Source organism: Leucobacter chromiireducens subsp. chromiireducens (genome assembly GCF_016758255.1).
GTDB classification, from domain to species: Bacteria; Actinomycetota; Actinomycetes; order Actinomycetales; family Microbacteriaceae; genus Leucobacter; species Leucobacter chromiireducens.
Genome location: NZ_QYAD01000001.1, coordinates 113,296 through 169,898, shown reverse-complemented (window position 1 = coordinate 169,898; position 56,603 = coordinate 113,296). Strand labels below are relative to the sequence as shown.

General features: G+C 66.7%; 56 protein-coding genes and 2 tRNA genes (2 of these 58 only partly in view). 30 read left to right on the top strand and 28 right to left on the bottom strand.

Features of this window, described 5'->3' with window-relative positions; genetic code table 11:
* Positions 1–2,682: the 3' portion of an efflux RND transporter permease subunit gene (locus D3226_RS00820; RefSeq protein ID WP_202380544.1), read on the top strand. Its footprint begins 1,188 nt before the window's first position; the window shows 2,682 of its 3,870 coding nt (coding positions 1,189–3,870); its start codon lies off the left edge, out of view; its stop codon occupies positions 2,680–2,682.
* Between the two features lie 79 nt (positions 2,683–2,761).
* On the opposite strand, the gene D3226_RS00815 is transcribed toward D3226_RS00820, so the two are convergent.
* Genes D3226_RS00815 through D3226_RS00795 form a run of 5 tightly spaced genes read right to left on the bottom strand, consistent with a single transcriptional unit; the run spans position 2,762 to position 6,912 of the window.
* Positions 2,762–3,160, bottom strand: a complete 399-nt coding sequence (locus tag D3226_RS00815) for a Fur family transcriptional regulator (RefSeq protein ID WP_202381469.1) — start codon at positions 3,158–3,160, stop codon at positions 2,762–2,764.
* A 20-nt stretch (positions 3,161–3,180) separates the two neighbouring features.
* Positions 3,181–4,038 carry a metal ABC transporter permease gene (locus D3226_RS00810; RefSeq protein ID WP_202380543.1) on the bottom strand — a complete coding sequence of 286 codons (858 nt, stop codon included), beginning with the start codon at positions 4,036–4,038 and terminating at the stop codon, positions 3,181–3,183.
* Positions 4,035–4,970: a metal ABC transporter permease gene (locus tag D3226_RS00805; RefSeq protein WP_202380542.1), complete on the bottom strand. Its 936-nt coding sequence runs from the start codon at positions 4,968–4,970 to the stop codon at positions 4,035–4,037. Before D3226_RS00805 ends, D3226_RS00810 begins: the two co-directional genes overlap by 4 nt.
* The gene (locus D3226_RS00800) at positions 4,970–5,755 is read right to left on the bottom strand and encodes a metal ABC transporter ATP-binding protein (protein ID WP_202380541.1); all 786 of its coding nucleotides are present in this window, start codon (positions 5,753–5,755) and stop codon (positions 4,970–4,972) included. The genes D3226_RS00805 and D3226_RS00800 overlap by 1 nt, the downstream gene beginning before the upstream one ends.
* On the bottom strand, positions 5,755–6,912 hold the full coding sequence (locus D3226_RS00795) for a metal ABC transporter substrate-binding protein (RefSeq protein WP_202380540.1): 1,158 nt from the start codon (positions 6,910–6,912) through the stop codon (positions 5,755–5,757). Before D3226_RS00795 ends, D3226_RS00800 begins: the two co-directional genes overlap by 1 nt.
* Before the next feature lie 101 nt (positions 6,913–7,013).
* On the opposite strand from D3226_RS00795, the gene D3226_RS00790 reads away from it, so the two are divergent.
* From D3226_RS00790 to D3226_RS00765, 6 genes are all read left to right on the top strand, one after another.
* On the top strand, positions 7,014–7,553 hold the full coding sequence (locus D3226_RS00790; RefSeq protein WP_202380539.1) for a hypothetical protein: 540 nt from the start codon (positions 7,014–7,016) through the stop codon (positions 7,551–7,553).
* Between the two features lie 56 nt (positions 7,554–7,609).
* A complete protein-coding gene (locus tag D3226_RS00785) occupies positions 7,610–8,143 on the top strand; it encodes a hypothetical protein (RefSeq protein ID WP_202380538.1) in 534 nt (177 codons plus the stop codon).
* A gap of 21 nt (positions 8,144–8,164) precedes the next feature.
* On the top strand, positions 8,165–9,589 hold the full coding sequence (locus tag D3226_RS00780) for an amidase family protein (protein WP_202380537.1): 1,425 nt from the start codon (positions 8,165–8,167) through the stop codon (positions 9,587–9,589).
* A 98-nt stretch (positions 9,590–9,687) separates the two neighbouring features.
* On the top strand, positions 9,688–9,906 hold the full coding sequence (locus D3226_RS00775) for a heavy-metal-associated domain-containing protein (protein ID WP_202380536.1): 219 nt from the start codon (positions 9,688–9,690) through the stop codon (positions 9,904–9,906).
* A gap of 218 nt (positions 9,907–10,124) precedes the next feature.
* A complete protein-coding gene (locus tag D3226_RS00770; RefSeq protein WP_337248856.1) occupies positions 10,125–12,377 on the top strand; it encodes a heavy metal translocating P-type ATPase in 2,253 nt (750 codons plus the stop codon).
* 111 nt (positions 12,378–12,488) lie between these two features.
* Positions 12,489–13,514: a cation diffusion facilitator family transporter gene (locus D3226_RS00765; protein WP_237462165.1), complete on the top strand. Its 1,026-nt coding sequence runs from the start codon at positions 12,489–12,491 to the stop codon at positions 13,512–13,514.
* 111 nt (positions 13,515–13,625) lie between these two features.
* Here D3226_RS00765 and D3226_RS00760 read toward each other — a convergent pair whose 3' ends face one another.
* From D3226_RS00760 to D3226_RS00745, 4 genes are read right to left on the bottom strand one after another with little or no spacing between them, the layout of a single operon-like run.
* Positions 13,626–14,975: a dihydrolipoamide acetyltransferase family protein gene (locus D3226_RS00760; protein ID WP_202380535.1), complete on the bottom strand. Its 1,350-nt coding sequence runs from the start codon at positions 14,973–14,975 to the stop codon at positions 13,626–13,628.
* 18 nt (positions 14,976–14,993) lie between these two features.
* Positions 14,994–16,025 carry an alpha-ketoacid dehydrogenase subunit beta gene (locus tag D3226_RS00755; RefSeq protein WP_202380534.1) on the bottom strand — a complete coding sequence of 344 codons (1,032 nt, stop codon included), beginning with the start codon at positions 16,023–16,025 and terminating at the stop codon, positions 14,994–14,996.
* Positions 16,022–17,185, bottom strand: coding sequence for a thiamine pyrophosphate-dependent enzyme (locus D3226_RS00750; protein WP_202381466.1), 1,164 nt, complete (start codon positions 17,183–17,185; stop codon positions 16,022–16,024). Before D3226_RS00750 ends, D3226_RS00755 begins: the two co-directional genes overlap by 4 nt.
* 17 nt (positions 17,186–17,202) lie before the next feature.
* Entirely contained in the window at positions 17,203–18,315 is a 1,113-nt protein-coding gene (locus tag D3226_RS00745) for a histidinol-phosphate transaminase (RefSeq protein ID WP_202380533.1), read from the bottom strand.
* A gap of 181 nt (positions 18,316–18,496) precedes the next feature.
* Between D3226_RS00745 and D3226_RS00740 the strand changes: the two genes are divergently transcribed.
* The 5 genes from D3226_RS00740 (at position 18,497) to D3226_RS00720 (ending at position 22,963) form a co-directional block, all read left to right on the top strand.
* Positions 18,497–19,429, top strand: coding sequence for an alpha/beta fold hydrolase (locus D3226_RS00740; RefSeq protein ID WP_202380532.1), 933 nt, complete (start codon positions 18,497–18,499; stop codon positions 19,427–19,429).
* A gap of 71 nt (positions 19,430–19,500) precedes the next feature.
* Entirely contained in the window at positions 19,501–19,908 is a 408-nt protein-coding gene (locus D3226_RS00735) for a phage holin family protein (RefSeq protein WP_202380531.1), read from the top strand.
* A gap of 44 nt (positions 19,909–19,952) precedes the next feature.
* Positions 19,953–20,435 carry a low molecular weight protein-tyrosine-phosphatase gene (locus D3226_RS00730; RefSeq protein WP_202380530.1) on the top strand — a complete coding sequence of 161 codons (483 nt, stop codon included), beginning with the start codon at positions 19,953–19,955 and terminating at the stop codon, positions 20,433–20,435.
* Between the two features lie 175 nt (positions 20,436–20,610).
* Complete coding sequence (gene purB, locus D3226_RS00725) at positions 20,611–21,996, top strand: adenylosuccinate lyase (RefSeq protein ID WP_202380529.1); 1,386 nt, start codon at positions 20,611–20,613, stop codon at positions 21,994–21,996.
* A gap of 121 nt (positions 21,997–22,117) precedes the next feature.
* Entirely contained in the window at positions 22,118–22,963 is an 846-nt protein-coding gene (locus tag D3226_RS00720) for an SIP domain-containing protein (RefSeq protein ID WP_202380528.1), read from the top strand.
* 65 nt (positions 22,964–23,028) lie between these two features.
* Here D3226_RS00720 and D3226_RS00715 read toward each other — a convergent pair whose 3' ends face one another.
* The 7 genes from D3226_RS00715 to rpsF all read right to left on the bottom strand — a co-directional run bounded on the left by D3226_RS00715 (position 23,029) and on the right by rpsF (position 27,597).
* Entirely contained in the window at positions 23,029–23,319 is a 291-nt protein-coding gene (locus D3226_RS00715; RefSeq protein WP_202380527.1) for an ABC transporter ATP-binding protein, read from the bottom strand.
* 14 nt (positions 23,320–23,333) lie between these two features.
* Positions 23,334–23,939 (bottom strand): hypothetical protein, encoded by a 606-nt coding sequence (locus D3226_RS00710; RefSeq protein WP_202380526.1) that lies wholly within the window; start codon positions 23,937–23,939, stop codon positions 23,334–23,336.
* A gap of 60 nt (positions 23,940–23,999) precedes the next feature.
* Entirely contained in the window at positions 24,000–25,376 is a 1,377-nt protein-coding gene (gene dnaB, locus D3226_RS00705) for a replicative DNA helicase (RefSeq protein ID WP_202380525.1), read from the bottom strand.
* Between the two features lie 476 nt (positions 25,377–25,852).
* The gene (gene rplI, locus D3226_RS00700) at positions 25,853–26,302 is read right to left on the bottom strand and encodes a 50S ribosomal protein L9 (protein ID WP_202380524.1); all 450 of its coding nucleotides are present in this window, start codon (positions 26,300–26,302) and stop codon (positions 25,853–25,855) included.
* Between the two features lie 14 nt (positions 26,303–26,316).
* On the bottom strand, positions 26,317–26,577 hold the full coding sequence (gene rpsR / locus D3226_RS00695) for a 30S ribosomal protein S18 (RefSeq protein WP_025133395.1): 261 nt from the start codon (positions 26,575–26,577) through the stop codon (positions 26,317–26,319).
* A gap of 108 nt (positions 26,578–26,685) precedes the next feature.
* Entirely contained in the window at positions 26,686–27,234 is a 549-nt protein-coding gene (ssb, locus tag D3226_RS00690; protein ID WP_202380523.1) for a single-stranded DNA-binding protein, read from the bottom strand.
* A gap of 3 nt (positions 27,235–27,237) precedes the next feature.
* Positions 27,238–27,597 carry a 30S ribosomal protein S6 gene (rpsF, locus tag D3226_RS00685; protein ID WP_025133393.1) on the bottom strand — a complete coding sequence of 120 codons (360 nt, stop codon included), beginning with the start codon at positions 27,595–27,597 and terminating at the stop codon, positions 27,238–27,240.
* A 236-nt stretch (positions 27,598–27,833) separates the two neighbouring features.
* Between rpsF and D3226_RS00680 the strand changes: the two genes are divergently transcribed.
* Positions 27,834–29,039 (top strand): glycosyltransferase, encoded by a 1,206-nt coding sequence (locus D3226_RS00680; protein ID WP_202380522.1) that lies wholly within the window; start codon positions 27,834–27,836, stop codon positions 29,037–29,039.
* A gap of 135 nt (positions 29,040–29,174) precedes the next feature.
* On the opposite strand, the gene D3226_RS00675 is transcribed toward D3226_RS00680, so the two are convergent.
* From D3226_RS00675 to D3226_RS00665, 3 genes are read right to left on the bottom strand one after another with little or no spacing between them, the layout of a single operon-like run.
* Positions 29,175–30,248, bottom strand: a complete 1,074-nt coding sequence (locus tag D3226_RS00675; protein WP_202380521.1) for an inositol-3-phosphate synthase — start codon at positions 30,246–30,248, stop codon at positions 29,175–29,177.
* Positions 30,249–30,298: 50 nt separating this feature from the next.
* The gene (locus tag D3226_RS00670) at positions 30,299–31,177 is read right to left on the bottom strand and encodes a PIG-L family deacetylase (RefSeq protein ID WP_337248855.1); all 879 of its coding nucleotides are present in this window, start codon (positions 31,175–31,177) and stop codon (positions 30,299–30,301) included.
* Positions 31,174–32,610, bottom strand: coding sequence for a CCA tRNA nucleotidyltransferase (locus D3226_RS00665; RefSeq protein ID WP_202380520.1), 1,437 nt, complete (start codon positions 32,608–32,610; stop codon positions 31,174–31,176). The genes D3226_RS00670 and D3226_RS00665 overlap by 4 nt, the downstream gene beginning before the upstream one ends.
* Positions 32,611–32,663: 53 nt before the next feature.
* Between D3226_RS00665 and D3226_RS00660 the strand changes: the two genes are divergently transcribed.
* From D3226_RS00660 to trxA, 3 genes are all read left to right on the top strand, one after another.
* Entirely contained in the window at positions 32,664–35,033 is a 2,370-nt protein-coding gene (locus tag D3226_RS00660) for a DUF6049 family protein (RefSeq protein ID WP_202380519.1), read from the top strand.
* A gap of 79 nt (positions 35,034–35,112) precedes the next feature.
* A complete protein-coding gene (gene trxB, locus D3226_RS00655) occupies positions 35,113–36,063 on the top strand; it encodes a thioredoxin-disulfide reductase (protein WP_202380518.1) in 951 nt (316 codons plus the stop codon).
* 41 nt (positions 36,064–36,104) lie between these two features.
* Positions 36,105–36,428 (top strand): thioredoxin, encoded by a 324-nt coding sequence (trxA, locus tag D3226_RS00650; protein WP_202380517.1) that lies wholly within the window; start codon positions 36,105–36,107, stop codon positions 36,426–36,428.
* A gap of 93 nt (positions 36,429–36,521) precedes the next feature.
* Here the strand turns inward: trxA and D3226_RS00645 are convergent, their stop codons facing one another.
* The 9 genes from D3226_RS00645 to rpmH are packed head-to-tail and all read right to left on the bottom strand — an operon-like array spanning position 36,522 to position 41,917.
* A complete protein-coding gene (locus D3226_RS00645; RefSeq protein ID WP_202380516.1) occupies positions 36,522–36,974 on the bottom strand; it encodes an SRPBCC family protein in 453 nt (150 codons plus the stop codon).
* A gap of 33 nt (positions 36,975–37,007) precedes the next feature.
* A complete protein-coding gene (locus tag D3226_RS00640) occupies positions 37,008–38,042 on the bottom strand; it encodes a ParB/RepB/Spo0J family partition protein (RefSeq protein WP_202380515.1) in 1,035 nt (344 codons plus the stop codon).
* Positions 38,042–38,947: a ParA family protein gene (locus D3226_RS00635; RefSeq protein WP_237462163.1), complete on the bottom strand. Its 906-nt coding sequence runs from the start codon at positions 38,945–38,947 to the stop codon at positions 38,042–38,044. Before D3226_RS00635 ends, D3226_RS00640 begins: the two co-directional genes overlap by 1 nt.
* Entirely contained in the window at positions 38,940–39,587 is a 648-nt protein-coding gene (gene rsmG / locus D3226_RS00630; RefSeq protein WP_202380514.1) for a 16S rRNA (guanine(527)-N(7))-methyltransferase RsmG, read from the bottom strand. The genes D3226_RS00635 and rsmG overlap by 8 nt, the downstream gene beginning before the upstream one ends.
* 43 nt (positions 39,588–39,630) lie before the next feature.
* Positions 39,631–40,140 (bottom strand): R3H domain-containing nucleic acid-binding protein, encoded by a 510-nt coding sequence (locus D3226_RS00625; protein ID WP_202381463.1) that lies wholly within the window; start codon positions 40,138–40,140, stop codon positions 39,631–39,633.
* Positions 40,140–41,087: a membrane protein insertase YidC gene (gene yidC, locus D3226_RS00620; RefSeq protein WP_202380513.1), complete on the bottom strand. Its 948-nt coding sequence runs from the start codon at positions 41,085–41,087 to the stop codon at positions 40,140–40,142. The genes D3226_RS00625 and yidC overlap by 1 nt, the downstream gene beginning before the upstream one ends.
* Positions 41,088–41,091: 4 nt before the next feature.
* Complete coding sequence (gene yidD / locus D3226_RS00615) at positions 41,092–41,400, bottom strand: membrane protein insertion efficiency factor YidD (RefSeq protein WP_202380512.1); 309 nt, start codon at positions 41,398–41,400, stop codon at positions 41,092–41,094.
* The gene (rnpA, locus tag D3226_RS00610) at positions 41,397–41,759 is read right to left on the bottom strand and encodes a ribonuclease P protein component (protein ID WP_202380511.1); all 363 of its coding nucleotides are present in this window, start codon (positions 41,757–41,759) and stop codon (positions 41,397–41,399) included. The genes yidD and rnpA overlap by 4 nt, the downstream gene beginning before the upstream one ends.
* A 20-nt stretch (positions 41,760–41,779) precedes the next feature.
* Positions 41,780–41,917, bottom strand: a complete 138-nt coding sequence (gene rpmH, locus D3226_RS00605; RefSeq protein WP_010155609.1) for a 50S ribosomal protein L34 — start codon at positions 41,915–41,917, stop codon at positions 41,780–41,782.
* A gap of 397 nt (positions 41,918–42,314) precedes the next feature.
* Between rpmH and dnaA the strand changes: the two genes are divergently transcribed.
* The 14 genes from dnaA to D3226_RS14965 form a co-directional block, all read left to right on the top strand.
* Positions 42,315–43,706, top strand: a complete 1,392-nt coding sequence (gene dnaA, locus D3226_RS00600; RefSeq protein ID WP_237462275.1) for a chromosomal replication initiator protein DnaA — start codon at positions 42,315–42,317, stop codon at positions 43,704–43,706.
* 386 nt (positions 43,707–44,092) lie between these two features.
* Positions 44,093–45,235, top strand: a complete 1,143-nt coding sequence (gene dnaN / locus D3226_RS00595) for a DNA polymerase III subunit beta (RefSeq protein ID WP_202380509.1) — start codon at positions 44,093–44,095, stop codon at positions 45,233–45,235.
* Positions 45,236–45,249: 14 nt separating this feature from the next.
* On the top strand, positions 45,250–46,425 hold the full coding sequence (gene recF, locus D3226_RS00590) for a DNA replication/repair protein RecF (RefSeq protein ID WP_202380508.1): 1,176 nt from the start codon (positions 45,250–45,252) through the stop codon (positions 46,423–46,425).
* A complete protein-coding gene (locus D3226_RS00585; protein WP_202380507.1) occupies positions 46,425–46,913 on the top strand; it encodes a DciA family protein in 489 nt (162 codons plus the stop codon). Before recF ends, D3226_RS00585 begins: the two co-directional genes overlap by 1 nt.
* 173 nt (positions 46,914–47,086) lie before the next feature.
* Positions 47,087–49,081 (top strand): DNA topoisomerase (ATP-hydrolyzing) subunit B, encoded by a 1,995-nt coding sequence (gyrB, locus tag D3226_RS00580; protein WP_202380506.1) that lies wholly within the window; start codon positions 47,087–47,089, stop codon positions 49,079–49,081.
* A complete protein-coding gene (gene gyrA, locus D3226_RS00575; protein WP_237462161.1) occupies positions 49,059–51,644 on the top strand; it encodes a DNA gyrase subunit A in 2,586 nt (861 codons plus the stop codon). The genes gyrB and gyrA overlap by 23 nt, the downstream gene beginning before the upstream one ends.
* Positions 51,637–52,044 (top strand): DUF3566 domain-containing protein, encoded by a 408-nt coding sequence (locus tag D3226_RS00570; RefSeq protein WP_202380505.1) that lies wholly within the window; start codon positions 51,637–51,639, stop codon positions 52,042–52,044. The genes gyrA and D3226_RS00570 overlap by 8 nt, the downstream gene beginning before the upstream one ends.
* 198 nt (positions 52,045–52,242) lie before the next feature.
* Positions 52,243–52,316 (top strand) — tRNA-Ile (locus D3226_RS00565).
* A gap of 29 nt (positions 52,317–52,345) precedes the next feature.
* Positions 52,346–52,418 (top strand) — tRNA-Ala (locus D3226_RS00560).
* Positions 52,419–52,564: 146 nt separating this feature from the next.
* Positions 52,565–53,890 carry a sensor histidine kinase gene (locus tag D3226_RS00555; protein WP_202380504.1) on the top strand — a complete coding sequence of 442 codons (1,326 nt, stop codon included), beginning with the start codon at positions 52,565–52,567 and terminating at the stop codon, positions 53,888–53,890.
* Positions 53,878–54,576: a response regulator transcription factor gene (locus D3226_RS00550; protein WP_202380503.1), complete on the top strand. Its 699-nt coding sequence runs from the start codon at positions 53,878–53,880 to the stop codon at positions 54,574–54,576. Before D3226_RS00555 ends, D3226_RS00550 begins: the two co-directional genes overlap by 13 nt.
* On the top strand, positions 54,573–55,484 hold the full coding sequence (locus tag D3226_RS00545; protein ID WP_202380502.1) for a DUF4097 family beta strand repeat-containing protein: 912 nt from the start codon (positions 54,573–54,575) through the stop codon (positions 55,482–55,484). Before D3226_RS00550 ends, D3226_RS00545 begins: the two co-directional genes overlap by 4 nt.
* A 9-nt stretch (positions 55,485–55,493) precedes the next feature.
* Positions 55,494–56,546 (top strand): alpha/beta hydrolase, encoded by a 1,053-nt coding sequence (locus tag D3226_RS00540; RefSeq protein WP_202380501.1) that lies wholly within the window; start codon positions 55,494–55,496, stop codon positions 56,544–56,546.
* Between the two features lie 10 nt (positions 56,547–56,556).
* Positions 56,557–56,603: the 5' end (the start) of an NUDIX hydrolase gene (locus D3226_RS14965; protein WP_337248854.1), read on the top strand. It continues 652 nt past the right edge of the window; 47 of the gene's 699 nt are visible here — the first part of the coding sequence; it begins with the start codon at positions 56,557–56,559; its stop codon lies off the right edge, out of view.

The window sequence follows — 56,603 nt, the reverse complement described above, 5'->3', positions numbered from 1 at the left end:
TCGATCGTGGTGATCGAGAACATTTCGCGTCGGCGCGGCTCGGGCCAGCTGACCATCGAGGGCGTAGTGGCCTCGGTGAAGCAGGTTGCGGGCGCCATCACGGCGTCGACGCTCACCACAGTGGCGGTCTTCCTGCCCATCGCGTTCGTCTCGGGCATGGCGGGCCAGCTGTTCCGCCCCTTCGCCATCACGGTGACAATTGCACTGCTCGCGTCGCTCTTCGTAGCGCTCACCATCGTGCCCGTGCTCGCCTTCTGGTTCATGCGTGGCAAGGAGCGGCGGGCCGCGAAGGCAGCAGCGTCGGTCGAGTCTGTGGCTGGAACGCCTGCCGACGACACCGCCGTGCTGCCAGAGCTCCCGGAGCTGCCGGCAAGCGAGGCCCCGACCACCGCGCTTCCCGCAACCGTGCACGCGGCGCAGGGGCAAACCGGTGTGCGCGCTGACGCGGTCGACGGGCACGCCTCCGATCTTGACGAGATTCACACCGCGCCGGATCGGCTGCAGCGCGCGATCATGCCCGCGCTCGGCGCCACCCGCCGCCACCCGGCGATCACGCTCGTTGCCTCGAGCCTCATCCTGGTGGGCACGCTCGCGATGAGCACGATGATCCCCACCGACTTCCTCGGTTCCTCGGGCAACGAGAGCCTCCAGCTCGTCCAGACCCCGCCAACCTCGGAGGATGGCGATCTCGTCGCCGCAGCCGAGCCGGTCGATCAGGCCCTCGGCAAGCTCGACGGTGTGCGCGATGTCATGACGTCGATCCCGGTGGGCCAGGCGAATGGCCCCGCAACGATCTCCTACGACGTGCAGCTCGCGGACGGTGCAGACGCACAGGCGGTGAGCGACGCCGCGCAGGCGGCCATGGAGAAGCTCGCGGACGTGGGCGAGGTGCAGGTGCTCACCCAGGACGCGTTCGTGGGTGGCTCCGGCGGCTCCGGCATTGCCCTGCAGATCCGCGGCAACGACCCGGCGGCGCTCCGCGCGGCCAGCGATCTGCTGGAGAAGCAGCTTTCGGGCGAGCGCGGCGTGCAGTCCGTGCGCAGCGAGCTCGCGGGCGAGCAGCCAATCGTGCGCGTCGCGCTCGACGAGGCGAAGGCCGCACAGCTGGGCTTCGATCCCGCATCGGTGGCACGTGCCGTGCAGGAGGCGCTGGAGGGCCAGCGCGTTGGCCAGATCATGCTCGAGGGGCGCGAGCGCGACATCGTCGTGCGCACCCCGGGGGCTGAGCGCACTGCAGAGAAGGTCGGCGAGATCAAGCTGCCCGTCACGCCCCAGCAGACCGCGCAGGCGCAGAAGGCCGCGGCTGATGCGCTGCAGGAGAAGGCCGAGGCCGAGGCCGAGGATGCGCGACTCAAGGCGGATGCCGAGCTCACCACCCAGATCAACGAGGCTGCAGCCCAGCGCGGCGAGCTCGTTGCGCAGCTGGGTGAGCTGAACGCGCAGCTCGCGCAGCTCTCCGCCGCGCCCATCGTGCCCGAGAAGCCCCGCACCCCGGGAGAGGACGCCGCCGTGCGCGCCCAGCAGGAGCGCGCGGAGCAGCTGGCCGCCATCCAGGGCGCGATCGCCGGTGCACAGAGCGGCATCGAGGGCATGGACCAGCAGCTCGTCAGCCTTCGCGAGGCCCGCGAGCAGGCGGCCACGCAGCTCGCCGAGCAGCAGGCCGCCGAGGCCGAACAGAAGGCCGCGACCGAGGTCACCGGCACGTCGCTGCCGCTCAGCGCGATCGCAACGGTGACCGAGGAGCTCACGGCACCCGTGATCACCCGTGCCGACGGCGAGCGCCAGGTCACCCTGACGGTCGACCCGAAGAAGGGGCAGCTCGACGCGGCCACCGCGGCGATCGACCGCGCGATTGCGAAGACTGAGCTGCCCGCGGGCGTGAGCTTCGAACTCGGTGGCGTGAGCGCCGAGCAGGATGAGGCCTTCACGCAGCTGGGTGCCGCGATGCTCGGCGCGATCATGCTCGTGCTGCTCGTCATGGTGGCCACGTTCCGCAGCTTCCGCGGACCGTTCGTGCTGCTCGTGTCGATCCCGTTCGCGGCGACCGGCGCGATCCTCGGGCTGCTCATCACGGGCACTCCGCTCGGCCTCCCCGCGCTCATCGGTCTGCTGATGCTGATCGGCATCGTGGTGACGAACGCAATCGTGCTCATGGACCTCGTGAACCGACTCCGTGAGGCCGGCGCGAGCCTCGACGAGGCCGTGGAGCACGGGACGCGCCTCCGCCTGCGCCCGATCCTCATGACGGCCGCGGCGACGATCTTCGCGCTGATCCCGATGTCGCTCGGCCTCACGGGCGGCGGCGTGTTCATCTCGAAGCCGCTCGCCATTGTGGTGATCGGCGGACTGGTCTCCTCGACGCTGCTCACACTGATCCTGGTGCCGATCCTCTACACGCTGGTGGAGCGCCGCCGCGAGAAGAAGCTCGCGAAGCGTGAGGTGCGTCGTGACCGCCGTGAGGCGAAGCTCGCGGGCATCGACCCCGCAACGATCGCGAGCGAGGCAGACGAGGCGCGCGAGGCGCAGGAGAGCTTCGCCGCAGACAAGCGCGAGGCGCGGGCCCAGGCGAAGGCGGCGAAGCGTGACGCGAAGAGCGCTCGCCGAGCCGAACGCGCCGCGAAGCGAGGCCGCACTCCGGAGGAGCCGACGGAGTTCACCGAGCCCACCGGACCCACCGAATAGGGCTCAGCCCCCGGCGCTCGCCGGGGGAACGACCGCGGGGCGGGCAGGGAATCCCTGCCCGCCCCGCGGTGTCTCCGCGCTACTTCCCAGCGGCGCGGCAGCGCTCGCAGAGGCCAAAGAGGTCGACGACGTGCTCAATCTCGGTGAAGCCGTGCTCGGCGCCCACCCGCTTCGTCCACTCCTCGACCACAGTGGCCGAGAGCTCGCGGGTGTCACCGCAGCTGCGGCAGATGAGGTGGTGGTGGTGCCCCTGCGTGGCGCAGGAGCGGAACAGGTTCTCGCCCTCGGGCGACTGCAGCGAGTCGGCCTCGCCCGTCTCCACGAGCCCAGCGAGGTTGCGGTAGACGGTGGCGAGCCCGATCGTCGAGCCCGAATCGCGCAGCGACTGGTGCAGCTGCTGCGCGCTCACGAAACCGTGCGCTTCGGCGAGCGTTGCCCGCACCGCCTCGCGCTGCCAGGTGTTGCGCTTGGGCTGCATGTCGCGCACCTCCGTTCCGGTCACGCCCCCACCGTAGCGAACTTCTCGCCCGCGTGGTCGGTTCGCTTGGCCCGCTCGCGTCGTGAGGCCGCCGCAGCGCGTACGCTCCGCACCAGCACCGCGACAAGGAAGAGCGCGGTAATGGCGAGCCCCACGGCACCGCCCGCTGCAATGCCGAGCTCGCGGGACACCCACAGGCCGGCCAAGCCGCCCGCAACCCCGATGAGTGCGGCGAGGGGTGGGATCCAGCCAATCCGGTCCGTGAGCGCCCGTGCTGCGGCGGCGGGTCCGATGAGCACGGCGACACCGAGAATGGCGCCCACCGCGGGCATCGCCACCACAACCGCCGCAGCGATGACGCCCGTCACGGCGAGCTCGATCGGCCACGCGCGGAACCCGGCCGCGGTGAAGCCAACGGGGTCGAAGGTGTGGAACAGAATCCGGCGGCCCGTGAGCGCGAGCACGGCGGCCACCGCGACGAGCACGGCCGCGGTGGCGATCACGTCGCCCACCGACACACTGAGCGGCGAGCCGACCAGCAGCGCCTCAACCGGAATGCCGAGCCCGGGGTTCAGGCTGGTGAGCAGCGTGCCGAGCGCGAACCCGAACGACAGCACCACGCCGCTCGTCACCTGCCGTCCCTGTCCGGGCAGCCGGCCGAGCAGCGTCATGAGCAGCACGAGCACGAGCGCGAAGAGCGCCTGCCCGAGCAGCAGGTTCCAGCCCGCGATCGCGAACACGACGCCGCCTGGGAACGTGGCGTGGCTCAGCGCAACCGCGAAGAACGAGCGCCGGCGCAGCACGATGAGCGCCCCGGCGAGGCCGGCGAGGAGGCCGAGGAGCGTGAGTTCAAGGGCGGCGAGGGCGAAGTAGCTCATGCGCGCACCCCCTGATCCCGATCTGCTGGTTGTTGTTTCTCGAGCGGGATCCGGCCCGCTGCGGCCCGGCTCCGCGCCCAGCGCACGAGCGCTGCGACGCCGTAGGCCGCGACCAGCAGCAGCACGACGAGCGCGCCGGGCGACACCGTCGCGCCCGCGCCGACCGACCACTCGAACGACAGCCACAGGCCAGCCACGCCCGCGACGAGCGGCACGATGATCGCGAGCGGGATGAGCAGCGCGAAGCCGCGTGTGATGAGGCGGGCGGTGGCCATTGGGATCATGAGGAGTGCGAGCACCATAAGTACGCCGAGCGCCTGCACACCTGCAACCACGAGCAGTGCGACGGCAACGCCGAGCGCGATGTCGGCGGCGAGCGGGCGGAAGCCAGCTGCCTCGGCGCCCGCTGCGTCGAACGCGCGGAAGAGCTGTGCACGCCACGTCAGCAGCACCACCAGGATCGCGGCGAGCGCGACCAGCAGGATCTGCCAGAGCTGCGATTCGGTCACCGTGAGGAGTCGGCCAAAGAGCAGCTCCTGGAGCTGCGAGACGTAGCCCTCCTGCCGGGAGACGAGCACAATGCCGAGGCTGAAGAGGCCGGTGAGCACGACTGCGATCGCAGCGTCGGCGGTCACCCCGCCCCGGTGCTCGAGCACGGTGAACAGCACAGCGGCAAGCACCGCGGCCACCACGGCGCCCGGGAGCACGCCGGCCGTACCGCCGAGCGCAGCGCCAATCACGAGGCCCGGGAAGACCGCGTGCACCAGCCCATCGCTCACGAATTCAAGTTCGCGAAAGCTAATGAAGAGCCCCACGATGCCCGCGGCGACCGCGAGGATCACCACGGTGACGAGCGCGCGCCACATGAACGGCAGCGCGAACACCTCGACGGGGTTGTGGGCGAGGAAGGCCTGGGTCAGGACAGCGTCCATCACTCCCCGGTTTCCCGCGTCGTGGTGACCGTGTGGTGATCGAGCTCAACGGTGGCGTCGTGGAAGGCGTGCTGCACCGCGTCGAGCGTGAGCGCCTCGGCGAGCGGCCCGTACCCCGCGGGGTGACCAGGCTGGTTCGGCTCGTGCCCGCTCGCGAGGAGCAACACGTGCGAGCAGGCCTCGCGCGCGATCTCGAGGTCATGCGTCGAGACGATGATGGTGCGGCCCTCCGCGCGCAACTCGGCCACGAGCGCAAGCAACACCTCGCGGTTTTCGCGGTCGAGACCGTTGAAGGGCTCATCGAGCAGCAAGAGCTGCGGATCGGAGACAAGCGCCCGCGCGAGGATGCCGCGCTGCTGCTGTCCGCCGGAGAGTTCACCGAAGCGGCGGTGGGCAAATTCTGCAAGCCCAACGCGGGTGAGCGCGGCGGTCACTGCCGCACGGCCGGTCGCGCCGATCGGGCGCAGTGCCCCGCGCGAGCGGTACAGCCCCATCGTGACGACCTGGCGAAGCGTGACGGGGAGCGTGGTGTCTCGCGTGTCCGCCTGCGGCAGCGAACCCACGCGGGCGCGGGCGCGATCCGGCGCGGTGCCGAGCACCTGGACGGTGCCCGCGGTGCGCTCAGCGAGCCCGAGAATGCCGCGGAGCAGCGTCGACTTCCCCGAGCCGTTCGGCCCGATCAGCGCGAGGGCTGCGCCCTCGGGAAGCGCGAGCGTGAGTCCCTCTACCCGGGTGGTGCCCGCGTACCCAAACGCGGCCTGGTCGAGTGTGAGCGCGGCGGTCATCACTGCAGCGTACTCGGAAGCGGGGCGACCTTCGCTCCCCACGCTTCCAGGATGAGGCGCGTGTTATGGATGGTCGCGGTGACGTACGTGTCGGCGCCGCTCCCCGGCGCGCCGAGCGAGTCGGCGTAGAGGGAGTCCGCGTCGACCACGGTGACACCCGCCTCCTTCGCAATCGTGCGCGCCAGCTTCGGGCTCATTGACGACTCAACGAAGATCGCCGGCACGTGGCGTTCGGTGATTCGAGCGACGAGCGCGTCGATATCAGCGGCGCTCGGCTCGGCATTGTCCTCGAAGCTCGGCAGGATCGAGCCCGCGAAAGCGATGCTGTAGTCGTGGAGGTAGTAGCGGAGCGAATCGTGCCCGGTGACGAGCACGCGATCCTGCGCGGGCACGGCGGCGAACTGGGCGGCGGCCCACACGTCGAGTGCGCTCAGCTGTTCGCCATACGCAGCGCTGCGGGTCTGATAGTCAGCTGCATGCTCGGGATCGATCCGCGCGAGCTCTGTGCCGATGTGCGCGGCCATCTGTGCGGCGTAGCGCGGCGAGGTCCACAGGTGCGGGTTCGTGGCGCCGTGATCGTGGTCATGTTCATCATCGCCGTGCGCCTCGTCAGCGTGATCGTGATCGGCGTGATCATGATCGTCGTGCTCGTCGTGTGCGGCAGCATCTTCGGTCGCATGGTCGTGGTCAGCATGGTCCGTCGGCTCTGCGCCCGCGGCCTCGGCCTCGCCCTCCGCTGTGATCGCCGTGGCCTCCGCGATGTCGATCCCGTCGCTCGCGGTGACGACCTCGCCTGAGAAGCCGGAGGCGTCGATCGCGTCGTCGATGAACGCCTCGAGGCCGGCCCCGTTGACGATCAGCACATCAGCCTGGCCGAGCGCGAGCAGGTCTGCGGGCGTCGGGTCGAAGTGATGCGCGGATCCGCCGGGTGCGAGCAGACCCGTGAGCGCGATGTCTTCCCCGCCGATCTCGTGCGCAAAGTCGGTGAGCTGGGTGGTGGTGGCCACCACACGCAGCGCGTCCGGGTTCGCACTCGCGTCGCCACCGTGGTCGGCGGAGCAACCGGCAAGCGTCAGCGCGGCGACTGCGGCGAGCGCGGCGCCGGCGCGCAGGAGGTGCTGGGGTGCGCGGCGAGCGCCGCGGGAGTGAAGCGTCATGAGCATCTTTCTAAATGAGAACGACTATCACTATAACCCCTCGTGAGAATCATTCGCAACAGCGCCTGGCGACCCACCCACGGCGCACCTAAGCTGGGCACATGTCCGCTTCGTCCTACTCCCCACGCCGCGTCGCCACCGCGTTCGCCGCGACCGTGGGCATTGCGGCGGTGGTCGCTGTCGCGACCATCCTCCCGGCAAACCTCTCAGCCTCTGCGCGCGCGGCCGCGGAGTGGGAGCCTGCGCGGAGTGCCCTCGTGGCCGGCTGGGCCGCGCTGCCCGAGTTCGATCCCGTCACCCCCGAGTCGATCACGCTGCTTGAGCGCACCCCTGGGGACGGTTTCTTCTTCGCCGCGGTGACGCAGGCCGGCCGCACGGTGATCGGCATCACGGCAGCCAACGGCACGGGCGTGCAGTGCACCGCACCAGACGCCACGCCCAGCGCGCACGGCGTGGGCTGCGCCACGTGGGCCGGCCCCACCGCGCCGCACCTGTACACGTGGGCCGCCGCCGACCCCACCTCGGCGAACGGCTTCCGGCACGAGCTCCTCACGTTTCCCAGCGAGGAGGCGCTCGACGCCTACCTGGGCAGCCATCCCGGGCTCCCCAGGCCAGTGATCGCGCCGCTTCCCGGGGCGTAGCGGCGCCACTCGCGCGAGGGAAGAAGCGCGCTCCCGCGAACCCCTAGGCTGAGTGCATGAGCACCCACCGCCGCGTCGCCCCCACCCTGGCTATGGTCGCCGCGATCGCCGGCGCGGTGACACTTGCCACACTCTTCCCGCTGAACGCGAGCGGCAGCTGGTCGGTGCAGCCCGACGAATGGGAGACCGCGCGCACGAACCTCGTCGAGCGCCAGTTCGGCGATGCCGACCCGGCGGTACCCGAGTCACTCATGCTGCTCGAGCGCACTCCCGATGACGGCTTCTTCTACGCGGCCGACACAGAGGCGGGCGAGCTGCAGACGGGCATCATCGACATCGACGGCGGGGGCGTCATGTGTACCTCGGGCTCCGAGCCTGACGTCGAACCAAACCGCCAGGAAGGCTTCAGCTGCGGCACCCACGCCGCCGACGAAGACTGGTACTACATTCTCTGGGCGCAGCGCTCCCCGTCCGACGCGGGCGGCTACCGCCACAAGCTTCGCTACTTTGCAACCGAAGCTGAATTCGATGCCTACTGGGAGGCCATGTTCCCTCAAGACGACACCGAGGCGCCCGGGCCCACGGAATAGCCCCGAGCGTAGGGTGGAGGAGTGAGCACCCCCGCACCCGATCTGCCAGCCACCGCACTCGAGCTTCGTGCGGCAGTGCGCTCGGGAGAGATCTCAGCGCGCGAGGCCACGAGCGCCGCACTCGCACGGATCGAGGGCGCCACAGCGCTCGGCGCATTCGTGTCACTCGCCGCGGAGCACGCGCTCAGCGATGCCGCGGCCGCCGACGAGCGCTGGGCGCACACCCCGCGAGACGAGCGGCACGCGCTTCCCGCCCTGCATGGACTCCCGCTCGCCCACAAGGACCTCACCGATGTGGCGGGCCTTCCCACCACACACGGCAGCGCGGCCGTGCCGCACGCGCAGGCGGCTGCAGATAGCCCCGGGGTCGGGGTGCTGCGCCGCGCGGGCGCCCTCGCGCTCGGAAAGACGCAGGTGCCCGAGTTTGGCCTCACGGGCTACTCCGAGAACCACATCGCGCCTCCCGCCCGGAATCCGCTTGACCGCGAGCGAACCGCGGGCGGCTCGTCAGGCGGCAGCGCGGCGGCGGTCGCGGCAGGCCTCCTTCCTGTAGCTCCAGGAAGCGACGGCGGCGGCTCAATTCGGATCCCGGCGCTCGCCTGCGGGATCATCGGCCTGAAGCCCGGACTGGGCGCCGTCCCCACCGACCTCCTGCGGGGCCCGCTCGACGAGTTCGGCGCGCCACGCCTAACGGTGAGCGGGCCACTCGCCCGCACCGTGAGCGACGCGGCCCTCCTGTTCGACGCCATGCGGGGCGCCCCCGGCGAACCGGCGGTCGCCGCAGTCGCGCGGTCGGAGGAGCTGCGCGGGCTGCGGATCGGCTTCTCGGGTGATTCTCCGTTCGAGTCCGCGCACGCCGTGCCCCTTGCCCCGGAGGCGCGCGCAGCGCACGCCCGCGCGGCGGAGCTGCTCGTAGGGCTCGGCCATCGGGTCGAGGACGCAGACATCCGCTACGACCCCCACTACCCGCACGCGTTCAGCGCGGGGTGGACGGCCGGCCTCTCGCTCCTTGAACTCGCGCCCGGCGCCGACGAGCGGCTGATGCCCCTCACAAAACTCTTCCGCGAACGCGCACTCGCCCGCCCGCGCGAGGATCACCTCGCGGCAGGCAGCCGGCTCCGCGCGTTCGCCGCCGATGCGCGTGCGCAGTGGGGGACGTACGACATTGTGCTCACGCCGGGGCTTGCCATGGCACCCCCGAGGATCGGCGCGTTCACCGCGCTGCACCCCGACGACGACTACCGCCTGCAGTGCGAGTGGGCCCCCTTCACCTCGATGGTCAATGTGGCGGGGCTGCCGGCAATCGCGGTCCCCATCCTCACCACACCCGCGGGGCACTCGTTCGGCGTGCAGCTGATCGGCCGCGCCGGCTCTGAGGAAGTACTGCTGCAGCTTGCCGCCCAGCTCACCGCCGCCTCGCCAGCTGCGCCCGCGACTCACGGGTAGCGGCGCGATCGCCGCGCGAGAACTCGCCCATAATCTCGCTTGCGGGATACCCTAGGGGGGTATAGTCTCGGGGTGTCCCCAACGAAAAGGAGTTCCCCATGAGCACCAGCACCACCGCCGAGTTCACCGTCACGGGCATGACCTGCGGCCACTGCGAGATGTCCGTGCGCGAAGAGGTCGAAGCAATCTCCGGCGTCACCGGCGTCGAGGTCAGCTCGAAGACCGGCGCACTGAGTGTTGAGACCGACGGCACCGTGAGCGACGACGCGATCACCGCCGCCGTCACCGAGGCCGGCTACGCCGCTACGCGCGCCTAGCCCTCCCCCTCCCGCCCACCACACTCCCTCGCACGGCCCACCGCCCCACAGCCCGCCCCCAAGCCCCACCGTTCCCCGGATTCGGGTCACTTTGTGCGGGTGTCGCAGTGGGGTTCCGGGCAACACCCGCACAAAGTGACCCGAATCCGGGAGGGGGCGCGGGACGGGCACCAGCGGGCAGCAGGATCAGCAACACAGCACGGAAGGAGCTGTCGGCAGTGAGCACGACCAGCTACGAACTCGAAATCGGCGGCATGACCTGCGCCTCATGCGCAAACCGCATCGAACGCAAACTCAACCGCCTCGACGGCATCGAGGCGACGGTCAACTACGCCACCGAGAAAGCGCGCGTGCATGCCCCCGAGGGGTATGACCCGCAGCTGCTCATCGCTGAGGTCGAAAAGACCGGCTACACCGCTGAGATTCCGCCGCCGCCCGCAGCCCCCGGCGCGGCACAGCCGGACAACGCTGCTGGAGCAGACAGCCAGGATCCCGAGCTGACAAGCCTGCGCCAGCGCCTCATCGGCTCGATCTGGCTTTCGGTCCCCGTGATTCTCATCTCGATGATCCCGGCACTCCAGTTCGACTACTGGCAGTGGGCCGTGCTGACCCTCACCGCACCCGTGATCGTGTGGGCCGCCTGGCCCTTCCACCGCGCGGCCTGGATCAACCTGAAGCACGGCGCCGCCACCATGGACACGCTCGTGTCCGTCGGCACGCTCGCTGCCTTCTTCTGGTCGCTCTACGCGCTCTTCTTCGGCACCGCGGGCGAGAAGGGGATGACGCACGCCTTCGAGCTGACCATCAGCCCCCACGATGGGGCAAACAACATCTACCTCGAAGTTGCCGCCGGCGTCACCATGTTCCTGCTCGCGGGCCGGTACTTCGAGAAGCGCTCCAAGCGCCAGGCGGGATCAGCGCTGCGTGCGCTGCTCGAGCTCGGCGCGAAGGACGTCGCCGTGCTGCGCGATGGCGCCGAAACCCGGATCCCGGTCGAGGAACTGCGCGTGGGCGACCACTTCGTTGTGCGCCCGGGCGAGAAGCTCGCAACCGACGGCGTGATCGTCGAGGGCGCGACCGCCATTGACGCCTCCCTCCTCACCGGCGAGTCGGTCCCCGTGGAGGCCACCTCGGGCGACCCGGTGACCGGCGGCACGGTCTCCACGAGCGGCCGCATCGTGGTGCGCGCCACCCGCGTGGGCGCCGATACCCAGCTCGCACAGATGGCGCAGATGGTGGAGGACGCGCAGTCGGGCAAGGCAGAAGTGCAGCGCCTCGCCGACCGGGTCTCCGGCATCTTCGTGCCGATCGTCATTGTCATCGCGATCGCGACACTCATCACCTGGCTGGCCCTCGGACACGGGGCGGCGAGCGCATTCACCGCCGCCGTCGCCGTACTCATCATCGCCTGCCCCTGCGCCCTCGGGCTCGCAACCCCCACCGCGCTGCTCGTGGGGACCGGCCGCGGCGCGCAGCTCGGGATCCTGATCAAGGGACCGGAGATCCTCGAATCGACCCGCCGCGTCGACACGATCCTGCTCGACAAGACCGGCACCGTGACGAGCGGGCGCATGTCGCTCGCCGAGGTCGTGGCCGCCCCCGGCACCGAGCACGCCGATCTGCTGCGCCGAGTGGGCGCCGTCGAAGCGGCCTCCGAGCACCCCATCGCGCAGGCCATTGCGCGGGGCGCAGCCGCCGAGCTGGGTGAACTTCCCGAGGTGAGCGACTTCCGCAACACCGCCGGCCACGGCGTCACCGGCGCCGTCGACGACACCCCGGTGATCGTGGGCCGTGCGGCCCTGCTCGCCGACTGGGGCGTAGCTCCCGGGCCCGAGCTGCTTACCGAGCGCGACCGCCTCGAGGGCACCGGCCACACGGTCGTGTTTGCCGCCTGGGACGGCGCGGCACGCGGCGTGGTCGCCGTGGCCGACACCGTGAAGCCCACGAGCGCCGAGGCGATTCGCGAGCTCACGAAGCTGGGCCTCACGCCGATCCTTCTGACCGGAGACAACCGCACCGTCGCCGAACAGGTGGCAGCGAGCGTGGGCATCACCGAAGTGCACGCCGAGGTGCTGCCCGGCGACAAGGTCGAGGTGGTGCAGCGACTCCAGGCAGCGGGCCGCGTGGTGGCCATGGTGGGCGACGGCGTGAACGACGCGGCGGCACTCGCGCAGGCTGATCTCGGCCTCGCCATGGGAACCGGCACCGATGCGGCGATTGAGGCTGCCGATATCACCCTGGTGCGCGGCGACCTCCGCAGCGCGGCCGACGCGATCCGGCTCTCGCGTCGCACGCTCAGCACCATCAAGGGCAATCTGTTCTGGGCGTTCGCGTACAACGTGGCAGCGATCCCGCTCGCCGCCCTCGGCTTGCTGAACCCGATGATTGCGGGCGCCGCGATGGCGTTCTCGAGCGTGTTCGTGGTGGGCAACAGCCTCCGCCTGCGCCGCTTCCGCAGCGTGGCCCGCTAGGAGCCCGACCCGGCGCTGGGGGTGGCTCGCCCGCGCGCGGCCCCGCCCCCATCACCACCCAAGACCCGGACAGAGGCCCCTCCGCAGGGGCACGAGCGAGGAGAGATTGATATGGTCACCACCATGAGCGATGAGCAGGCACGCGTTCCCGACTGCGACGCCGACTTCAGCGCGGGGCATCCCGAGCGCCCCGAACAGGCAGACGGGGGCGGGGGCGGCGGCCACAGCCACGACCACGGGCTGCAGGGCGCGACAACCGCCACCGGAAAGCACCGCAAGCGACTCATCATCGCCCTCTCGATCACACTGAGCGTGTTCTTCATCCAGCTCATCGGCGCGTTCATCTCGAACTCGCTCGCGCTGCTCGCGGATGCCGGGCACATGCTCACCGATGCGACCGGCGTGGCGATCGCGCTGATTGCCAGCCTGATTGCCACGCTCCCCGCCACCTCAAAGCGCACCTTCGGGTATCTGCGCGTCGAGGTCCTCGCGGCCCTCGTGAACGGCATCGTGCTCGGCGTCATCGCGGTGGTCATCTTTGTGCAGGCGATCTCCCGCTTCGGCTCCGAGGTTGAGATTCAGTCGACCCCGATGCTGATCGCCGCCGTGATCGGTGGCGTCGCCAACCTCGTCTCCCTGCTCGTGTTGCAGTCGGGCCAGAAGGAGAGCCTCAACGTGCGCGGGGCGTACCTCGAGGTGCTCGGTGATCTGCTCGGCTCTGTGGCCGTGGTGATCGCGGCGATTGTGATCATGCTGACCGGTTGGGAGATGATCGACCCGATCGCCTCGATTCTCATCGCCGTGCTCATCATTCCGCGCGCGATCAGCCTGCTGCGCGAGGTGGTCAACGTGCTGCTCGAGGCTTCCCCGAAGAACATCGACGTCGATGAGGCCCGCGAACACATGCTCGCCGTGCCCGGCGTCTCCGAGGTACACGATGTGCATGCGTGGACCATCACCTCGGGCGTGCCCGCGTTCTCCGCGCACGTGACCGTCTCCGACTCCGCCTGGAGCGAGCGCGGCTACCACGCCATCCTCGATGAGCTGCGGGCGTGCCTCCACGAGCACTTCGACACGGAGCACGTCACACTGCAGCTCGAGCCGGTCTCCCACGGCGAGGATGACCAGCACCCGTAGCGGCGCGACACCCGCAGACAGCGACGGGGCGAGTGCAATCAGGTTCCTCGTGGAACTCGGTCGCACTCGCCCCGTCGTCGCCTTGCGCGGAGAGCGGGTCGCCGTCCTGCGTTAGTCGAGCAGCAGCGCGGGCTCCTCGAGCACCGACGCAACATCGGCAACAAAGCGCGAGATCACATCGCCATCGACGATGCGGTGATCGAACGAGCCGCCCACGGTGGTGACCATGCGGGGCCGCACCTCGCCGTCAACCACCCACGGCTTCTCACGGATCGTGCCCATCGCGAGGATGGCGCACTCACCCGGGTTCAGGATCGGGGTGCCGAAGTCCATGCCGAACACGCCAATGTTCGTGATGGTAATCGTGCCCTCGGCCATGTCGGCGGGTGTCGTGCGACCCTCACGCGCGGTGAGAGTCAGCTGCTCGATCGCCTTCGCGAGGTCGAGCAGACTGAGATCCTGCGCATCCTTGATGTTCGGCACGACGAGGCCGCGCGGCGTGGCTGCAGCAATGCCCAGGTTCACGAAGTTGCGACGGATGATCTCGGTCTCCGTGAAGGTCGAGTTGATCTCCGGGTTCCGGCGGATCGCCCACAGCATCGCCTTTGCGAAGATCAGCAGCGGCGACACCTTCACGCCCGCGAAGCCAGACGAGGTCTTCAGGCGCTTCACGAACTCCATCGTGCGCGTTGCATCGACGTCGGTGAACACGCTCACGTGCGGCGCCTCGAACGCGCTCGTCACCATCGCCTTCGCGATCTGCTTGCGCATGCCCTTCAGCGGGATGCGCTCCTCGCGCTCCTCCGCCGGCTCGGGGGTCTCGAGGTTGCGGAAGAGGCGCGCCTGCCCCGCGTGCCGCTCGACGTCCGAGCGCAGCACCTCGCCGGCGGGGCCGGTGCCGCTCACCTCGGCGAGCGTGACACCCAGATCCTTCGCGAGCTTCCTGATCGGCGGCTTCGCGAGCACCGCGCCCGGCGCCGTGCCAGCAGCGGCGACCGCGGCGGGCACGGCACCGGGCGTGGGGAGCAGCGGCTCACCGCCACGACGACGACGGGACTTCGCGGCCCCGGCGGTGCCGTAGCCGACGAGTACCGCGCCGCCGGCGTCCTCGTGCTCCACGCTTGCCGCGGCGTCGGCGACGATGTCACGTGCCTCGTCGGCGCTCGCCGAAGTGGCGCCAGCGTTCGCGGATCCCGATCCCGCGTCATCTACGGCGTCGCCACCGGTCGAAACGCGCATGATTGGGTCGCCCACCGGCACCGTCTGCCCCGGCTGTGCGAGCAGCTCGGTGACCGTGCCGACGAACGGCGAGGGCAGCTCGACGATCGACTTCGCGGTCTCGATCTCGCAGATCACCTGGTTGAGCTCAACCGAGTCGCCGGGCGCCACCTTCCAGGTGACGATCTCGGCCTCGGTCAGCCCCTCGCCAACGTCCGGCAGGGGAAAGGACATCTCACTCATAGCGAATCCTCCGAGGGGTTAGTAGTGCATGGCCCGGTCGACCGCCTCGAGCACGCGATCCGCGTCCGGGAGGTAGAGGCCTTCAAGGTGGGCCGGGGGGAAGGGAACATCGTACCCAGACACACGCAGAACTGGTGCCTGCAGCGCCGTGAACGCGTGCTCTGAGACGTGTGCGGCGATCTCGCTGCCCACGCTCGCGCCGCCCTGCGCCTCCTGGGCGACGACAAGGCGACCCGTCTTGCGCACGGACGCGACCAGCGGGGCGTAGTCGATGGGCGAGATGCTGCGCAGGTCGATCACCTCGAGGCTCGTGCCCTCAGCATCGGCGATCTCGGCGGCCTGCAGCAGCGTCGTGACCATCGCGCCGTGACCGACAAGGGTGCAGTCGGTGCCCGCGCGAGCCACCCGGCTCTGGTGCAGCGCGGCGGCCGGCGCGGCGGGATCAACCTCGCCCTTCTGCCAGTACTTCGCCTTCGGCTCGAAGAAGAGCACAGGGTCGGGAGACTGGATCGCCTGCTGGATCATCCAGTACGCGTCGTTCGCGGTGGACGGCGCCACCACGCGAAGACCGGGGGTGTGGGCGAAGTACGCCTCGGGGCTCTCCTGGTGGTGCTCGACAGCGCCGATGTGCCCGCCATAGGGCACGCGGATCACCACGGGCATCGAGATCGCGCCGTCGTGGCGGTTGGTGAGCTTCGCGAGCTGCGTGACAATCTGGTTGAACGCGGGGAAGATGAAGCCGTCAAACTGGATCTCGACGACGGGGCGGTAGCCACGCATCGCGAGTCCGATCGCGCTGCCGACGATGCCGGCCTCCGCGAGCGGGGTGTCGAGCACGCGGGCGGAGCCGAAATCAGCCTGCAGCTTGTCCGTGACGCGGAAGACGCCGCCGAGCGGGCCGATATCCTCGCCCATCAGGATGACGCTCTCGTCTGCGGCCATCGCGGCGCGCAGGCCCTCGTTGATGGCACGGGCGATGGGCAGCGTGCTCCGCTCGCTCAGCGTCTGCACGGGGCTCTCAGCCGCGGTGTTCGTGGTGTCGGTGCTCATGCGCCCACCCCCTCCTGGTTCTCGAACGAGGCCTCGTAGCGGGCAAGCCATGCCCGCTGTTCCTCGATGCGCGGGTGCTCCTCCGAGTAGACGTGCGCAAACATCGAATCAGCGGTCGGCGTGGGCAGCTGCAGAATCGCGTCGCGCGCGATCTTCGCCTCGCGGTCCGCGGTCTCGCGCACCTCCGCGAAGAAGTCGTCTCCCACGCCGAGCGCGCGCAGGTGCGTCTCGAGGCGCGCAACGGGATCGCGTTCCTCCCACCGGGCGAGCTCTTCCTCCTCGCGGTAGCGCGTGGGATCGTCGCTCGTCGTGTGCGCGCCGATCCGGTAGGTCAGTGCCTCGATGTAGCCGGGGCCCTCGCCCGAGCGCGCCAGGCGCAGGAAGCGGCGTGCCACCGCATACGCGGCGAGCGGGTCGTTGCCGTCGATCTGCACGGCGCGGATGCCGAAGCCGAGCGCGCGGCGGTAGAGCGGCGTGCGCGACTGCCGTGCCACGGGCACCGAAATGGCCCAGCGGTTGTTCTGCACGACAAACACCTCGGGTGTCTGGTAGCTCGCGGCGAAGATCATCGACTCGTTCGCGTCGCCCTGGCTCGTGGTGCCATCGCCGTAGAACACGAGCGTCGCTTCGCCAGTCGCGGTGCCCGCCTCGCCCGCGTCGAGCGCGGTGTTGCCGGCGGCCCGCTTCGCGTCGAGCACCTGGCCGAGCGCGTAGCCCGTGGCGTGCTGCGTCTGGGTGCCCAGCACGAGGCTGTACAGGTGGAAGTTGCCGTGCGCGGGGTCGGTCACGTCCCAGCCGCCGTGCGTGAGGCCGCGGAACTGCGCGGCGAGATCCACGCGAGACACCCCGCGGATGTGCGCGATCGTGTGCTCGCGGTACGCGGGGAAGATGTGGTCCTGCGGCTCGGCGGCGCGGCCGATCCCGGCCTGGCAGCCCTCCTGGCCGATGCTCGGCACCCACAGTGCGAGCTGGCCCTGCCGCTGGAGGTGCGTGCACTCGATGTCAAAGGCGCGCGTGGAGACCATGTCGCGGTACCACTGCTGGAATTCTGCGACGCCCACACCCTCGAGCTCCGCCGCGTACTCGGCGGCCGTCGCCGACGGGGCATAGTTCCCCGCATCGTCGAGGAAGCGAATGGGCTCCGGGTCCTGGTGATTCATGGTGAGTACGGTGTCAGTCACGCGTCTCCTCCTTGCCGTGCGAGGTGTGCTCGCACCAGGTCGATAACGACGGGAAGGCTCTCCTCCTCGCCGACGGAGATCCGCACACCGCGGCCCGCGAATGGGCGCACGAGAGTGCCGGCCTCCGCAAAGTCTGCGGCGAGCGCGAGCGCGTCGGGAACTCCCCCGCCGGCACTCGTCTCCGGGATCCAGATGTAGTTGCCCTGCGCATCGGGCACGGCGATGCCGAGTTCGCGCAGCGCGGCCGCGAGCCGGTCGCGACGCTCCACGAGCACGGCGACGCGCTCGGCGAGCTCAGCGCGAGCCTCGGGAGTAAGGGAGGCGCGTGCGGCGCTCTCCGCAATTCCGGTCACGGAGAGCGGGATCGCAACGCTCGCTGCCGCACGGAAGATGGCGGGATCGCCCACGCCGTAGCCGATGCGCAGCCCCGCAAGCCCGTAGGCCTTCGAGAACGTGCGCAACACCACGAGGTTGGGGTGCTGCGCGAGCACGTCCTCGCCGCGGACGGCCTCCGGGTCGGTAACGAACTCACGGTAGGCCTCGTCGAGCACTACGAGGGTGTCGGCGGGCACGCGTGCCATGAAGCGTTCGAAGTCTGCGCGGCGCAGCGCCGGCCCTGTGGGGTTGTTCGGGCTGCACAGCAGGATCACACGGGTGCCTTCGGTGATGGCTTCGGCCATCGCATCGAGGTCGTGTTCGGCGCTCGCGGTGAGGGGCACGCCAATGGGCTCAGCACCCGAGGCCAGGCCGAGCGAGGGATACGCCTCGAAGCTCGGCCAGGCGTAGAGGTAGGAGTCGCCGGCAGCGGCAGCGGCGTGCACGAGCTGGAAGAGGATCGCGACGGACCCGGCTGCCAGGTGCACGTGCTCAGCACCGACGCCGAACTCAGCGCCAATCTCGGCGCGCAGTTCGGGCATCCCCGCGGCGGCGTAGCGGTTCACGTCTCCGCGGGAGGCCATCGCCTCAGCGATCCCGGGGAGCGGGGGGAAAGGATTCTCGTTGCTCGACAGCTTGAACCCGGGCTTCGTGGGCGCGGCCCCCTGCCGATAGGCGGGGACTGCGAGCACATCGGCGCGGAACCGGACCGGCGGCTGGGCGTTGTCGCTCATGGGTGCCAGTGTATCGATCGGGTATCTCTGGAGCGGGATACGCCAGGGGTGCCGGAAGTGACATTCGTCACTCCGTTTCGTGACACGGCTTCACTGTTGGGGTTCCTGCGCGCCCGCGAGACTGGAATCATCCCCGCCACACGCGGGGCTTCAAACTCACCCACCATCGCTTGGAGCTCCCGTGCGCACCGCCCGCAAGATCATCCTCCGTACCCTGCTCGTGCTCGTCAGCGCCATCGTGCTGACGCTCGGCGGCACGGCCATCGGAAACGCTGTCGCGAGTGCGAACGAGGCTGCACGCCTCGTGCCGTACGGGGAGCGCGTGGAGGTCGACGGCCGCGCACTGAACGTTGTGGTGAGCGGCTCGGGCGAGGAGACACTCGTGTTGCTCCCCGGTTTTGGCACCGCGGCGCCCGGGATCGACTTTGCGCCGCTCGTCGCGGAGCTCGAGCACGACTTCCGCGTCGTGGTCGTCGAGCCGTTTGGCTCCGGCCTGAGCGATGACACGGACGTGCCGCGCACGAGCGAGGCCTACGTTGAAGAAGTGCACGCGGCGCTCACCCAGCTCGGGATCGACCGCTACGCCCTGGTTGCCCACTCGATTTCCGGCGTGTACTCGCTGGAGTACGCGAACCGCTTCCCCGATGAGGTCACCGCGTTCGTGGGGATCGACAGCAGCGTGCCTGACCAGCCCGGCGCAGCTGTGGAGCTGCCCGTTGGCCTCATGCGCACGCTGAGCGTGCTCGGTCTCACTCGTCAGCTTGATGCGGCCAGCCCGGACCCGCTCGAGGGGCTGTCCTACACGGACGAGCAGCGCGAGCAGAGCCGGATCCTCACCCTGCGCAACGGCACGAACGATGCGCTTTTCAGCGAGGCGGAGCTCGCGGGAGCGAACTTCAGCGCCGCCTCGGGCACGACCTTCCCCCGAGCGCTTCCCGTGCTGCTCCTCATCGCGGAGGGCGACGACGGCGAGGTCGCGGGCTGGCAGACCCTGCACGAGGAGCAGGCGGCCGCCGTGGACCACGGCGAGGTTGTCCTCATTCCTGGCGATCACTACCTGCACCACGAGCACTCCCCCGAGATCGCTGAGCGGATCCGCGCGCTGCTCGGTTAGTCACGAACAAGCACCCTGGTCTGGGCGACGTTTTTCCTGCGACGCCCAGATCACGGTGCGAGAATGGACGCATGCGCGCCATCATTCGAATTCTCGTCAGCGCTTTCGCGCTGTGGCTCACCACGCTCATCGTCGGTGGGAGCGGCGACCACGGTGTGTGGATCAAGCCAATCGAGGCGGGCGAGTACGGCCACCTCATCACGCTGCTGCTTGTCGCGCTGCTGTTCGGCCTCGTCAACGGCACGCTCGGCCGCATCGTGCGCTTCGTCTCGATCCCGCTCTACATCATCACCTTCGGGCTGTTCGGCCTGATCGTCAACGGCATCATGATCGCGGTTGTCGCGTGGATCTCGGGGCTCGCGGGCTTCGGGCTCGCAGTCGAGAGTTTCTGGTGGGGCGTGCTCGGCGCGCTCGTCCTTTCGCTCCTCTCGGGCTTCATGAACAGCCTGCTCGGCACGAAGAAGAAGCGCGGCCGCTAGCACCCACGGCCCGTAGCCGTGGGTATCTCGGGCAGACTGGGGGCATGAGCGCTCCCTTCCACGTGAACTTCGTCTGCACTGGCAACATCTGCCGCTCCCCCATGGCCGAGGTTGTGTTCCAGGAGCTCACCGAGCGCGCGGGGATCGCCTCGCGGTTCTCAGTGCGCTCAAGCGGCACCGAGGCGTGGCACACGGGCAAACCCGCTGACCCACGCACGGTCACCGCGCTGGCGGCGCGCGGGTTTGACGGCTCCGCGCACCGCGCCTCGCAGGTGTCAGACGCCGAGATTGCCGGCGACGAGCTGCTCGTCGCGCTCGCCCGCGGGCACCGTGACGCACTCCTGGCGCGCGGCGCAGATCCCGCGCGGGTGGTGCTCTTCACGGATTTCGACCCCTCCTCCCCTGCGGACCCGGATGTCTTCGACCCGTACTACGACGACCAGGCCGCCTTCGACGGCGTGCTGGAGCAGGTTGAGCGGGGCGCCGCAGAGCTCCTTACCCAGCTCCGACTCCGCCTCGGGTTCTAGCCCGCCTCACTCCGCCGAGAAGCCGCCCCGCAGCGCTCTGCGCAGGCCGTGAATTGCCCGGGCAGCGGCCCTGCGCGCCGCATGGGAGAATGGATCTGGATTGCGCGCGCCCACGGCGCTCTGCTCGTGCCCGCGCCGCACCGCCGCCGCTCGCCTCAACCCGCACGGAGACGCCATGACCCCCCTGCCCCCGCAGCCCATCAGCCCCCTCGACGGCCGCTACCGCGCCGCCGTCGCACCCCTCGGAGACACGCTCTCAGAGGCCGGGCTGAACAAGGCTCGCGTTCACGTCGAGGTTGAGTGGCTCGCCTACCTGACCGAGCACTCGCTGCTCGGCGGCACCCCCATCGCGCCCGAGCAGCTCGCGTCGCTGCGCGAGTGGGCAGCGAACTTCGGCCAGGCCGAGATCGATGAGCTCGCCGAGACCGAGAAGACCACCCAGCACGACGTGAAGGCTGTCGAGTACCTCGTGCGCGCGCGCCTCGAGGCACAGGGCCTCGGCCACCTCGCCGAGCTCACGCACGTGTGCTGCACAAGCGAGGACATCAACAACCTCTCGTACGCGCTGACGGTGAAGCAGGCGATCGCCGACGTGTGGCGCCCGCGCTTCGACTCCGTGATCTCGGAGATCGCGCGCCAGGCCGAGCAGTACCGCGAGCTGCCAATGATGAGCCGCACGCACGGTCAGCCGGCAACGCCGACGACGCTCGGCAAGGAGCTCGCGGTGTTCGTGCACCGTCTCGAGCGCCAGCTCAACCAGATCGACGACGTCGAGTACCTCGGCAAGTTCTCGGGCGCGACCGGCACCTTCGCCGCGCACCTCGCCGCGGACCCGACAACCGACTGGGCCCAGGTCTCGCAGGAGTTCGTTGAGGGACTCGGCCTCGACTGGAACCCGCTCACCACGCAGATCGAGTCGCACGACTGGCAGGCGGAGCTGTACACCCGCATTGCGCATGCCAACCGGATTCTCCACAACCTCGCAACCGATGTGTGGAGCTACATCTCGATCGGCTACTTCCGCCAGATCCCCGTCGCCGGCGCGACGGGCTCCTCGACCATGCCGCACAAGGTGAACCCGATTCGCTTCGAGAACGCAGAGGCCAACCTCGAGCTCTCGAACGCGATCCTCGATTCGCTCGCCGCAACGCTCGTTACGAGCCGCTGGCAGCGCGACCTCACCGATTCCTCGGCGCAGCGCAACATCGGCGTTGGCCTCGGCCACTCGGTGCTCGCGCTCGACAACATTCTGAAGGGGCTCGGCCAGATCGACGCGGCCCCCGAGGTGCTCGCTGCCGACCTTGACGCGAACTGGGAGGTACTCGGCGAGGCGATCCAGACCGTCATCCGCGCAGAGGTCACCGCGGGTCGATCGACGATCAGCGACCCGTACGCTGCGCTCAAGGAGCTCACGCGCGGCCGCCGTATCGGCCAGGCCGAGCTCATCGAGTTCGTCTCGGCGCTCGAGATCGGCGAGGACGCGAAGCAGCGACTGCTCGCGCTCACCCCCGCAACCTACATCGGCGACGCGACGCGTCTCCTCGATTTCCTGCAGCGCTAGTTTCTCGCGTGGGATCGCGGCCCGGGGTGCTCCACCCCGGGCCGCGCCCGTTTCGGGCGTGTGCGCACGCTCAGTGCCCGGTGCTACGCTCACAGGTGATTCATCCGACGAAAGGAGCACCGTGGCCCAGCAGGACCCCGCGGCACGTTTCGCTCGTCCACGGACGATGCACCGCTTCACGGCCCGCCGCATCACGGTGACACACGTCACCGAGATCGAGCACTTCACCCGTGTGACGTTCTCAAGCCCCGAGCTCGCTGATTGGCGCAGCACGGGCCCCGAGGATCACGCAAAGATCTTCTTCCCCGACCCGCACACGGGCGAGCTGCGCGCGCCCACGCCGGTCGGGCCAGACGCAGATGGCATCGTGCGCCCCGAGGGTGAGATGTTCGGCCGCGACTTCACCCCACTCAACGTACGCGTGGATGCGGGGTCAGGACACACAGTATTCGACCTTGATGTGCTCCGCCACGAGGATCCGGGCCCCGCCGCCCGCTGGGCGGTGCAGGCAGAGCTGGGCGATGAACTCGTGATGGTGGGCCCCCGCGGCTCCATCGCCGCGGCAGCTGAGGCCCCACGCGTGGTGTGTTTTGCCGACGAGACCGCTCTCCCCGCGGTAGCCCGCTGGATCGAATCGATGCCGCAGAACGCGCGCATCGAGGTGGTTGCTGACATCCCGGAGCCCCTCGATTGGGTACGCCTCTACCTGGCTGCCCAGGGTGGCCGCGATGTGCCCGTCACCGCGGCGCCGGGATCACTCGACGAGGCCGCGCAGCAGCTCGACGTCGACGCCGAGACCTACGTTTTCGCCGGCGGCGAGGCCGGGCGACTCGTGCCGCTTCGCCGCTACCTCCGACGGGAGCTCGGCTTCGCGAAAGAACAGTACTCGATCAGCGGGTACTGGAAGCGCGCGGAGTCTGGCTTTGACCACCACGCACCGATCGACCCTGAGGATCCCGAAGACTAGCGGGCCAAGGACAAAAAACGGGGGTGGGGCGCAGTGCGCCCCACCCCCGTTGTCGTTTGCTGAGGCTAGTGCCAGTTGGAGCCGTTGTCAGGCTTCTGCAGGTCCTTGCGCGCCTCGAGATCCTCGTCACTCGGCTTTCCACCGAGGCCGACCAGGGCAACCATCATCACGGAGACGATGAAACCAACGCCCAGGAAGACGAGCGCGAGCACGATGTCTCGCGTCGAGAGCAGCACGATCAGGCCGGCGAACACGCCAAGCACGGTGGAGAAGCCGAGCAGCTCAAGCGGTCGCAGGCGATCGCGACGCGAAGGGGTCACGGGATCCTGCTTGGCGGGCTCGGAAGGCTGAGTCATCTTTTGCTTTCGGGTCAGGCGAGGGGGGTACGGGCGGCGGGCGTTTCGCCCACTGCGTCACCGGCAGCACCGGCGACGCGACGCGTATCGAACGCGGAGATTCCGAGGAACACGCCCGTGAGGAGCGCGTATGCCCCGAAGAATCCAAGGATCGCGACCTGATCGTCGCGGAAGAAGAGAACGAGGATCGCGAGCAGTACGCCGACTCCCCCCAACAGCGTCGCGTCCTGGCGGCTGCCCGGGCGCACGGTGGCACCAATGAACTCAAGCAGGGCACTCGTGAGCGCCCAGGCCGCGATAATCACCGCAAACGCGATGGGCTCCCCCGCGAACGGCAACAGCACTGCGCCGACCACTGCGATGATGCCAAGCAGCAGCGGCACGACCGTGCGGGCAGGGGCGCGCAGGGAGAACCACTCAATGCCGTGCGCAATGCCAATCGCACCGAGCGCCGCGGTGGCGACCCCGAGATCGAATCCGAGATGCTCGTGCATCGTCGCAGAGAAGGCGATGACGAGTCCCGCGATCAGCAAAACTGCGACGCGGAGCAGACGGATGGCCCGTGACGGAGTGATTTCCGGGGCCACAGATTGCGCGGACGATGACGCCACAGCAGACATGGCTCCCCTTTCGTTGACCGCGTCTAGTCTACCCCTCGTCGTCTGGGGCCGCCTCACAGGCTACAAACCGCTCGGCATGTCCTGGAAACGCGAGTAGTGCCCCTGGAACGCCACGGTGACCGTACCGGTCGGACCGTTACGCTGCTTCGCGAGAATGAAGTCTGCTTCGCCGGCGCGCGGGCTGTCCCGATCGCCCACAGCCTCACGGTGCAGCAGGATGACCATATCCGCGTCCTGCTCAAGCGAGCCGGACTCTCGCAGGTCGCTGATTGCGGGCATCTTGTCGGCACGCTGCTCAGACGCACGGTTCAGCTGCGACAGTGCGATGACGGGAACGTCGAGCTCCTTCGAGAGCAGCTTCAGCGCTCGCGAGAACTCCGACACCTCTTGCTGGCGGCTCTCGCTCTTCTTTCCACTCGAGAGCAGCTGCAGGTAGTCAATCACCACCATGCGCAGGCCGTGCTGCTGCTTCAAGCGTCGGCACTTCGCCCGGATCTCCACGAGCGTGAGGTTGGGGCTGTCGTCGATGTAAAGCGGCGCCTCTGCCACACGGGCTTGTGTTGCCGCGAGCTTCTGGAAGTCACGATTGTCGAGCGCGCCCTTTCGGAGCGTCTGCATGGGGATGCTCGCCTCTGCCGCGAGGAGTCGCATGGCGATCTCCGCGCGGCCCATCTCGAGCGAGAAGAACACGGTGGGCGCGTTCGCGTGCACCGAGGCGTTGCGCGCAACGTCCATCGCGAGGGTCGACTTACCCATTGCCGGGCGCGCCGCGATGATGATCATCTGGCCGCCCGCAAAACCATTCGTCATCGCGTCGAGCTCACTGAAGCCCGTGGGCACGCCGAGCATGCCGTCAGACGCACCGTTCGCCTTGTTGATCTCCTCAAGCGCAGCGTCAACCGCAAGGTGCAGGGGCACGTAGTCTTCGCCCTGCGCTTCGCCGGTCACGCCGTAGATCTCAGACTGAGCAACGTTGACGAGATCAATAGCCTCGCCCTCACCGGCGTAACCCATCTGCACGATGCGCGTCCCCGCCTCAACGAGGCGACGCAGCAGCGCTTTCTCCGCAACGATCTCGGCGTAGAAGCTGGCGTTTGCTGCGGTGGGCACAATGCTCGTGACAGTGTGCAGGTACTCGGCTCCGCCTGCTCGCTGCAGCTCACCGGTCTTGGTGAGTTCGTCAGTCACCGTAATCACGTCGGTGGGCTCTCCCCTGGAGTATAGAGAGAGCACCGCCTCGTAGATCACCTCGTGCTTGGGCACGTAGAAGTCGCCGCCCTTGAGCAGGCCGGTGACGTCAGCAACGGCGTCCTTCGAGAGCAGCATGCCACCGAGTGCGCTCTGCTCCGCGAGCAGATCGTACGGCGGCGTGCGCTCGTGTCCGCGCGAGGAATCCTCGCCGGCGGGATCAGCGATCCCGAGATGTGCGATCGACACTCGATCACTCCTTTTCGCTGCAGCGGGTCCGGTGCACAATGATCAAACCTCGGACCCCAGACATTCACGGTACGGGCACCTTGCGCGAGCGCCAAGCACCCACGCCGCAAGCCTGTGGATAACTCTGTGTGTAACTCGCCGGTTTGTGCCACATCTTTTCCACAATCCTGGGGACAACTTGTGGATGACTGTTGGTGAGTTTCCCAGAAATATGCCTTGATCGGGGATTCTACTTTTCCACAGGCAGAAAGTTATTCAACCCTCAGGTGGGAGTTGAGGGTGTGGATCAGCGGACTCGATGTGGACAAGTACCTGGCGACGGGGCCGAATGTCAATCCCGCCACGCCTATTTCTGACAATTTCTTGTCACTTCGTGTTCACGCGCTCGGGCGTGTCGCGTGCGCCGAGCACATGCCTGAGAAAACACGAGCGGGGTGGCAGTCCCGAAGGACCACCACCCCGCTCGAAAAGCGTGCTTAGCGCTGCGAAATCACCTGGAGGGTGATCTCTGCGTCGACACCCTCGTGGAGGTGAACAATCGCCTTGTACTCGCCAGTCGACTTGATCGACGGGACGGTCACCTTGCGCTTGTCGATCTCGCCGAGACCTGCAGCGGAGACAGCAGCGGCAACCGCAGCCGGCTTCACCGAGCCGAAGAGACGGCCACCGGTGCCGGTCTTCGCCTGGAGGCGGATCTTGCCCTCCTGGAGCTTGGCCTTGAGCGCCTGAGCGTCCTCGACCGAAGCGAGCGCACGAGCCTCGCGGGCCTTGCGGAGCTGCGCAACCTGGGCCTCGCCACCGCGGGTCCAGTGCACACCGTAGCCCTGGGGCACGAGGTAGTTGCGTGCGTAGCCGGTCTTGACGTCAACGACGTCGCCAGCGGAACCGAGGCCCTGGACCTCGTTCGTGAGAATAACCTTCGCCATGATTCTCGTTCTCCTTAGCGGCCGGAGCCGGCGTAGGGGAGGAGTGCCATCTCGCGGGCGTTCTTCACGGCCTTTGCGATGAGTCGCTGCTCCTGCACGGACACGCCGGTGATCCGACGGGCGCGGATCTTCCCACGCTCAGAAATGAACTTGCGAAGCGTCGCGACGTCCTTGTAGTCGATGACGCCCACGGTCTGCTTCTTGGCGGGTGCGACGACCTTTGCGTTCTTGCCGCGACCCGGCTTGCGGCCTGCGCCGCTGGACTTGCCTGCCATAGTTGGTCTCTTTTCATGTGATGCCCCGGGCTGGCCCGGAACAAGAAGTTGATGCTCGCCGTCTGAGAGAACGGGAGGGTGCGCGCCGCCTGGCGGCGCGGAGGCTGCCTAGAAGGGCTGCTCGTCGTCGAAGCCGCCGCCGAAACCGCCACCAGCGGAGCCACCCTGAGCGGGCTGGCCGCCCCAGGGGTTGTCCTGCTGCGGCTGCTGCGGAGCTGCTGCGGGCTGACCCCAGCTGCTCTGCCCGGCGGGCTGACCGCTTCCGCCGCCGAATCCGCCGACCTGGCCGCGGGACTGCCCACGGGAGATCTGCACGGTGGCGAAACGGAGCGACGGGCCAATCTCCTCGACCTCAAGGTCGAGTGACGTGCGCTGCTGCCCCTGGTTATCGGTGTAGCTGCGCTGCGTGAGACGGCCCTGAACGATGACGCGTGCGCCCTTCGTCAGGGAAGCGGCGATGTTGTCGGCGTACTCACCGTACGCGCGGCAACCGAGCCACAGCGGTTCGCCGTCCGACCAGTCACCCGACTGACGGTCACGCACGCGCGGCGTCGAGGCGATCCGAAAGGTCACCCACGACTTGCCGGCCTGGCTCACGCGAGGCTCGGGGTCGGCAACGAGGTTACCGACGACAGTGATCAGCGGCTCGCCGGCCATGAGCTACGCGCCCACCTTCGCGGCGCGAGCCGCCTTGGCCTGCTCGTGCTTCGCCTGCGCTGCGCGCTGTGCGATGAGCTCGTCAGAGCGGAGCACCTTGGTGCGGAGCACTGCCTCGGACAGGCCGAGCTGACGGTCGAGCTCCGCGGTAGCCTCGTGCGACGCGGTGAAGTTCACCACGACGTAGATGCCCTCGGACTGCTTCTTGATCTCGTAGGCAAGACGACGCTTGCCCCAGATGTCGACGTTCTCGATCTCGCCGCCCGCGTTGCGGATGACGCCGAGGAACTTCTCCATGCTGGGGGCCACGGTGCGCTCGTCGATACCCGGATCGAGGATCACCATGAGTTCATACGGATGCATTAACTGACCCACCTCCTTCGGACTTCACGGCCACAGGATTTCTGTGGCAGGAGGGTGTTTGTGCATCGTGCCGGTGCGTTCCGAAGGGTACGGCGCACACAGACAACCCGGAAAGCTTATCACTTTCTCGCGCTCCACGGGGGCCAGACAGGCGGCTTCTCCGGAAAGACGCGAGGGAGCGTCGCGCCGGCGCGTGTGGCACCGGCACGGCGCTTCGGCTCGCCTACGCTGAGGCCATGCGGATTGCGCTCGTCTCCATGCACACCTCGCCTGCTGCGGTGCCGGGCAGCGGCGATGCCGGCGGTATGAACGTCGTCGTTGCACAGGCGGCACGGGCCCTCTCACGCGCCGGTCACGACGTAACAGCGTTCACTCGCGCAAGTGCAGCACAGCCCAGTGGCTGCAGCGACCTCGGCGATGGCGCCACACTCGTGTCGCTTTCCGCGGGCAGCGTCGACGCGCGCAAGGAGGCACTCCCCAGGCTGGTCCCCGAGTTCGCGCGGGCACTTCGCGATCACGGCACCTTTGATGCCGTGCACGCGCACTACTGGCTGAGCGGGATCGCGGCCTTGCCGCTTGCTGCCCAGAGCGGGGTCACTGCGGCGCTCACCCTACATACCGTCGGCGCCCAGAAGAACGCTCGGCTCGCGCCGGGGGATCGTCCCGAACCGCCCACGCGCTTGGCAGGTGAGCGCGCGCTCACCCATCTGACCCAGCTCATCGCGTGCAGCACCAGTGAGCGCGAGGCCATCGTCTCCGGCTCCGGGGCCTCGCGGCGCGGGATTTCCGTGGTGACCCCCGGGGTCGACACTGCGCTCTTCCGCCCCCGCGACGACACCACTGCGGTTCGGGATCCCGAGAGGCCGCTGCGCATCACGGTGCTCGGGCGTGTGCAGCCCCTCAAAGGACAAGACCTCGCGGTGGCTGCAGCGGCGGAGCTCGCGCGTCAGGATCCCGCGCTGTGGGCACGATGCGAACTGGTTGTGGCGGGGGAGCCGACGCCTGGCGCGGAGCAGTACGCAGCGGAGCTCCGCGTACTTGCCGCGCGTGAGGGGATCGCGGACCGCGTGCGTTTCCTCCCCGCGCAGGATCGGGCGGCAGCGGCCGCTCTCTTCGCAGACAGCGCGCTCGTCCTCGTTCCCTCGCACTCGGAAACTTTCGGGCTGGTCGCGCTCGAGGCCGCGGCCGCCGGGGTTCCCGCGGTCGTCGCGGCGCACACTGGGCTGCTCGAGGCGACGCCGCCCGGAGAGGCGGGCGTGCGGGTCGTGGGGCGTCAGCCTCGCGAATGGGCCCGGGTATTGGGTGAGCTGCTGCATGACCCCGCCCGGCGGAGCGAGCTGGGCCGGGCGGCCCGAGCACACGCGCTCTCCCATAGCTGGGACGCGCACGCCGCGCAGCTCACCGAGGTGTATGCCCGCCTGCGCGTCTCACGCAACGACTAGTCCATACCCGAATCCGCATATTCAAAGTCTGGAATAGATCAAGGGGGTTTTCGCTTCCGCATGCCATTCCTATTCTGGAATATGCGTGTGGGGCCCGGCGAAACTCGCCGGGCCCCACATCACACCTCGCAGAAGCTATGCCGCGGGATCAGCGAGGAACTCCTCAAGTTCGGTGCGCGCCGCATGATCCGGCTTCTGTACGGGGGGCGACTTCATGAAGTACGCGGAGGCCGCCTCGACGGGGCCGCCGATGCCGCGCTCACGCGCAACGTGCGCAATGCGGATCGCGTCGATCATCGTGCCGGCCGAGTTGGGGGAGTCCCACACCTCGAGCTTGTACTCCAGGCTCATGGGGACATCACCGAAGCCTCGCCCCTCCAGCCGAACGAAGGCGAACTTCCGATCCTCAAGCCACGGCACGTGGTCGCTCGGCCCGATGTGCACGTCCTCGTCCGAGAGGTTCACATCAAGGTTCGAGGTGACGGCCTGCGTCTTCGAGATCTTCTTCGACTTCAGGCGGCTGCGCTCAAGCATGTTCTTGAAGTCCATGTTGCCGCCCACATTGAGCTGGTAGGTGTGATCGAGGGCGATGCCGCGGCTCTCCATCAGGCGCGCAAGAACGCGGTGCGTGATCGTTGCACCCACCTGGCTCTTGATGTCGTCGCCGACAATGGGCACGCCTGCCGCAACAAACTTTGCAGCCCACTCCGGGTCGCTCGCCACGAACACGGGCACAGCGTTCACGAACGCGACGCCGGCGTCGAGCGCGGCCTGCGCGTAGAACTTCACGGCCTCTTCGCTGCCCACCGGCAGGTAGCACGCCAGCACGTCAGCGCCAGAATCGCGCAGCACCTGCGCAACATCGACCGGCTCAGCGGCGGACTCTTCGACCGCGTCACGGTAGTACTCGCCGAGGCCATCGAACGTGGGCCCGCGCTGCACCGTGATCCCGATCTCCGGAACGTCCGAGAACTTGATGGTGTTGTTGTGCCCCGCCCAGATGGCCTCACCCAGGTCGAGCCCAACCTTTGCAGCGTCAACCTCGAACGCCGCAACGAACTCAAGGTCGGACACGTGGTGACCGCCCAGACGGACGTGCATCAGGCCCGGAACCTGCTCGTCTTCAGCGGCTCCGCGGTAATACTCCACGCCCTGAACGAGCGAGCTCACGCAGTTGCCAACGCCCGCGAGGGCTACCTTCACAGTCATCGAACCCCTGTTCCTCACGATTTCGGGCGCGGCGCGCCCGAGGGAAGAGTCTACTCCGCCTGGCTCGGCGCGTCTGCCGGGAGCGTTCGCAGGCGGAACAGCTCGCGGGACGAGATCGGCTGACGCTGCCCGCCCACGTGCACGATGTCGTCCCCATCAACAGTCAGTTGGGTAACGTGCGAGCGCAGCGCGGCGACCTTTCGATCACTCCACGCATCGATCTCGTGCGTCTCCACCAGCTCCGCCTCCGCGTCTGCCGCGGTGTCATCCGCGATCTCCCAGAACGGCAGCCCCAGCGCGGCGGCGACCGCACGCGCGATGCGGTGCGCGAACACATGGTCGGGGTGACCGTAGCCGCCCCCATCGTCATAGCTCACGATGCCCTGAGCGCCGGCATCGTGCGCCGCGGCCAGCAGATCGTTGAGCGCTTCGACGGCAGGCGCACTGGTGAGCGCGTCCGCGCTCGCGTCAGGGGCGGCGGTCGCCCGGCCGTCCGGGCCCCAGCTCATGCCCGAGTCCTCGTAGATCGCCGGCGGGTAGCCCGCAGCTCGCGCGGGCTCGACCCCGAGGAAGACGTGCCGCTCGATCCCCAGCATGAAAAGCGCGGCGGCGAGTTCGCCCTGGCGGTGCGGTGCCAGCCCATCCGTGCCCTGCAGGTGCTGGAACGGCCCGTCAACGACCTCACCGCGCTCGCCGCGCGTGAGGGTCACCAGCAGCGGCTCCCGACCGGCGCTCGCAAGCCCGGCAAGGGTGCCACCCGTAGTGATCGATTCGTCATCCGGGTGTGCGTGCACGAACATGACACGGGGTCGACCCCCGAACCAGGTGGTGGGGTTCGACGCGTCGTATGCGTTCTCGGTCGTTTCCATGCTCAGCTCTTCTTTCCTGACGCTCATGCTCGCGGGGTCGTCGTTCGCTTCGTCGCTCACGCGACGTCCTGCTCCGCGTACCAGGCCCGCAACCGCTCCTCGGCGGCCTCCGGCCCGATCGGCCCCTCGTCGAGGCGCACGTCGAGCAGGAACTTATATGCCCGGCCCACCAGCGGCCCCGGAGGGATCTCAAGGATTGCCATGATCTGCGCGCCGTCGAGCTCCGGGCGTACCGCCGCAAGCTCCTCGGCGGCGGCGAGTTCGTCGATGCGGCGCTCGATGTCGTCATAGGCGTGGTCGAGGCGCTCCGCCTTCCGGCGATTGCGTGTCGTCACGTCAGCGCGCGTGAGGATGTGGAGTTGCTCGAGCTCGTCTCCTGCATCACGCACGTACCGCCGCACCGCGGCGTCAGTCCACGGCTGGTCGCTGTACCCAAAGAAACGCAGGTGCAGCTCGATCAGACGTGCCGCGCGCTTGATGGTGTCGTTGTCGAAGCGCAGCTCGCGCAAGCGCTTCTTCGCGAGCTTCGCGCCCACGACATCGTGGTGGTGGAACGTGACCCCGCCGCGCTCGAAGCGACGCGTTGCGGGCTTCCCAATGTCGTGCAGCAGCGCGGCAAGCCGCAGCACGATGTCGGGAGCAGTGACGTCCGCGGGGCGACGATCCCGCTCCAGCTGGATGGCTTGCCGCAGCACGGTGAGGCTGTGCTCGTAGACATCCTTGTGTCGCCCGTGGTCATCCTGCGTTGCCTGCAGCGCGGTGAGCTCGGGGAGGAATCGCTCCGCGAGCCCCGTGTCGACGAGCAGCCGTATCCCGGGCACCGGATCGTTCGTGCCGAGCAGCTTCACCAGCTCGTCACGGATCCGCTCGGCGGAGATGATGTCGAGCCGCTCGGCGTATTCCGCCATCGCCGCCTGCGTCTCCGCCGCCACTTCGAACCCGAGCTGCGCCGCGAAACGAGCTGCGCGCAACATGCGCAGCGGGTCATCAGTGAAGGAGGCCGACGGCGCCCCGGGCGTGTGGATGCGCCCAGCCAGCAGGTCCTCGACGCCACCCGACACATCCACGAGGCGCATATCGGGCAGCATGAGTGCGAGGGCGTTGATCGTGAAGTCGCGGCGCACGAGATCGCCCTCGATCGTGTCGCCGTAGCTCACGCTCGGCTTCCGCGAATCTTCGCGGTACACCTCCGCGCGATACGTGGTGATCTCCACGACCTCGCCGTGCACGCGCGCAGCAATCGTGCCGAAGTCCCGGCCAACATCCCACACATTGCCGCTCAGTTCGTCGAGGATCTCGCGCGTCTGCTCGGGGCGCGCGGACGTCGTGAAGTCGAGGTCCGTCACTGCGCGGCCCAGCATCGCATCGCGAACGGGCCCGCCGACGAGGGCGAACTCGTGTCCTCGCGCGGCAAAAGCCTTGGCGAGGGAAGCGACGGGTGCGGAGGCGGCGATGGCACGCAGGGCGTCCATGGACTCGGCAAGGGAAAGCATCCCCCCAGGGTACCTGGGCCTGGATCCCAGAGCTGGTCTTTAGACTGGAGCGTATGGCCCGAGTTCCCCTGTTCCGCGCATTCACCGCGACGATGCTCGCGCTCGGAGTCGCGGTCGGCGGTCACCTCGCGCTGGGCCCCGCAGCAGCGCAGGCACACGCGCGTTTCACGGCAGATGTCTCGCGCACCGCGGCTGCCGACGCTGACGCCGCAGGCGAGGACACGGACACGGACACGGTCGATCAGCCCGAAGAGCTCGCCTCCCTCGTCATCGCAGCGAGCGACCCGGTACTCCGTCCCGAGACGGAAACACTTGAGCTCGCGATCCTGATCCAAAATCCGAGCTCGGAACCCATTCCCGCGGGGGAACTGGTCGTGGAGATCGCCACCGAGGCGGTTGCTGATGCGGCCGGCCTCGCGGAAGAACCCGCGGGGAGTCTGTCCCCGCTCGGCACGCTCAACGTAGGTGCGACGCAAGCGGGGAAGAGTCAGGCGCTCACGCTCACAGTGCCGCGCGCGGATGTCGCGCTCACGGCGAGCACCCCGTTTGGTGTGCACCTGCTCCGCGCCGAGCTGCGCGCAGAAGACGAGGGGGATCCCGAACCTACCGATTCCGACGCGGATGCCGCCACGCAGCACAATGCGGGAGAGTCTGCGGAGTCCACTGACTCATCGGATTCGGACGCCGAGACGGCCGACGGTCCCGCGGATCCGCTCCTCACCGCCACCACCCCGATTGTGTGGCACGGGCCGGAGCAGGCCACCACGGGAGCGGGCTCACGCGCGGCGGCGCACAAGACTCCAACGGTGCAGCTCGGCGTCATCGTGCCGCTGGTCTTCCCCGATGAGATTCGCACGCTCCCCACGCGGGGTCAGCTGGAGGCGCTCACGCCGGAGTGGGATCGGCTCCTCACCGAGGCGCGGACGCAGCGGGCAACGCTCGCGATCGATCCCCGTGTCATCGCTGGGATTCGCGCATACGGCGAGGAGGCGCCCGAGAACTCGCGCCTCTTCCTCGAGCGCCTCACCGCACTCGACCTCCCGGTGTTCCTGCTGCAGTTCGCTGATGCAGACCCGGCGGCTCAGGCTGCGCTCGGCTTCTCAAAACTCCTCGCACCCTCGAGCCTCGATTTTGTGACTCGATTTGGATCTTTCCCAGCGCCCGCAGGCCCCACGCCTGCCGACGGTAAACCGGAAACGACCCCCACTGAGCAGGCCCCCGCGACGGCGGATGACGCAGCTCCGGCGGAAACTTCCGACGCGCCAGCAGGTGCCGACGACGCGAGTGGCCCCCAGCCGGCAAGCGCCCCAACACTTCCCGAGCTTCTCGCGTGGGAGCCAGCTTCACGCATCGCCTGGCCCGCGGAGGGCTCGGTGAACGCGGACACTCTTGAGTTCCTGAGGAGCAACGGCATCACCACCACCGTGGTGAGCTCAAGCAACGCGGGGCTCACGGGTGGGCCCCGCGCACAGCTCGGCGACGGCACAGCGTATGTCGCCGATGCGAGTCTGAGCGCGGCCGCACGCGATGCGCTCACCGGAGGCACGTCGGCTGAACGGGCCGCGGGCGCGGCACGACTTGCGGCTCAGCTTGCGCTCGCCGCGCAGCACTCGCAGCCGGGTGTGCTGCTCGCGCTCGACCGCGGCGCAGTCGCAAACGCCGAGCAACCGAGCGCCCTGCTCGAGCAGCTCAGCACTTTCGACTGGCTTGAGCAGACGCCGCTCGCCGAACTCCCACAGGGCACGGCGAAGCTGCGCTCGGGGGACACACTCGAGGAGCGCCGCGAACTGCTGCGTGCCGCAGTGGGCCGCGAGTCTTCCGTCACACAGATCGGCGCGGTGCTCGTCAACCCTGAGTATCTGAGCGGCTACCAGCGCACGCGCCTGCTGGAGTTGTTTGCTACCAGGCATGGTGCGCCCGATGCAGACTTCGCGGACGTGGCAGCCGCCTACCGCGCGCGCGACGCCGAGCTCCTCGAGGGCGTGCAGGCGGTCAGCACCGAGCATGTACAGCTCGTGGGCACATCTACCCGTTTCCCCGTGCAGTTGCGCAACACGCTTCCCTTCGATGCGCGCGTGCGTGTGGACGTCAATCCCGCGTCTGCTGCGCTCTCCCTCAGCGAGCGCAGCTTTCCGGACGTGATTATCCCCGCGGAGGGCAACCAGCAGTTGCTCGTGCCGGTACACAGTCGGGTGTCTTCCGGCGAGTCCGGACTGGTCGTAACGATCTCCGCAACTGACGGTGATCCGACGGTGTTCACCGGCACTCTCTCCATCTCAATCCGCAGCTCGATTGAATCGATCGCGCTGTGGACGCTCGGCGGGCTTGCGGCTGCGCTGCTCGGCTTTGGGATTTGGCGGAGCCTCCGCCAACGTGCCCGCGCCCAGTCCGCTTCCGAGGCCGTCACCAGCGAGCAGGAATAGCGCAAGCCTAGGATGGGTTGTACCCCCTGAACGGTCGATCCGCGACCGTGATTCATCAGCAATGCGTGCGAGGAGCCTCATGCAGCAGATCATCATCATCGGTTCCGGCCCCGCCGGCTTCACCGCCGCGATTTACGCGGCCCGCGCTGGCCTGAAACCGCTGCTCTTTGCAAGCGCTATCGGCATCGGCGGCGAACTGATGAACACGACCGAGGTGGAGAATTTCCCGGGCTTCCCGGAGGGCATCCAGGGCCCCGAGCTCATGCAGCGTATGCAGGAGCAGGCAGAGAAGTTCGGCACCGAGGTTGTCTACGACGACATCACCGAGGTCGATTTCTCGGGCGACGTGAAGCGTGTCACCGCGGGTGACGGCAGCGTGCACGAAGCGCTCACCGTGATCTACGCGACCGGCTCCGCCTACCGCAAGATCGGTCTCGCTGATGAGGATCGCCTCTCAGGACACGGCGTGTCCTGGTGCGCCACCTGCGACGGTTTCTTCTTCCGTGAGAAGACGATCGCGGTGGTCGGCGGCGGCGACTCTGCGATGGAGGAGGCGACCTTCCTCACGCGCTTCGCCGACAAGGTCTACGTGATCCATCGCCGCAGCGAGCTCAAGGCATCGAAGATCATGCAGCAGCGTGCGTTCGACAACGAGAAGATCGAGTTCGTGTGGGATTCCGAGGTTTCGGCAATCCACGGCGAGTCCGAGGTCGAGGGTGTCACACTCCGCAGCACGGTCGATGGTTCCGAGCGCGAGCTCGCGATTCAGGGCCTCTTTGTGGCGATCGGCAACGATCCGCGCACGCACCTCGTGCACGGCAAGCTCGATCTCACGGAGGAGGGCACCATCGCCGTCGAGGGCCGCAGCTCGAAGACCTCGGTTCCCGGGGTCTTCGCCGCCGGCGACGTCACCGATCCGCACTACCGCCAGGCCATCACCGCTGCCGCATCTGGCACGGTCGCCGCACTCGACGCCGAGGCCTTCCTCGCGCTGCTTGAGCAGAAGAATCCGGAGCTCGCCGCCGTCTGATCGGCAGCGCCCAATTTACTGGTGTGACCAAAGGAGTCATCATGAACGAACCCATCAACGTTGACGAGCAGACCTTCGAGAAGGTCGTGCTGCAGAGCGAGATCCCCGTACTCGTGGATTTCTGGGCAGCCTGGTGCGGCCCGTGCCGCGCCATTGCGCCGATCCTCGATCAGATTGCTGGCGAGCAGGAGGGCAAGCTGCTCATCGCCAAGCTGAACGTCGACGAGAACCCGAATCTTGCAGCGCAGTACCGCATCACCTCCATCCCCGCGATGAAGGTGTTCAAGGGCGGCGAAGAGGTCCGCGAGATCATCGGTGCGATGCCGAAGCCGATGATCGAGGAGCACCTCGCCGGCATCATCTAAGCCCGGCGTGCGCGACATCGTCGCGCACAGCACAACGGCGGGTGGTGAGTCTCGGACTCACCACCCGCCGTTGTCGTCTGCGAGCGGCGGGAGCTACTCCTCGCCGACCTCAGCGAGCGCTGCGAGCCGGTCGATCGAGCTGAGGAGCGCCGCTGCGGTGTTCTGTTGCGCCCGGGCGAACCGGGTCGAATCAGTGAGACCGCTCCAGTCAAAGGTGTGACGCACGAGCGTGCCCTCGGCGACTGGTTCCAGCTCCCAGCGCCACAGGTGCCCGGGCTCAGCCTCGCCAACGGGGGAGGGCAGCCAGGCAATGCGGCGGCCCTCTGCAAACTCCACGATGCGGTTCTGTCGCACCCGGTCGCCAACGTTGGTCATGATGAACACGTCGCCGACCCCGTGCACGCGCTGACCGGCGGCGGCCTCCGCGAGATTTTCGTTTCCATCCCACCGGGGCTGCTGCGCGGGGTCCGCGATGAGTTCAAACACGCGTTCCGGGGGTGCCGCGACGACGCGTTCTGCCGACACTATCTTCTCTGCGGTGCTCATGCGCCCAGTCAATCACACCGCGTCCGAGAGAGCTTAGCTGAAGCCGGGATCCCCGAGCTCCGAGAGGATGCGCTTCAGGTCGGCGATCGTCGCAAAATCGATGACGATCTGCCCCTTCTTGGCGCCCAGCTTCACCGCGACACGAGTGTCGAAGCGATCGCCCAGGCGGTCAGCAATTTCACCGAGCTGAGCCTGCACGCCGCCTGCACGAGGCTTCGCGACCTTGCGCTGGGGCCCCTCGGCAGCCGCGGCCTCCGCCGCGCGCACGGAGAGTCCCTCGTCGACGATCTTGTCGGCGAGCCGCTGCATCGACTCCGCGTCGCCCACGTGCGAAAGAATTGCGCGCGCGTGGCCGGCCGAAAGCACGCCGGCGGCGACCCGGGCCTGCACGGGCTCGGGGAGACGCAGCAGTCGGATCGTGTTCGAGATCTGTGGCCGCGAGCGACCGATTCGCTCTGCGAGCTGCTCCTGCGTAATGCCGAAGTCCGAGAGGAGCTGCTGGTAGGCCGAGGCCTCTTCAAGAGGATTCAGCTCAGCACGGTGCAGGTTCTCGAGCAGTGCGTCACGAAGCATGTGCTCGTCTGCGGTGCTCCGGACGATGGCCGGAATCGAGTCAAGGCCGGCGCGCTTCGAGGCGCGGAAACGGCGCTCACCCATGATGATCTCGTAGCGGGGTCCGCGCTTGGGTGCCGGCTCGATTTCGCGCACGACAATCGGCTGGAATACGCCGAACTCCTTGACGGAGTGGGTGAGCTCTGCAAGTGCGTCCTCGTCGAACTCGGTGCGAGGCTGTACCCGATTCGGGGTGATCTCGCTCAGTTCCAATCGCGTCAGGCGCGCGCCTGGAACTGCCTGCAGCTGCTCTTCCGCGTCGCCCGTGCTCACGGGAGCCGCGGCGGCTTCGGTCTCCGGCGCGGTGGCCGTCGTGGCCTCCGCGGACTCAGGCTGCTCCGCGCCCGCGGTGCTCGCCGGGAAGAACACGTCGACGGGACGCTCGCCCGTCGTTGGTGCCTGGGGGATGAGGGCCCCAATCCCGCGGCCGAGGCCGCCCCGCTTCTTCGTCGCCACTAGTCGCGCCCTTCCATGGAAATACCAGCTCCCACACCACGCTCCGCGATCTCCGCTGCGGCCTCGAGGTACGCGAGCGCGCCGATCGAGGCGCCATCGTACGCGTGCACGGTCTGCCCGTAGCTCGGTGCTTCAGAGATACGCACCGAACGGGGAATCACCGCATTCAATACCTGCTCTGGGAAGTGCGATCGCACCTCACGCGCGACCTCCTGCGCCAGGTTCGTGCGTGCGTCGTACATGGTGAGCAAGATCGTCGACACCCGCAGCCCGGGGTTCAAGTGCTTCTGGATGAGCTGGATGTTGCCAAGCAGCTGGCTGAGTCCTTCAAGCGCGTAGTACTCGCACTGGATCGGGATCAGCACCTCGTCAGCGGCGACGAAGGCGTTGACCGTGAGGAGGCCGAGCGAGGGAGGACAATCGATGAACACGTAGTGGTAAGGCTCAGCGGCCTCCTGCAAGAACGCCTGCAGTGCGGTGCGGAGCCGCTGTTCGCGGGCAACGAGCGAAACGAGCTCGATCTCAGCGCCCGCGAGGTTGATCGTGGAAGGCACGCACCACAGATTCTCGTGGTCAGTGGTCTGCTGAAGCGCGTCGTCGAGGGTGCTGTCGCCGAGCAGCACGTCGTACACACTCGTCACCTCTGGGCGGTGCTGCACACCGAGCGCGGTCGACGCATTGCCCTGTGGGTCGAGATCGATGACGAGGACGCGCGCGCCTCGACGCGCGAGCGCCGAGGCGAGGTTCACCGTCGTGGTGGTCTTTCCGACGCCACCTTTTTGATTCGACACCGTGATGATGCGCGGCGCGTCGGGCAGCGGGGAGACGGTCTCGGCGAGCTTGCGCCGTCGCCTGACCTTGTCGACGAGGTGGTCGCCGACGAGTGACTTCTCCGTATCAGCCATGACTCCCAATTTTAGCCCGAAATACTCGCGTCGTTTCGGCAAGCTGCCCGACGCCAAGCTCTTCCACCCGGATATCCGTGAGGCGATGCTTGCGCAGCACCTTCGCTGCAGCGTCGATCTCAGCCTCCACAGAGTTCCCCTTGAGGAACAGCATCTCACCGTCTGCACGCAGCAGGGGAGCGGTGATGGGGACCAACTTGCGCAGCGCGGTCACCGCACGCGCGGTCACCTGGTCGACCTCGAAGGCGTCGTGAAACTCCTCGGCGCGCCCCCGCTTCACCTCTGCGTTCTCGAGCCCGAGCCGCTCAATCTGCTCGTTCAGCCAGAGGCAACGGCGCTCCATCGGCTCGATGAACAGAAAATCAGCGTCCGGTCGCACGATCGCAAGCACGAGCCCGGGCATTCCGCCGCCGGTGCCGATGTCCGCCACGCGTCCGCCTGCGCGGATCAGCGGCGCGAGAACGGCACTGTTGAGGAGATGCCGCGTCCACAGTCGGGGGAGCTCCAGCGGGCCAATGAGGCCAAGCTCTTCGCCTCGTGCGGCGAGGTCGTCGGCGAAGGCACGCAGCACGTCAATTCGGTCTCCCGCGATCTCGGCGGCCGCTGCGGGCTCGAGTTCCAGCTCGGTCACTTCGGTCATTCTGCGTCCTCCGCGCGTTTCACGTGAAACGAGTGTGCTCGCGCTAGGCGCGGCTGATCACGAGCCGGCGATCCCGACCCTCGCCGCGGGACTCGGAGAAGTATCCTCGCCCGGCAACGTCGTCGTGTACGAGCTTGCGCTCGTACGAGGACATTGGCTCAAGCTCAACGCTGTCGCGTCCAGCTGCAATCTGTGCGACTGCGGCATCCACCATGCGCTTGAGCTCGATCGCACGCGCATCGCGCGATCCGCCGATGTCGATGATGAGTCGCGAGAAGCGCCCGGTCTTCGCCTGCACGGCGAGACGCGTGAGGTCCTGAAGCGCCTGCACTGTGTCCGGGACGGCCAAGCGGTCAAGCTGCTCGCCGCCTCCCGTCACCGAAACGTAGGCGCGACCATTCGCGACGTCGATATCAATATCGCCGTCGAGGTCCGCGATGTCGAGCAAGCCCTCGATGTAGTCTGCGGCGAGATCGCCGTCAGCCTCAAGCTCCTCGAGCGTCAGGTTCTCGGTCTCCGCTGCGGGAGTGTTCTGTTCTGAAGTCACAGGGATCACTTCCCCTTCTTCTTCGCGCGCTTCGAGCTCATCGGCTGCTGGCGCTGGCCCTCTGCCTTCGACGGGGTCTGTGCGTCGAGTGCGCGAACCTCATCGTCGGTGAGCTTGCCCTTGGCCTTCAGGCGGGCCTGACGCGCACGCCATGCCTCACTGCCGGGGGTGGGCATGTTGCGGATAACGATGAACTGCTGGCCCATGGTCCAGACGTTCGAGGTGAACCAGTACACGTTCAGTGCGAGCGGGAAAGTGACGCCCGAGAACAGGAACGCGAAGGGGATGATGTAGAGCAGGATGCGCTGCTGGCGGTACATCGGCGAAGCCTTCGTCTCGTCGGAGACGTTCTTCGACATGATCTGCAGCTGCGTGAAGAACTGCGAGGCGATCATGAGGATCACGATGACGCCGAGGAGGATCACCACGGTCCAGTTGCCGCTCTCCCAGCCCTGCGTGAAGTTCTGCTTGAGCGGCGCACCGAAGATCGAGGCCTCGTTGAAGCTCTGCGTCAGCGCAGCATTCATGAAGCCGATACCCGTCTTGTTCTCGGCTGCGTGACGCAGCACGTAGAACAGCGAGAAGAACACGGGCATCTGGATCAGGATCGGCAGGCACGAGGAGAACGGGTTCGTCCCGTGCTTCTTGTACAGTGCCATGGTCTCGCGGCTCATGGCCTCACGCGAGAACTGGTCCTTCTTGCCCTTGTACTTGTCCTGGACCTTCTTCATCTCGGGCGCAAGGTCCATCATGCGACGCTGAGACTTGATCTGGCGCACGGTCACGGGGATGAGCGCCGAGCGCACCACGATCACCAGGCCAATGATGGAGAGCACCCAGGTGACACCGGAGGCGGGCTCCATCCCGAGCCAGGTGAGTGCCTGATGCCAGACGGCCAGTACCAGCTCGACGAGCCAGCGGAGGGGCCAGAGTATGGTCTCGAAGAAATCCACCGCGTTAGGCCTTTCGCTCGATGGGGCGGACGAAGCCGCGCGAGTTAATCACAAAGTTCTGTTTCTTCCGGCTGGGAACGTCGTCGATCCCGCCGGGCGTGAAGGGGTTGCAGCGCAGCAGCCGCCATCCCGTAAGCACGGTTCCGACAAGGAATCCGCGCAGTTGGTACGCCTCCACAGCGTACCGGGAACACGATGGATAATACCTGCACACCTGCCCGTAGAGCGGGGAGATGAAGCGCCGATAGAGGTGCATGATCCCGATCGCGATATTGCGGGGGAGGAACCACACCTCGAAGAGCACGCGTTTCACGGTGACTCCGCTGGCGTGAGCAGTGTTCGCTCCACCCGGTCAAGCGCTCGATCAACAGCCGCTTCGAGCTCTGCGTACGGTGCGGTGGCGATCGCGGGGAGCGCGCGGAACACCGCGTCGACGGAGGTGAAGCCTGCGGCGATTCTGCGCTCCGCGATTGTTTTCAATCGACGACGCACGAGATTTCGAGTGACGGCGTTGCCCACTGCCTTCGAGACGATGAAGCCGAAGCGAGCCGGCTCGCCCGGTGCACGCAAAACCGCGTGGGTGATGCACAACGCACCACCCACGCGGTAGCCGGATCGAACGACCCGTCGGTAATCATCTCCCCGGGTAACGCGGTGCCGTTTGGCAGGCATAGTGACCCCGGGTCGGGGAATTACGCGGTGAGCTTGGAGCGGCCCTTGCCGCGACGAGCGGCAACGATCGCACGACCCGCGCGGGTACGCATGCGGGCGCGGAAGCCGTGCACCTTGGCGCGGCGGCGGTTGTTGGGCTGGAAAGTGCGCTTGCTCATTGAAGACTCCGTGACTTATGGAACTGATCCCCGAAGCTCAGTGTCGTCGAGGAAGTCGAATCTGGGTTGGGCGACAGTTCGCCCATACAAGGTATTCACCTTACGCCGAATCTGCGCGATCGTCAAAAGGATCAGACATTTTCGTGCCCGGGCAGCCCGATTTTCGCGTTTGGGGTGTGTGGATAAGGCGGGGACTTGCCTGTGGACAAATCTGTGACTAACGTGGGCGCAGATGTCTTTTCGGCGACAAGATCGCCGAAATTCCCCCGAGTTTTGGTTCACCTTCTGTGGATAAGCCTGGGTATAACATCGTTCAACCACCACTACGAACGAGCCGGGTATTTGCGTGACTGAGGACGAAGTACAAGAGGTCTGGGACCGCGTGACCCAGGCTGTGATGGCCGACCCTGCTGTCGGTCCCGCTGTCGGCGCACAGCTGGCGCTCGCCCTGCCCCGCGGTATTGCGGCCGGCACCCTCTACCTCGCGGTGCAGCTCGAGTTCACCCTCAAGCTCCTTGAAAACCGACTGCGCCCGGCGATCATGACGGCGATTGCCGCGATCCCCGACGCACAGGAGATCCAGAATTTCGTGGTAATCGTCGATGAGGACGCACACCCCTCTCTTGACCCTGAGCCGGTTGCGGAGGCGCCTGCGGCTGCCGCGCCGGTCGCCCCGTTCGACGAGCCGAGCGCTCGCCCCGAACCGACTCGCCCCGTACACGAGCCGCGTGGGCGGCACGGCGGGGATGATCCCGGGGATAGTCGACTCAACGAGAAGTACCGCTTCGACAGCTTTGTGATCGGCCAGTCAAACCGCTTTGCACACGCTGCTGCGGTTGCCGTTGCCGAGGCACCCGCACGCGCGTACAACCCGCTCTTCATCTACGGTGATTCGGGGCTCGGTAAGACTCACCTGCTGCACGCAATCGGGCACTACGCCCGGGAGCTCTTCCCCGAGGTGCGCGTGCGCTATGTGAGCTCCGAGGACTTCACGAACGACTTCATCAACTCGATCGCGAACAACCAGGGTGCCGCTTTCCACGCGCGGTACCGCAGCGTGGACATCTTGCTCGTGGACGACATCCAGTTCCTCGAAGACAAGGTGGAGACTCAGGAAGCCTTCTTCCACACGTTCAATACCCTGCACGACCACAACAAGCAGGTGGTCATCACCAGCGATGTGCAGCCAAAGCAACTGCGGGGCTTCGAGGAGCGCATGCTCTCTCGCTTCGAGTGGGGTCTGCTCACCGATATCCAGGCGCCTGACCTCGAAACACGTATCGCGATCCTTCGGAAGAAGGCGCAGCGCGAGAACCTCGAAATCGACCACAACATCCTTGAGTTCATCGCGAGCAAGTTCTCCTCGAACATTCGCGAGCTCGAGGGCACCCTCATCCGGGTCACCGCGTACGCGAGCCTGAATCAGCAGCGGATCGACATGGCGCTGGTCCACACCGTGCTCAAGGATCTCATCACCCTTGACGCCGACAACGAGGTACAGCCCTCGGACATCATTAGCCGCACGGCGGAGTACTTCGATCTCTCGGTTGATGATCTGTACGGACCCACGCGTGCCCAGCAGATCGCCACCGCGCGCCAGATCGCGATGTACCTGTGCCGCGAGCTCACCCCGCTGTCGCTTCCGAAGATCGGTCAGCTCTTCGGAGGGCGCGATCACACAACGGTCATGTACGCGCACAAGAAGATCTCGCAGCTCATTGCTGAACGTCGTTCAATCTACAACCAGGTGACCGAGCTCACCACGCGCATCAAACAGGGCACGCGGTGAGACGAGTTATCCACAGCTGTGACAAGATCTGTGGATAGCTGGGGAGAACTCGCGCGTTTCTGTGGAAGAAATCCACAGGCCTGTGAGTGGGACTCCGTCTCACAACTTTCTTGTCACTCCGCGGAAGTGGATCTATCCCAAGCCTGCCAACAAGTGACACAGCTGTAGTTCCCTGTGGCCGCCAAAGAAGTTGTGACTTATCCACACAATCCACAGCCGTTAACACTGTTAACAATTTCTCTTATTTTTTGTCACAAACTCGATCACGCGATCGAGCGGGGCTCAAAGTGGCGTGACACGCCCTTTGGATGCTCCTCCTCGCGGAGTGTGCAAAGATTGTGAAGCCCATCGACTCAGCCACGCTCACGGGCGGAAGGAGCATCCCCATGCGATTCACCGTTAACCGTGATGTCTTTAGTGAGGCCGTTTCGTTTGCGGTGAAATTGCTTCCGCAGCGTCCGACGCAGCCACTGCTCAGTGGTGCACTCATCGAGGCTGAAGGTGAAAGCCTCACCGTCTCTTCTTTTGACTACGAAGTTTCTGCTCGCACGAGCGTTCTTGCGCAGGTCACTGAGGCCGGTCGAGCACTTGTTTCTGGTCGGTTGCTGAGCGAGATCGCGCAGCGACTTCCGCACGCCGACGTCGAGGTCACTCTCCTCGAGAGCCGCGTCGAAGTTCGGTGTGGCTCGGCGTCATTCAGCCTCCCGGCAATGCCGGTTGAGGAGTACCCGCAGATTCCCCGCGTCGACGCAGTCTCGGGCGCCGTACCTGCTGACGTTTTTTCGGACGCTATTGCGCAGGTCTCTCTTGCAGCTTCGAAGGACGACGTCACCCCCGTGATCACGGGCGTACAGTTCGAAATCAGCGAGAACTCGTTGACACTGACCGCGACCGACCGGTACCGCGTGGCTACCCGTGGAATCGACTGGGAACACGCGGGTGATCAAGACGCGCTCTCCGCTCTGGTTCCCTCGAAGATCGTCACCGAAGTCGGCAAGACCTTCTCGGGTGACGGCCAGGTCAACGTTTCCATCATCAAGGACGGCGAACGCGAGCTCATCGCCTTCACCGGGGGCACCAAGACGGTCACGTCGCTGCTCATCAAGGGCAACTATCCGCCGGTCGGACGGCTTTTCCCGGAGAGCGTTGACAACTACGCAGTGGCGAACACCGCCGAGCTCGTTGAAGCAGTGGGTCGTGTGGGTCTAGTGCTCGAGCGCGAGGCAGCGCTTCGATTCTCTTTTGCTGAGGGAACGGTGACGCTTGAGGCGGCCGGAACCGAGTCCGCTCAGGCGGTCGAGACCGTGGACGCTCACCTGGTCGGAGAGGAGATGGTGGTGTCGCTGAAGCCCCAGTTCCTGCTTGATGGTCTGCGTTCAACTCATTCCGAGTATGCGCGAATTGCATTCACGCGCACGGACAACCCGGGCAAGCCGGGTCCCGTGCTGATCACGAGTCAGCGCAGCAAGGACGAGGTAGACGAGGAGAGCTTCAAGTATCTCCTCCAGCCCAACCTGCTGTTGCGCTAGGAAACGGGGGAGCGGTGCGGGTTGCACATCTCTCGCTCGGCGATTTTCGAAACTACCGCACCGCTGAGCTCGCGCTCGAACCCGGCCCGAACTTGATCGTTGGCCGCAATGGTCAGGGCAAGACCAACCTCGTCGAGGCGATCGGTTACTTTGCCTCGCTGCGTTCTCATCGTGTCACGGGGGATGCCGCACTTGTTCGTGCGGGGGCAGAATCCGCGATCGCGCGACTCCGCGTCATCGCTGTCGATCGGGAAGTGTTGCTTGAGCTCCAGATCAATCGCGACCGGCCGAACCGCGCACAGGTCAATCGAAATGTGAGTCGCCCGCGAGAGGTAACTCGCTGGTTCGCAGCCGTGTTGTTTGCACCGGAAGACCTCACAATCGTTCGTGGAGAGCCATCCTTACGGCGCCGCTTCCTCGATGAATCTCTCGTTCTCCGCCACCCGGTGGCTGCGGGCGCTCTTTCTGACTATGAACGAGTGGTGCGCCAGCGCACCGCGCTGCTGAAGTCGTCGCGCGGGCGAAGTGGCCCACCGAGCGCGGCGCTTGAAGTGTGGGACGAACAGCTCGCGAACTTCGGCGCGCAGATCATGCTGGCGAGACGCGAACTCGCGCGAGATCTACAGCCCATTCTTGACACCAGCTACGCATCGCTCGTCGAGCAGGATCATCGACCAAGCTTGCAGCTGAGCGAATCTGTCCGAGACGTGGTGCAGGAGGGTGTTTCACGTGAAACACCCTCGATGGCTGAACTCGCTACCGTTTCACGTGAAACACTCACGGCCGAGATCCGCACCGCGCTCGAGAAGGTGCACTCCAAAGAGATTGAGCGCGGAGTCACACTTGTCGGACCGCACCGCGACGACCTGCTTCTCGGCCTCAACGATCTTCCAGTCAAGGGGTACGCCAGCCATGGCGAATCCTGGTCTTTTGCGCTCTCGCTCAAGCTCGCCCTCGCAGGACTCCTCCGCGAAGAATCGCCTGCGGGGGATCCGGTCATCATTCTGGATGATGTCTTCGCCGAGCTTGACGCGCGCCGCCGGGAGAGGCTGATGAGCGCTGTCCAGGACTACGAGCAAGTAATTGTGACCGCGGCGGTGGAAAGTGACGTCCCAGACGACGTATCCTGGCACCGGATTCATATCAAGGCCGGCGAGATTGTCGAGGCCGGCCCCGCGGGAGGTGCCTGATGCAGCAGGGCTCAGAGCTCGGTTTCGCGAGCGAGGCATACCTCCGCGCCAAGTCAGTCTGGCGCGGGCGGCCAGTCCGCCGGCGCCAGCGGATTGCTGCAGATGGTCCCGGGGGGCAGGCCTTCGGAATTGGCCGAGACCCACGGGCACTCGGGGATGTACTCTCCACCATGGCCGGCGAGATGGGGTGGAGTCTTGAGCTCGAGCAGGCTCGGATTATGGGGGAGTGGCCGGAGTTTGCCGGGGCGGCGACCGCTGAGCACACGACGGTGATGGGAATCTCTCACGGCGTCCTTCAGATTCAGTGCGATTCGACCACCTGGGCAACTGAGCTTCGCCGCCTTCGCGCGGAGATGCTTACGCGGCTCCTCCGGGAGTACCCCGGTGCAGAAGTTCGCGATATTCGTTTCCTTGCTCCAGGCGCTCCGAGCTGGCGTCACGGACCGCGGACCGTCCCGGGCCGTGGCCCGAGGGACACGTACGGCTAGGCGACCACCTTCCTCTGCGAGGCACAACTAGCAAAGGGGCGATCCCGCAGGAAAACCCCACCCCACCGGCCCAGAATCCCGGCTCCGACGCGGGATTCTTGATAGACTGGTGTGCGGAAGTATCTGGGGTCAAACGACGCTCTGAGACGCCAAGAAAAGGATCATTCACAGGCATGAGTTCAGAACAGGCCGCAGCCGCGGAAGAGTACGGCGCCGGCGCAATTCAGGTGCTTGAGGGCCTCGAAGCGGTTCGCAAGCGTCCTGGCATGTACATCGGCTCGACTGGCCCCCGGGGCCTGCACCACCTGGTGTACGAGATCGTTGACAACTCCGTTGATGAGGCGCTCGCAGGATACTGCGACACGATCAACGTGACGATTCTCCCGGACGGTGGTGTCCGGGTCATCGACAATGGTCGCGGTATTCCTGTCGACCCTCACCCCACCGAGGGGCGCTCGACCGTCGAGGTCGTACTCACGGTGCTGCACGCCGGCGGAAAGTTTGGCGGCGGCGGGTACGCGGTTTCGGGCGGCCTCCACGGCGTCGGATCCTCGGTAGTGAACGCCCTCTCAACGCGATTTGCTGTCGCGGTGAAGCGTCAAGGTTTCACGTGGAACATGTCGTTTACGGGGAGCGTTCCCGACGCGCCGTTGGCGCAGGGCGAACCCACCGAGGAAACCGGCACCACGATTAGTTTCTGGCCGAGCGCCGAGATCTTCGAGACGGTCGACTTCGACTACCAGACGCTGCGTACTCGTTTCCAGCAGATGGCCTTCCTGAACAAGGGCCTCAAAATCACACTGACTGACGAGCGCCCGCAGGAAGCGGTCGAGAACGCCGACGGCGAGCTCGTGATTCCGGCCGCTCCCCACGATGAGTTCCTGTATGAAAAGGGCATCGAGGACTACGTCGAGCATCTGAACTCAGCGAAGCGCGCCACCCTGGTCCACGAAGAGATCATTTCGTTCGACTCGGAAGACACAGAGCGCAAGATCGCGGTAGAGATCGCGATGCAGTGGACGGATGCGTACACCGAGAGCGTGCACACCTACGCCAACACGATCAACACCCACGAGGGCGGCACCCACGAAGAGGGTTTCCGTGCGGCGCTCACCACGCTGGTGAACCGCTACGCGCGCGACAAGAACATTCTTCGCGAGAAGGACGACAACCTCTCGGGCGACGACGTGCGTGAGGGCCTCACCGCAGTCATCTCAGTAAAGCTGGGAGAACCGCAGTTCGAGGGCCAGACGAAGACGAAGCTCGGAAACACCGAGGCGAAGGCCTTTGTGCAGAAGGTAGTGGGTGATCAGCTGGGGGACTGGCTCGAGCGGAACCCTGGCCCGGCCAAGGACATTATCCGGAAGGCGATTCAGGCGGCCACCGCTCGACTCGCCGCGCGAAAGGCTCGCGAGACCGCACGACGCAAGAGCGTGCTGGAGTCCGGGGGCATGCCCGGCAAGCTTTCCGATTGCACCAGCAAGGATCCCACGATCTCCGAGATCTTCATCGTGGAGGGCGACTCCGCAGGTGGTTCCGCGAAAACCGGCCGTAATCCTCACACCCAGGCGATCCTGCCGCTGCGCGGAAAGATCCTGAACGTTGAGAAGGCTCGTCTCGATCGTGCGCTCAACAACGCCGAAGTGCAGGCAATGATCACGGCATTTGGTGCCGGCATCGGCGAAGAGTTCGATCCCGAAAAAGTTCGGTACCACAAGATCGTGCTCATGGCCGATGCTGACGTTGATGGACAGCACATCACGACGCTGCTCCTCACGCTGCTCTTCCGCTACATGCGTCCGCTCATTGATCTTGGCTACGTGTACCTCGCTCAGCCACCGCTGTACCGGATCAAGTGGACAAACGCCGATCACGAGTACGTGTACAGCGATGATGAGCGCGACGAACGACTCGCAGCAGGCGCCGAGAACGGTCGACGCCTCATGAAGGAGAGTGGCGTGCAGCGCTATAAGGGCCTGGGCGAGATGAACCACGAAGAGCTGTGGGACACCACGATGAACCCCGAGACCCGCACACTGCTGCAGGTCACCATGGAAGACGCGGCCGCTGCTGACGAGATCTTTGCCACCCTGATGGGGGAAGACGTCGAAGCACGCCGCTCGTTTATCCAGCAGAACGCGAAGGATGTGCGATTCCTTGACATCTGAGAATCAGACCCCGGAGACCGATCCCGTGACCGACGAGACCCAGCCGGAAGAGCACGCCGTTCACGGACGGATCGATCAGGTCGATCTGCAGCTCGAGATGCAGCGCTCGTACCTCGACTACGCCATGAGCGTGATCGTGGGCCGTGCGCTGCCCGATGTGCGTGACGGCCTCAAGCCCGTGCACCGCCGCGTCATCTACACGATGTACGACGGGGGATACCGCCCGGACAAGGCGTTCTCGAAGTGCACGCGTGTCATCGGAGACGTGATGGGCCAGTTCCATCCGCATGGCGACAGCGCGGTCTACGACTCGTTGGTGCGCCTCGTGCAGCCGTGGTCGCTTCGATACCCGCTTGCATTGGGACAGGGAAACTTCGGCTCACCCGGCAACGACGGTGCCGCAGCTCACCGATACACCGAGACCAAGATGTCCCCGCTCGCCATGGAGATGGTGCGCGATATCGACGAGGACACCGTCAATTTCCAGGACAACTACGATGGGCGAACGCAGGAACCGACGGTTCTCACGAGCCGTTTCCCAAACTTGCTTGTCAACGGCTCCGTGGGTATTGCAGTGGGCATGGCCACGAACATCCCTCCCCACAACCTTCGTGAGGTTTCTGAGGGAGCGATCTGGCACCTTGAGCACCCCGACGCAACGCGAGAGGAGTTGCTTGAAGCGCTCATGGAGCGCGTGCACGGACCAGACTTCCCGACCGGGGCACAGATCCTGGGTACGAAGGGTATTCGCGAGGCCTACCGGACCGGCCGCGGCTCGATCACAATGCGAGCAGTGGTCAACATTGAGGAAATCCAGGGCCGTACCTGCCTCGTGGTGACGGAGCTCCCGTACCAGGTGAACCCGGACAACCTCGCGGTCAAGATCGCCGACCTCGTCAAGGAAAACAAGGTGCAGGGCATCGCGGATATCCGCGATGAGACGAGTGGTCGTACGGGTCAGCGTCTGGTGATCGTGCTCAAGCGCGATGCCATTCCGAAGGTTGTGTTGAACAACCTCTACAAGCACACGCAGCTGCAGGAAAACTTCGGCGCGAACATGCTCGCGATTGTCGATGGTGTGCCGCGCACGCTGTCGCTTGACGGGTTCATCACCGCCTGGGCAAAGCACCAGGTTGAGGTTATTGTTCGCCGCACGGAGTACCGCCTGCGGAAGGCCGAAGCCGAGGCACACATCCAGCGCGGCTACCTGAAAGCGCTCGACGCGCTCGACGAGGTCATCGCGCTGATCCGGCGTTCGCCGACCGTGGAGGAAGCACGCGAAGGGCTCATGCAGCTCCTCGATGTCGACCAGATCCAGGCCGACGCGATCCTCGGACTGCAGCTTCGCCGCCTCGCGGCAATGGAACGGCAGAAGATCCTGGACCTCGCTGCGAAGCTCGAGGCCCAGATTGCGGAGTACCAGGGGATCCTGGCATCGCCGACTGAGCAGCGCAGCATCATTGTCACGGAGCTCAGTGAGCTCGTTGACAAGTTCGGCGATGAGCGGCGCTCGACGATCCTGCACGGGTTTGATGGCGACATGTCGATGGAAGACCTCATCCCCGAAGAGGAGATGGTGGTGACGGTCACCCGCGGTGGCTACGTGAAGCGTACGCGGATCGACAACTACCGCTCGCAGCACCGCGGCGGCAAGGGTGTCAAGGGTGCGCAGCTGCGCGCAGACGACATTGTCGAGCACTTCTTCGTGACGACCACCCACCACTGGCTGCTGTTCTTCACGAACACGGGGCGGGTGTACCGCGCGAAGACGTACGAAATTCCTGAGGGCGGGCGCGACGCAAAGGGCCAGCACCTGGCGAACCTGCTCGCCCTGGCTCCCGATGAGACCGTCACGCAGATTCTCGATGTGCGTGACTTCGAGAGTGGTTACCTCCTTCTTGCAACCCGTGACGGGCTCGTCAAGAAGACTGCGCTCGGGGAGTACGACACGAATCGTACGGGCGGCATCATCGCGATCAAGCTTCGCGACGGCGATGAACTTGTTTCTGCGCTGATCGCTGAGGCGGATGATGATGTGCTGCTGGTCTCACGACACGGCATGTCCGTTCGATTTACTGCCTCTGATCAGGCTCTTCGTCCCATGGGTCGCTCCACGAGCGGCGTTCGCGGCATGAACTTCCGCGATGATGACGCGCTGCTCTCTGCCTCCCGCGTGAGCGACGAGGGCGGGTTCGTGTTCGTCGTGACTGAGGGCGGCTACGCGAAGCGCACCGCCGCGAACGAGTACCGCGTGCAGCAGCGCGGCGGCTTCGGCATCAAGGTTGCAAAGCTTGATGAGAACCGTGGCGATCTCGTGGGTGCGCTGATCGTGGACGAGGCGGACGAGGTCTTGGTCGTGCTTGCAAGCGGCAAGGTCGTGCGGTCGAACGTGTCCGAGGTTCCCGCAAAGGGTCGGAACACAATGGGCGTCGTGTTTGCACGATTCCCAGAGGCGGACCGTATTATTGGCATCGCGCGAAATTCGGAACGCGGGCTCGACGACGCTGAGTCCGAAGCACCGGGCGCCGAGACCGCGGAAAACGAGGAAGACCTGAATGAGTAATACTGTTGCCGACAAGCTGGCCAAGAAGACCCGCAAGAAGGCTCCTGCAAAGCAGGTCCGACTGAAGCTCGTCTACGTCGACTTCTGGTCTGCGGTGAAGTTCTCCTTCCTGGTGTCCATCTGCTTCGCCATCGTGGGCATCGTCGCGACGATACTCGTGTACACGGTCCTGCTGCAGACGGGTGTGTTCAGCCAGGTTGATTCGCTCTTCATGGACATCGTGGGTGAGGACAAGAGCCTCATGAAGATCATTGGGTTCCCGCAGGTGCTGGGGCTCTCGGTGGTTGTCGGGATTCTGAACGTGATCGTCGGCACCGCGCTTGGCGCGATCGCCTCGCTGGTCTACAACCTGCTGGTGCGCGTACTGGGTGGTTTCCAGCTCGGTTTCACGAGCAACTAAACGCGCTTCAGAAGCAGAAACGGGGCACCGGCCCACCGAGGATAAGACTCGGTTGGGGGACCGGTGCCCTTCCCGTTTCCCGGGTGTGTCGCCCGGGGGACCGGGGCCCAAATGCCGCGAAATTCCGCGCAACGCGCCCGAAATGCGAACTGGATTTCAACTTTCGTTTCTCTTCCGGTAAAGTTATTTTCTGGTCGAGGGGCTATAGCTCAGGTGGTTAGAGCGCTTCACTGATAATGAAGAGGTCCCAGGTTCAAGTCCTGGTAGCCCCACCGATTTGCATGATAATGTTGATCGAAACGGGTCCTTAACTCAGTTGGTAGAGTGCCTGCTTTGCAAGCAGGATGTCGGGAGTTCGATTCTCCCAGGATCCACGGCCAGAAATCACCCCCGGGCAATGCCCGGGGGTGATTTGCGTTTCCGGGGTCTCCGAACCACGGACCCGGGTAGGGAAACCCCGAACCGAGCTGTCTGGTCGGCCGGGTGGGCAGACGCCGCCCGAGGGGCCAAACTGAGAAGCATGAGCAGTTCTTCGGCCCCAGCGGCCCACACCGCGGCAGGTGCACAAGCAGCAAGCGCACAGCCCGCCACGCCCGCATCGGCATCACGTCCTCCGTTGCGCCTCGCCCTCACGATTCTCCACCTCGCCGCGCTCGGCATCGGGGGGTGGATCGTCTTCACGATCCTGCTGGGGCTTGCCAGTGTGGGCGTTGCGACCGCGATCGTCTTGGGCATCGGCCTCGTAATGCTCGTCGCCCTGGTCTACGCAATGTACGGCGTTGGTTGGTTCGAGATCGAGCGAGTGGCAGGGTTGTACGCACTCGATGTCCCAGCACTTCGCCCCGTCTCGGCACGGGGTCCCGGCTTTGGTGGGTACCTGCGCGGGCTGTGGGCGCAGTTCTGCGACGGCCGAATGTGGCAGGCGCTCGGCAGCTTCATGAGCGCGACAGTGCTCGGTACCGTGGCGCTCGTGCTCGCGCAGAGCACCATTTGGGCCGGGATCAACGCTGCCTCGGGGCTCTTCGGGGGAATCGGCGCCCCGGATCCCGCGCTGGGCACACTGTTCGGGCTCTTCGACGAGCAGACGTCGCCCTTCTGGGCACTGCTGGTGGTGCTCTTTGGCGCTGCGGGAATCATCGGGCTTGCGCTGCTGCACCGTGCCATCACGGTGGCGATTATTCGTTCCGGCGCGCGCACCCAGCAGCTCACCTCAGATGCGCAGACCTCGGCCAGACAGCGGGCGGGCGCAGTGCGCGCCGCAGAGGTGGAGCGGACACGCATTGAGCGGGATCTGCACGACGGCGTTCAGCCGCGACTCGTGTCGGTCGGCATGACGCTCGGGCTCGCTCAGCAGCAGATCGATGCGAACCCGGATGAGGCAAAGGCGCTCATCGCAGAGGCGCACACCTCGACGAAGGCGGCAATCACAGAACTACGGCAACTGGCACGCGGCATCCACGCCTCCGTGCTCGACGATCGTGGGCTCGACGCGGCACTCTCCGCGCTCGCCGGCCGATCGCACATCCCCGTGCTGCTCGACGTGCGTCTGGACGGGCGCTGCACGAAGGAGGCCGAGACCGCCGTCTACTTCGTGATCGCCGAATCGCTCACGAACGCGGCGAAGCACTCGCGGGCGAGCGAGTGCCGCGTGACGGTGCGCCTGCGCGACGGCGGCACGCTTTGGGCTCGAGTCGAGGACAACGGCATTGGCGGCGCACGCGTGCTGCCCGGCGGGGGACTCGACGGGATCTCGAACCGCGTGGTCGCGGCCGGCGGCACCATTCGACTCGACAGCCCGCAGGGCGGGCCCACGGCACTGGAGGTGAGCGTCCCATGCGCATCCTGATCTGCGAAGACTCCGTTCTGCTGCGCGAGGGGCTCGTGCGATTGCTCGAGCACTCCGGACACACTGTCGTCGCGGCACACCCCACCACGGAGGGGGTCCCCGAAGCGGTGCGCACCGAGGATCCCGAGCTCTGCATCCTCGATGTGCGGTTGCCCCCGACCTTCACCGACGAGGGGATCCGGCTGGCGCGCGCGCTCCGCGCGGAGCACCCCCAGCTCCCAGTGCTCGTGCTCTCGCAGTACGTCGAGGAGCGCTACGCGAGCGAACTCATTGCTGCGCAGGGCGGTGCCTTCGGGTACCTCCTGAAAGACCGCGTGGCCGATGTGGCTGAGTTCATCGACGCGGTCGATCGAATCGCGCACGGGGCGACGGTGCTCGACCCGGAAGTGGTCGCGCAGCTGCTCACGCGGCGAGGACGAGATGACCGCATGAGCGCGCTCACTGACCGCGAGCGCACGGTGCTCGCCGCCCTCGCCGAAGGACGCTCGAATCAGGCCATTGCGGCGCTGCTCTTCCTTTCGGAGGCAAGCGTCGAGAAACACATCACCGCAATCTTCCAGAAGCTCGGCCTCGAGCCGGACGAGTTCGGCAACCGCCGAGTGCTCGCCGCGATTGCGCACCTTGAAAGCACGGGCGCGGTGCCACCGCAGCCCAACACACCGCCCCAGACGGGAGCCACCCGATGACCACCATGCCGAACCCTCAGCCCACGCAGCCCGGAGCCGCACCGTACACCGCTCCGGCGGGTGATCTCCCGCCTCAGGGCCCCAGGGGGCCTCGTCGCCGCGGCACGGGCCCTGTAGCGATCGTCACGGCCGTGCTCGGCGGCGCGGCGCTTCTCGCCGTCGGCGCCTCAGCGGCGTCCGCGGTCGTGTGGAACCGTGGAAGCGATCAGCAGGGCGCTACAGCGGCCTCTGCGCGCGGGATCACCGAGCTTGAGCTGCACATCGGTGCCGCGGACTTTACGCTCGCCTACGGCGACGTTGTGGACGCGGAGCTCACTGTCCGCGGGGCGCAGGCTGACCGCGTGAAGCTGCGTCGCGATGGGGGAGCCCTCGTGCTCGACACCCCAGACCGTGTCGGAGCGGGCAGCTGCTGGTTTGGCTTCTGCCCGCCGGAACGCCGTATCGGCTCGAGCTCGATTACCCTCACATTGCCCGAGGCGTACCGCACCCAGCCTCTCGATGCCGATATTCAGCTCGCGGCAGGCCAGGTCACCGCGGAGGGCAGTTTCGGCGACGTGGAGGTCGAGATCGGGGCGGGCCGCGCGGAGCTCAACGGTGCTGCGCGCTCACTCGACGTGACCGTCGGCGTTGGCGAGTTCGTGGGCGAACTGAGCGGCGTGCGCACCGCGGACTTCGAGGTGTCGATGGGGGATGCTGACGCGACGCTCCGCGGGGCCGCACCCGATGCCGTGAACGTCGAAACCAGCCTTGGATCCGTGACGTTGACACTGCCGGACGCCGAGTACCACGTGGACACGACGGTGACACTGGGCGACATCACCAATCGCCTGCGCACCTCGCCAACCTCGCCGCACACAATTACGGCGAACATCTCGGCTGGCGACCTCACACTGCGGAGCGCGTCCTAGACTACGAGCATGACGGAATGGCGCGGGGATGTGCTCGGTGCAGGGTTTTCTTGCACCGAGCTCGATCTCGGTGCGGACGAAGAAGGTCCGCTCTGCGCAACGCTCGTGCGGTGCCTGCCTGAGCCACTGAGTCTCTGGGAACGGATTCGCGGGCACGCGCCCCAGCTCGACGGCGTGGACGTGCTCTACGTCCACGGTTGGTCGGACTACTTCTTCCAGACCGAGCTGGCACACTTCTGGACGAGCCGCGGCGCCCGCTTCTACGCGCTCGACCTGCGCAAGTATGGGCGAAGCCTCCGCCCCGGGCAGACGCCGGGCTACATCGAACATCTCGAAGACTACGACGCCGAGATCGACCAGGCGGTTGCGTGCATCGCTGAGGAGGGCCCCGAGCGCGAGCTCGTGCTCCTCGGCCACTCCACGGGCGGCTTGGTTCTGAGCCTCTGGGCCGCGCGTCACCCCGGCGCAGCGGCGGCGCTTGTGTTGAACAGCCCCTGGCTCGAGTTTCAGCTGGCCACCGCGGGGCGGCAAGCGATCGCGCCCCTTGTCAGCCTGAGTGCCCGGATGACGCCGAAAGAGATGGCGCCACAGATCGATGCCGGGTACTACATGCGTGCGCAGCGGGAGGTTGGGCCGGCGGACGAACTTGCTCACCTCAATCTCGAGTGGCGGCCCGAACGTAGCCACACAATGTCGGCGGGATGGCTGCGAGCAATCCTCGCGGGCCATGAGCGCGTGAGCAAGGGCTTGGGGATCCCGATCCCGATCCAGGTACTGCTTTCTGAACGCTCGATCGCGCCACTTCGGTGGAGCGAGGATCTCACGCGTGCGGACACAGTGCTCGATGTCGAGGCGGTGGCGCGTGCCGCGCTCCGGCTCGGGCCCAGTGTGACCGTTGATCGTGTGAGTGGTGGATTGCACGACCTATTTCTCTCAGCTCCGGCCCCACGCGCCGACGCGTATGACCGGCTCGAGCGGTGGCTGGTGGGGTGGCGAGCACAGACCGTCGCCATCGCCCGCGCTGCGGAGCGCCACCGGGGCGCTCACGGCGCGACAGGCTAGGCTCGGTGCCATGGATCTTCGAGTGGCCGCCTACGCGGTGGTAGAGCGGCGCGGGAA

Coding starts and splice junctions, on each gene's coding strand:
- D3226_RS00815 (WP_202381469.1), bottom strand. CDS start 3,160: ATGCAGCCCAAGCGCAACACCTGGCAGCGCGAGGCGGTGCGGGCAACG.
- D3226_RS00810 (WP_202380543.1), bottom strand. CDS start 4,038: ATGAGCTACTTCGCCCTCGCCGCCCTTGAACTCACGCTCCTCGGCCTC.
- D3226_RS00805 (WP_202380542.1), bottom strand. CDS start 4,970: ATGGACGCTGTCCTGACCCAGGCCTTCCTCGCCCACAACCCCGTCGAG.
- D3226_RS00800 (WP_202380541.1), bottom strand. CDS start 5,755: ATGACCGCCGCGCTCACACTCGACCAGGCCGCGTTTGGGTACGCGGGC.
- D3226_RS00795 (WP_202380540.1), bottom strand. CDS start 6,912: ATGACGCTTCACTCCCGCGGCGCTCGCCGCGCACCCCAGCACCTCCTG.
- D3226_RS00790 (WP_202380539.1), top strand. CDS start 7,014: ATGTCCGCTTCGTCCTACTCCCCACGCCGCGTCGCCACCGCGTTCGCC.
- D3226_RS00785 (WP_202380538.1), top strand. CDS start 7,610: ATGAGCACCCACCGCCGCGTCGCCCCCACCCTGGCTATGGTCGCCGCG.
- D3226_RS00775 (WP_202380536.1), top strand. CDS start 9,688: ATGAGCACCAGCACCACCGCCGAGTTCACCGTCACGGGCATGACCTGC.
- D3226_RS00765 (WP_237462165.1), top strand. CDS start 12,489: ATGGTCACCACCATGAGCGATGAGCAGGCACGCGTTCCCGACTGCGAC.
- D3226_RS00760 (WP_202380535.1), bottom strand. CDS start 14,975: ATGAGTGAGATGTCCTTTCCCCTGCCGGACGTTGGCGAGGGGCTGACC.
- D3226_RS00755 (WP_202380534.1), bottom strand. CDS start 16,025: ATGAGCACCGACACCACGAACACCGCGGCTGAGAGCCCCGTGCAGACG.
- D3226_RS00750 (WP_202381466.1), bottom strand. CDS start 17,185: ATGAATCACCAGGACCCGGAGCCCATTCGCTTCCTCGACGATGCGGGG.
- D3226_RS00745 (WP_202380533.1), bottom strand. CDS start 18,315: ATGAGCGACAACGCCCAGCCGCCGGTCCGGTTCCGCGCCGATGTGCTC.
- D3226_RS00735 (WP_202380531.1), top strand. CDS start 19,501: ATGCGCGCCATCATTCGAATTCTCGTCAGCGCTTTCGCGCTGTGGCTC.
- D3226_RS00730 (WP_202380530.1), top strand. CDS start 19,953: ATGAGCGCTCCCTTCCACGTGAACTTCGTCTGCACTGGCAACATCTGC.
- purB (WP_202380529.1), top strand. CDS start 20,611: ATGACCCCCCTGCCCCCGCAGCCCATCAGCCCCCTCGACGGCCGCTAC.
- D3226_RS00715 (WP_202380527.1), bottom strand. CDS start 23,319: ATGACTCAGCCTTCCGAGCCCGCCAAGCAGGATCCCGTGACCCCTTCG.
- D3226_RS00710 (WP_202380526.1), bottom strand. CDS start 23,939: ATGTCTGCTGTGGCGTCATCGTCCGCGCAATCTGTGGCCCCGGAAATC.
- rplI (WP_202380524.1), bottom strand. CDS start 26,302: ATGGCGAAGGTTATTCTCACGAACGAGGTCCAGGGCCTCGGTTCCGCT.
- rpsR (WP_025133395.1), bottom strand. CDS start 26,577: ATGGCAGGCAAGTCCAGCGGCGCAGGCCGCAAGCCGGGTCGCGGCAAG.
- ssb (WP_202380523.1), bottom strand. CDS start 27,234: ATGGCCGGCGAGCCGCTGATCACTGTCGTCGGTAACCTCGTTGCCGAC.
- rpsF (WP_025133393.1), bottom strand. CDS start 27,597: ATGCATCCGTATGAACTCATGGTGATCCTCGATCCGGGTATCGACGAG.
- D3226_RS00680 (WP_202380522.1), top strand. CDS start 27,834: ATGCGGATTGCGCTCGTCTCCATGCACACCTCGCCTGCTGCGGTGCCG.
- D3226_RS00675 (WP_202380521.1), bottom strand. CDS start 30,248: ATGACTGTGAAGGTAGCCCTCGCGGGCGTTGGCAACTGCGTGAGCTCG.
- D3226_RS00665 (WP_202380520.1), bottom strand. CDS start 32,610: ATGCTTTCCCTTGCCGAGTCCATGGACGCCCTGCGTGCCATCGCCGCC.
- D3226_RS00660 (WP_202380519.1), top strand. CDS start 32,664: ATGGCCCGAGTTCCCCTGTTCCGCGCATTCACCGCGACGATGCTCGCG.
- trxB (WP_202380518.1), top strand. CDS start 35,113: ATGCAGCAGATCATCATCATCGGTTCCGGCCCCGCCGGCTTCACCGCC.
- trxA (WP_202380517.1), top strand. CDS start 36,105: ATGAACGAACCCATCAACGTTGACGAGCAGACCTTCGAGAAGGTCGTG.
- D3226_RS00645 (WP_202380516.1), bottom strand. CDS start 36,974: ATGAGCACCGCAGAGAAGATAGTGTCGGCAGAACGCGTCGTCGCGGCA.
- D3226_RS00635 (WP_237462163.1), bottom strand. CDS start 38,947: ATGGCTGATACGGAGAAGTCACTCGTCGGCGACCACCTCGTCGACAAG.
- rsmG (WP_202380514.1), bottom strand. CDS start 39,587: ATGACCGAAGTGACCGAGCTGGAACTCGAGCCCGCAGCGGCCGCCGAG.
- rnpA (WP_202380511.1), bottom strand. CDS start 41,759: ATGCCTGCCAAACGGCACCGCGTTACCCGGGGAGATGATTACCGACGG.
- rpmH (WP_010155609.1), bottom strand. CDS start 41,917: ATGAGCAAGCGCACTTTCCAGCCCAACAACCGCCGCCGCGCCAAGGTG.
- dnaA (WP_237462275.1), top strand. CDS start 42,315: ATGGCCGACCCTGCTGTCGGTCCCGCTGTCGGCGCACAGCTGGCGCTC.
- dnaN (WP_202380509.1), top strand. CDS start 44,093: ATGCGATTCACCGTTAACCGTGATGTCTTTAGTGAGGCCGTTTCGTTT.
- D3226_RS00585 (WP_202380507.1), top strand. CDS start 46,425: ATGCAGCAGGGCTCAGAGCTCGGTTTCGCGAGCGAGGCATACCTCCGC.
- gyrB (WP_202380506.1), top strand. CDS start 47,087: ATGAGTTCAGAACAGGCCGCAGCCGCGGAAGAGTACGGCGCCGGCGCA.
- gyrA (WP_237462161.1), top strand. CDS start 49,059: ATGTGCGATTCCTTGACATCTGAGAATCAGACCCCGGAGACCGATCCC.
- D3226_RS00570 (WP_202380505.1), top strand. CDS start 51,637: ATGAGTAATACTGTTGCCGACAAGCTGGCCAAGAAGACCCGCAAGAAG.
- D3226_RS00555 (WP_202380504.1), top strand. CDS start 52,565: ATGAGCAGTTCTTCGGCCCCAGCGGCCCACACCGCGGCAGGTGCACAA.
- D3226_RS00550 (WP_202380503.1), top strand. CDS start 53,878: ATGCGCATCCTGATCTGCGAAGACTCCGTTCTGCTGCGCGAGGGGCTC.
- D3226_RS00545 (WP_202380502.1), top strand. CDS start 54,573: ATGACCACCATGCCGAACCCTCAGCCCACGCAGCCCGGAGCCGCACCG.
- D3226_RS00540 (WP_202380501.1), top strand. CDS start 55,494: ATGACGGAATGGCGCGGGGATGTGCTCGGTGCAGGGTTTTCTTGCACC.